At 71.6% G+C, this 55,561-nt stretch carries 56 protein-coding genes (1 of these 56 cut by a window edge); 21 read left to right on the forward strand and 35 right to left on the reverse strand.

Annotation, left to right across the window (positions count from 1 at the left end):
• Positions 1-418: 418 nt before the first annotated feature.
• The 4 genes from ACFYY8_RS38780 to ACFYY8_RS38795 all read right to left on the reverse strand — a co-directional run bounded on the left by ACFYY8_RS38780 (position 419) and on the right by ACFYY8_RS38795 (position 3,391).
• Complete coding sequence (locus tag ACFYY8_RS38780; protein ID WP_390049981.1) at positions 419-985, reverse strand: GNAT family N-acetyltransferase; 567 nt, start codon at positions 983-985, stop codon at positions 419-421.
• Between the two features lie 64 nt (positions 986-1,049).
• Positions 1,050-2,048, reverse strand: coding sequence for a helix-turn-helix transcriptional regulator (locus ACFYY8_RS38785; RefSeq protein WP_390049983.1), 999 nt, complete (start codon positions 2,046-2,048; stop codon positions 1,050-1,052).
• 87 nt (positions 2,049-2,135) lie between these two features.
• Positions 2,136-2,591, reverse strand: a complete 456-nt coding sequence (locus ACFYY8_RS38790; protein WP_390049985.1) for a GbsR/MarR family transcriptional regulator — start codon at positions 2,589-2,591, stop codon at positions 2,136-2,138.
• On the reverse strand, positions 2,591-3,391 hold the full coding sequence (locus ACFYY8_RS38795; protein ID WP_390049987.1) for an alpha/beta fold hydrolase: 801 nt from the start codon (positions 3,389-3,391) through the stop codon (positions 2,591-2,593). Before ACFYY8_RS38795 ends, ACFYY8_RS38790 begins: the two co-directional genes overlap by 1 nt.
• A gap of 242 nt (positions 3,392-3,633) precedes the next feature.
• Here ACFYY8_RS38795 and ACFYY8_RS38800 point away from each other — a divergent pair, with 242 nt between their 5' ends.
• A complete protein-coding gene (locus tag ACFYY8_RS38800; RefSeq protein ID WP_390049989.1) occupies positions 3,634-3,921 on the forward strand; it encodes a Fe-S cluster assembly protein HesB in 288 nt (95 codons plus the stop codon).
• A gap of 194 nt (positions 3,922-4,115) precedes the next feature.
• On the opposite strand, the gene ACFYY8_RS38805 is transcribed toward ACFYY8_RS38800, so the two are convergent.
• A complete protein-coding gene (locus ACFYY8_RS38805; protein ID WP_390049991.1) occupies positions 4,116-4,292 on the reverse strand; it encodes a hypothetical protein in 177 nt (58 codons plus the stop codon).
• 14 nt (positions 4,293-4,306) lie between these two features.
• Positions 4,307-5,167, reverse strand: a complete 861-nt coding sequence (locus tag ACFYY8_RS38810; RefSeq protein ID WP_390049993.1) for a carbohydrate-binding protein — start codon at positions 5,165-5,167, stop codon at positions 4,307-4,309.
• Positions 5,168-6,029: 862 nt separating this feature from the next.
• Between ACFYY8_RS38810 and ACFYY8_RS38815 the strand changes: the two genes are divergently transcribed.
• From ACFYY8_RS38815 to ACFYY8_RS38825, 3 genes are all read left to right on the forward strand, one after another.
• Entirely contained in the window at positions 6,030-6,335 is a 306-nt protein-coding gene (locus ACFYY8_RS38815; RefSeq protein WP_390049995.1) for a hypothetical protein, read from the forward strand.
• Between the two features lie 148 nt (positions 6,336-6,483).
• Positions 6,484-7,326, forward strand: a complete 843-nt coding sequence (locus ACFYY8_RS38820; RefSeq protein ID WP_390049997.1) for an SAM-dependent methyltransferase — start codon at positions 6,484-6,486, stop codon at positions 7,324-7,326.
• Positions 7,323-8,510: an FAD-dependent monooxygenase gene (locus ACFYY8_RS38825; RefSeq protein WP_390049999.1), complete on the forward strand. Its 1,188-nt coding sequence runs from the start codon at positions 7,323-7,325 to the stop codon at positions 8,508-8,510. The genes ACFYY8_RS38820 and ACFYY8_RS38825 overlap by 4 nt, the downstream gene beginning before the upstream one ends.
• An 83-nt stretch (positions 8,511-8,593) precedes the next feature.
• Here ACFYY8_RS38825 and ACFYY8_RS38830 read toward each other — a convergent pair whose 3' ends face one another.
• Together ACFYY8_RS38830 and ACFYY8_RS38835 are read right to left on the reverse strand one after the other, a co-directional pair.
• Positions 8,594-8,878 (reverse strand): DUF427 domain-containing protein, encoded by a 285-nt coding sequence (locus ACFYY8_RS38830; RefSeq protein WP_352013287.1) that lies wholly within the window; start codon positions 8,876-8,878, stop codon positions 8,594-8,596.
• 58 nt (positions 8,879-8,936) lie between these two features.
• Positions 8,937-9,932, reverse strand: a complete 996-nt coding sequence (locus tag ACFYY8_RS38835) for an ArsR/SmtB family transcription factor (protein WP_390050001.1) — start codon at positions 9,930-9,932, stop codon at positions 8,937-8,939.
• 170 nt (positions 9,933-10,102) lie between these two features.
• On the opposite strand from ACFYY8_RS38835, the gene ACFYY8_RS38840 reads away from it, so the two are divergent.
• Positions 10,103-11,086 (forward strand): DUF72 domain-containing protein, encoded by a 984-nt coding sequence (locus tag ACFYY8_RS38840; protein WP_390050003.1) that lies wholly within the window; start codon positions 10,103-10,105, stop codon positions 11,084-11,086.
• 27 nt (positions 11,087-11,113) lie between these two features.
• Here ACFYY8_RS38840 and ACFYY8_RS38845 read toward each other — a convergent pair whose 3' ends face one another.
• Positions 11,114-11,356: a WhiB family transcriptional regulator gene (locus ACFYY8_RS38845; RefSeq protein ID WP_390050170.1), complete on the reverse strand. Its 243-nt coding sequence runs from the start codon at positions 11,354-11,356 to the stop codon at positions 11,114-11,116.
• Between the two features lie 743 nt (positions 11,357-12,099).
• On the opposite strand from ACFYY8_RS38845, the gene ACFYY8_RS38850 reads away from it, so the two are divergent.
• Positions 12,100-12,381, forward strand: a complete 282-nt coding sequence (locus ACFYY8_RS38850) for a hypothetical protein (RefSeq protein WP_352013283.1) — start codon at positions 12,100-12,102, stop codon at positions 12,379-12,381.
• Positions 12,382-12,734: 353 nt separating this feature from the next.
• Entirely contained in the window at positions 12,735-13,376 is a 642-nt protein-coding gene (locus ACFYY8_RS38855) for a response regulator (protein WP_390050006.1), read from the forward strand.
• Positions 13,377-13,412: 36 nt separating this feature from the next.
• On the opposite strand, the gene ACFYY8_RS38860 is transcribed toward ACFYY8_RS38855, so the two are convergent.
• Positions 13,413-14,177 (reverse strand): hypothetical protein, encoded by a 765-nt coding sequence (locus ACFYY8_RS38860; RefSeq protein WP_390050008.1) that lies wholly within the window; start codon positions 14,175-14,177, stop codon positions 13,413-13,415.
• A 117-nt stretch (positions 14,178-14,294) separates the two neighbouring features.
• Here ACFYY8_RS38860 and ACFYY8_RS38865 point away from each other — a divergent pair, with 117 nt between their 5' ends.
• The 9 genes from ACFYY8_RS38865 to ACFYY8_RS38905 all read left to right on the forward strand — a co-directional run bounded on the left by ACFYY8_RS38865 (position 14,295) and on the right by ACFYY8_RS38905 (position 22,307).
• Positions 14,295-15,299 (forward strand): MoxR family ATPase, encoded by a 1,005-nt coding sequence (locus ACFYY8_RS38865; protein ID WP_352013280.1) that lies wholly within the window; start codon positions 14,295-14,297, stop codon positions 15,297-15,299.
• Positions 15,296-16,255 (forward strand): DUF58 domain-containing protein, encoded by a 960-nt coding sequence (locus tag ACFYY8_RS38870; protein ID WP_390050010.1) that lies wholly within the window; start codon positions 15,296-15,298, stop codon positions 16,253-16,255. The genes ACFYY8_RS38865 and ACFYY8_RS38870 overlap by 4 nt, the downstream gene beginning before the upstream one ends.
• Positions 16,252-17,199: a VWA domain-containing protein gene (locus tag ACFYY8_RS38875; protein WP_390050012.1), complete on the forward strand. Its 948-nt coding sequence runs from the start codon at positions 16,252-16,254 to the stop codon at positions 17,197-17,199. The genes ACFYY8_RS38870 and ACFYY8_RS38875 overlap by 4 nt, the downstream gene beginning before the upstream one ends.
• Before the next feature lie 32 nt (positions 17,200-17,231).
• Positions 17,232-17,843, forward strand: a complete 612-nt coding sequence (locus ACFYY8_RS38880) for a class I SAM-dependent methyltransferase (RefSeq protein WP_390050014.1) — start codon at positions 17,232-17,234, stop codon at positions 17,841-17,843.
• Positions 17,844-17,898: 55 nt separating this feature from the next.
• Positions 17,899-18,471 carry a TrmH family RNA methyltransferase gene (locus ACFYY8_RS38885; protein WP_390050015.1) on the forward strand — a complete coding sequence of 191 codons (573 nt, stop codon included), beginning with the start codon at positions 17,899-17,901 and terminating at the stop codon, positions 18,469-18,471.
• 83 nt (positions 18,472-18,554) lie between these two features.
• Positions 18,555-19,352, forward strand: coding sequence for a glycerophosphodiester phosphodiesterase (locus ACFYY8_RS38890; RefSeq protein ID WP_390050017.1), 798 nt, complete (start codon positions 18,555-18,557; stop codon positions 19,350-19,352).
• A 58-nt stretch (positions 19,353-19,410) separates the two neighbouring features.
• Positions 19,411-20,757 carry an MFS transporter gene (locus ACFYY8_RS38895; RefSeq protein WP_390050019.1) on the forward strand — a complete coding sequence of 449 codons (1,347 nt, stop codon included), beginning with the start codon at positions 19,411-19,413 and terminating at the stop codon, positions 20,755-20,757.
• Positions 20,758-20,903: 146 nt separating this feature from the next.
• Positions 20,904-21,248, forward strand: coding sequence for an RNA polymerase-binding protein RbpA (locus tag ACFYY8_RS38900; RefSeq protein ID WP_352013273.1), 345 nt, complete (start codon positions 20,904-20,906; stop codon positions 21,246-21,248).
• A 147-nt stretch (positions 21,249-21,395) separates the two neighbouring features.
• Positions 21,396-22,307 (forward strand): LysR family transcriptional regulator, encoded by a 912-nt coding sequence (locus ACFYY8_RS38905; protein WP_386196302.1) that lies wholly within the window; start codon positions 21,396-21,398, stop codon positions 22,305-22,307.
• A gap of 7 nt (positions 22,308-22,314) precedes the next feature.
• Here ACFYY8_RS38905 and ACFYY8_RS38910 read toward each other — a convergent pair whose 3' ends face one another.
• The 6 genes from ACFYY8_RS38910 to ACFYY8_RS38935 all read right to left on the reverse strand — a co-directional run bounded on the left by ACFYY8_RS38910 (position 22,315) and on the right by ACFYY8_RS38935 (position 28,921).
• Positions 22,315-23,739, reverse strand: coding sequence for an amidase (locus ACFYY8_RS38910; RefSeq protein WP_390050021.1), 1,425 nt, complete (start codon positions 23,737-23,739; stop codon positions 22,315-22,317).
• Between the two features lie 182 nt (positions 23,740-23,921).
• The gene (locus ACFYY8_RS38915) at positions 23,922-24,719 is read right to left on the reverse strand and encodes a serine hydrolase (RefSeq protein ID WP_390050023.1); all 798 of its coding nucleotides are present in this window, start codon (positions 24,717-24,719) and stop codon (positions 23,922-23,924) included.
• Positions 24,716-26,320, reverse strand: coding sequence for an amidohydrolase family protein (locus tag ACFYY8_RS38920; protein ID WP_390050024.1), 1,605 nt, complete (start codon positions 26,318-26,320; stop codon positions 24,716-24,718). The genes ACFYY8_RS38915 and ACFYY8_RS38920 overlap by 4 nt, the downstream gene beginning before the upstream one ends.
• On the reverse strand, positions 26,317-27,108 hold the full coding sequence (locus ACFYY8_RS38925; RefSeq protein WP_390050026.1) for an amino acid ABC transporter ATP-binding protein: 792 nt from the start codon (positions 27,106-27,108) through the stop codon (positions 26,317-26,319). The genes ACFYY8_RS38920 and ACFYY8_RS38925 overlap by 4 nt, the downstream gene beginning before the upstream one ends.
• Positions 27,108-28,046, reverse strand: coding sequence for an amino acid ABC transporter permease (locus ACFYY8_RS38930; RefSeq protein WP_390050028.1), 939 nt, complete (start codon positions 28,044-28,046; stop codon positions 27,108-27,110). Before ACFYY8_RS38930 ends, ACFYY8_RS38925 begins: the two co-directional genes overlap by 1 nt.
• Positions 28,037-28,921 carry an ABC transporter substrate-binding protein gene (locus tag ACFYY8_RS38935; protein ID WP_390050029.1) on the reverse strand — a complete coding sequence of 295 codons (885 nt, stop codon included), beginning with the start codon at positions 28,919-28,921 and terminating at the stop codon, positions 28,037-28,039. The genes ACFYY8_RS38930 and ACFYY8_RS38935 overlap by 10 nt, the downstream gene beginning before the upstream one ends.
• A 144-nt stretch (positions 28,922-29,065) precedes the next feature.
• Here ACFYY8_RS38935 and lysA point away from each other — a divergent pair, with 144 nt between their 5' ends.
• Positions 29,066-30,346 (forward strand): diaminopimelate decarboxylase, encoded by a 1,281-nt coding sequence (lysA, locus tag ACFYY8_RS38940; RefSeq protein ID WP_390050031.1) that lies wholly within the window; start codon positions 29,066-29,068, stop codon positions 30,344-30,346.
• A 141-nt stretch (positions 30,347-30,487) separates the two neighbouring features.
• The gene (locus ACFYY8_RS38945; RefSeq protein ID WP_390050033.1) at positions 30,488-31,090 is read left to right on the forward strand and encodes a superoxide dismutase family protein; all 603 of its coding nucleotides are present in this window, start codon (positions 30,488-30,490) and stop codon (positions 31,088-31,090) included.
• A gap of 47 nt (positions 31,091-31,137) precedes the next feature.
• Here the strand turns inward: ACFYY8_RS38945 and ACFYY8_RS38950 are convergent, their stop codons facing one another.
• The 18 genes from ACFYY8_RS38950 to ACFYY8_RS39035 form a co-directional block, all read right to left on the reverse strand.
• Positions 31,138-32,175 carry an SDR family oxidoreductase gene (locus ACFYY8_RS38950; protein WP_390050035.1) on the reverse strand — a complete coding sequence of 346 codons (1,038 nt, stop codon included), beginning with the start codon at positions 32,173-32,175 and terminating at the stop codon, positions 31,138-31,140.
• Complete coding sequence (locus ACFYY8_RS38955) at positions 32,172-33,401, reverse strand: beta-ketoacyl-[acyl-carrier-protein] synthase family protein (protein WP_390050037.1); 1,230 nt, start codon at positions 33,399-33,401, stop codon at positions 32,172-32,174. The genes ACFYY8_RS38950 and ACFYY8_RS38955 overlap by 4 nt, the downstream gene beginning before the upstream one ends.
• The gene (locus ACFYY8_RS38960) at positions 33,398-33,625 is read right to left on the reverse strand and encodes an acyl carrier protein (RefSeq protein WP_390050039.1); all 228 of its coding nucleotides are present in this window, start codon (positions 33,623-33,625) and stop codon (positions 33,398-33,400) included. The genes ACFYY8_RS38955 and ACFYY8_RS38960 overlap by 4 nt, the downstream gene beginning before the upstream one ends.
• 37 nt (positions 33,626-33,662) lie before the next feature.
• The gene (locus ACFYY8_RS38965; RefSeq protein WP_390050041.1) at positions 33,663-34,913 is read right to left on the reverse strand and encodes an acyl-CoA dehydrogenase family protein; all 1,251 of its coding nucleotides are present in this window, start codon (positions 34,911-34,913) and stop codon (positions 33,663-33,665) included.
• A complete protein-coding gene (locus ACFYY8_RS38970) occupies positions 34,910-36,199 on the reverse strand; it encodes an aspartate aminotransferase family protein (RefSeq protein ID WP_390050043.1) in 1,290 nt (429 codons plus the stop codon). The genes ACFYY8_RS38965 and ACFYY8_RS38970 overlap by 4 nt, the downstream gene beginning before the upstream one ends.
• A 73-nt stretch (positions 36,200-36,272) precedes the next feature.
• Complete coding sequence (locus tag ACFYY8_RS38975; RefSeq protein WP_352013258.1) at positions 36,273-36,716, reverse strand: SRPBCC family protein; 444 nt, start codon at positions 36,714-36,716, stop codon at positions 36,273-36,275.
• A 48-nt stretch (positions 36,717-36,764) separates the two neighbouring features.
• Positions 36,765-37,319: a hypothetical protein gene (locus ACFYY8_RS38980; RefSeq protein ID WP_352013257.1), complete on the reverse strand. Its 555-nt coding sequence runs from the start codon at positions 37,317-37,319 to the stop codon at positions 36,765-36,767.
• Entirely contained in the window at positions 37,289-38,299 is a 1,011-nt protein-coding gene (locus ACFYY8_RS38985; protein WP_390050046.1) for a hypothetical protein, read from the reverse strand. Before ACFYY8_RS38985 ends, ACFYY8_RS38980 begins: the two co-directional genes overlap by 31 nt.
• Before the next feature lie 11 nt (positions 38,300-38,310).
• A complete protein-coding gene (locus tag ACFYY8_RS38990) occupies positions 38,311-39,093 on the reverse strand; it encodes an ABC transporter permease (RefSeq protein WP_352013255.1) in 783 nt (260 codons plus the stop codon).
• Positions 39,080-40,021: an ATP-binding cassette domain-containing protein gene (locus tag ACFYY8_RS38995; protein WP_390050049.1), complete on the reverse strand. Its 942-nt coding sequence runs from the start codon at positions 40,019-40,021 to the stop codon at positions 39,080-39,082. Before ACFYY8_RS38995 ends, ACFYY8_RS38990 begins: the two co-directional genes overlap by 14 nt.
• Entirely contained in the window at positions 40,018-41,661 is a 1,644-nt protein-coding gene (locus tag ACFYY8_RS39000) for a GMC oxidoreductase (protein ID WP_390050051.1), read from the reverse strand. The genes ACFYY8_RS38995 and ACFYY8_RS39000 overlap by 4 nt, the downstream gene beginning before the upstream one ends.
• Positions 41,633-41,944 carry a hypothetical protein gene (locus ACFYY8_RS39005; RefSeq protein ID WP_390050053.1) on the reverse strand — a complete coding sequence of 104 codons (312 nt, stop codon included), beginning with the start codon at positions 41,942-41,944 and terminating at the stop codon, positions 41,633-41,635. The genes ACFYY8_RS39000 and ACFYY8_RS39005 overlap by 29 nt, the downstream gene beginning before the upstream one ends.
• On the reverse strand, positions 41,923-42,846 hold the full coding sequence (locus ACFYY8_RS39010) for an NAD-dependent epimerase/dehydratase family protein (RefSeq protein WP_390050055.1): 924 nt from the start codon (positions 42,844-42,846) through the stop codon (positions 41,923-41,925). The genes ACFYY8_RS39005 and ACFYY8_RS39010 overlap by 22 nt, the downstream gene beginning before the upstream one ends.
• Positions 42,843-44,045 (reverse strand): hypothetical protein, encoded by a 1,203-nt coding sequence (locus ACFYY8_RS39015; protein WP_390050057.1) that lies wholly within the window; start codon positions 44,043-44,045, stop codon positions 42,843-42,845. The genes ACFYY8_RS39010 and ACFYY8_RS39015 overlap by 4 nt, the downstream gene beginning before the upstream one ends.
• Before the next feature lie 5 nt (positions 44,046-44,050).
• Entirely contained in the window at positions 44,051-45,226 is a 1,176-nt protein-coding gene (locus tag ACFYY8_RS39020; protein ID WP_390050058.1) for a type III PLP-dependent enzyme, read from the reverse strand.
• Positions 45,223-46,101, reverse strand: coding sequence for a phosphotransferase family protein (locus tag ACFYY8_RS39025; RefSeq protein ID WP_390050060.1), 879 nt, complete (start codon positions 46,099-46,101; stop codon positions 45,223-45,225). Before ACFYY8_RS39025 ends, ACFYY8_RS39020 begins: the two co-directional genes overlap by 4 nt.
• Entirely contained in the window at positions 46,094-47,143 is a 1,050-nt protein-coding gene (locus ACFYY8_RS39030; RefSeq protein WP_390050062.1) for a hypothetical protein, read from the reverse strand. The genes ACFYY8_RS39025 and ACFYY8_RS39030 overlap by 8 nt, the downstream gene beginning before the upstream one ends.
• Positions 47,127-47,942 (reverse strand): 2-oxoglutarate and iron-dependent oxygenase domain-containing protein, encoded by an 816-nt coding sequence (locus ACFYY8_RS39035; RefSeq protein ID WP_390050064.1) that lies wholly within the window; start codon positions 47,940-47,942, stop codon positions 47,127-47,129. Before ACFYY8_RS39035 ends, ACFYY8_RS39030 begins: the two co-directional genes overlap by 17 nt.
• A 645-nt stretch (positions 47,943-48,587) precedes the next feature.
• On the opposite strand from ACFYY8_RS39035, the gene ACFYY8_RS39040 reads away from it, so the two are divergent.
• Entirely contained in the window at positions 48,588-49,316 is a 729-nt protein-coding gene (locus ACFYY8_RS39040; RefSeq protein ID WP_390050066.1) for an HAD family hydrolase, read from the forward strand.
• 21 nt (positions 49,317-49,337) lie between these two features.
• Here ACFYY8_RS39040 and ACFYY8_RS39045 read toward each other — a convergent pair whose 3' ends face one another.
• Entirely contained in the window at positions 49,338-49,856 is a 519-nt protein-coding gene (locus ACFYY8_RS39045) for a YbhB/YbcL family Raf kinase inhibitor-like protein (RefSeq protein ID WP_390050068.1), read from the reverse strand.
• A gap of 635 nt (positions 49,857-50,491) precedes the next feature.
• Between ACFYY8_RS39045 and ACFYY8_RS39050 the strand changes: the two genes are divergently transcribed.
• The gene (locus ACFYY8_RS39050) at positions 50,492-50,713 is read left to right on the forward strand and encodes an MbtH family protein (RefSeq protein WP_390050070.1); all 222 of its coding nucleotides are present in this window, start codon (positions 50,492-50,494) and stop codon (positions 50,711-50,713) included.
• A gap of 93 nt (positions 50,714-50,806) precedes the next feature.
• Positions 50,807-55,561 carry the 5' portion of an amino acid adenylation domain-containing protein gene (locus ACFYY8_RS39055; protein ID WP_390050072.1) on the forward strand. Its footprint extends 90 nt past the window's final position, so the window shows 4,755 of its 4,845 coding nt (coding positions 1-4,755); it begins with the start codon at positions 50,807-50,809; its stop codon lies beyond the right edge, outside the window.

A 55,561-nucleotide genomic window follows, 5' to 3' on the forward strand; every position in this document is an offset into this window, starting at 1 on the left:
GCGGCATACGAGAGCGAGGCGTACCAGAAGGCGCTGGTCGCCCTCCCCGACGGCGTCGAGCGCGACTTCCGCATCGTCGAAGGCATCGACTGACCACACCCGCCCTCGCCCGGGGCGAACCGCTTCCCACGCGACAGATCGGTCCAGCGAACACCAGGCGTCGATGACCGGGGCGCAGTGTGCCCCGCCGGGGCTGCTCAGAGTCTGACTTCGAGGGGTTTCGACCTGCGGTTCCTCCGTCGCCGAAGTAGCCCGGGGTGCGCCGGGATGGCGCACGCGGCGTCCGGCTCTCTCGCGAAGCGGTCGGCCACGCCGTCGCGACCCTCACGAATCCGGATCAGCACCGGCCGTGCACGACCACGTACGCCCGACGATCACGGAAAGATCCGTTGAACGGGTGTACCTGGTCGCACGGGTCCTACCGGGACTCCCATTCGCGCCGCAGGATCGCGTAGACGAACTCGTCCGTCCACTCCCCCTTGAACAGCTCGTTCTCCACCAGGTGGGCCTCACGGCGCATGCCGACGCGCTCCAGCACCCGGGCGGACGCCTCGTTGCGGGTGTCGAGACGGCCGATGATCCGGCGCAGGCCCAGGCCGTCGAAGCCGAGTTCGAGCAGGGCCATGACCGTCTCGGTCGCGTATCCCCTGCCGTGGTGGGCGGGGTGGAAGACGTAGCCGACCTCTCCGCAGCGATGCTGTTCGCTCACCCAGAAGAGCATGGCGTCGCCGATCAGCTCGCCGGTCCCGGCCACCTCGACCGCGACGGTGAGCGGTTGGTTCTCCTCGGTCAGCGTCGTCTGCCCGATCCTGGCCTCCAGCGCCTTGGCGGTCTTCTCCAGGTCACCCGGCTCCCAGGGCACGTACCGTGCGACCTCGGGCAGCGATCGGATGGCGTGCAGGCCCTCCAGGTCGTCGTGGGTGAAGGGGCGCAGGATCAGGCGGGCGGTGCGAATGGGAAAGGCGGGGGAGAAAGGCTTCGGCATCCGGACAGAGTAGGGCACCCGCCCCGCGGCGGGCGACGGTTTTTCCTCCCGGCGTTTCCGCTGTTCAGACGCCCTCTCCGGGCTCCTCCCCGGGGCCGTACAGGTCGCGGAGCCCGGTGGCCGTCTCGGTCATCATGGCGCGTAGCTCGGGCGGTTCGAGCACCTCGACGTCCGCGCCCATTCGCAGCAGCAGCCAGTGGGCGTGCCTGGTCGACTCGGTCGGCAGGAGCAGGGTGGTCCAGCCCCGCTCGTCCGGCGGTTCCGCCTCGGCCAGGGCGGTGTCGACGATCTCGGCGCCGACGGCGTAACGGAGCATCTTCGTCGCGTCCGGCGCGACCCGCACCAGGGCGTGCCCGGTGTGCATACGGGCACGGAACCCGGCCGAGTAGTCCCTCCAGAACGCGGACAGGTCGAAGCCCTCCGGCCGTTCGAAGCGGCCGTCGAGGATCTCGGCGGTCACGATCCGCGACACGCGGTAGGTGCGCGGGCCTCCCCCGTCGGCCGCCGCCACGAGGTACCACGTCCCGCCCTTGAGCACCAGGCCGTACGGCTGGGCCAGCCGTTCGACCTCGCGAGGCCCCCAGCGCCGGTAGGTCATGCGGATCGGCCGCTGTTCCCAGACCGCCTCCGCGACGTCGGCCAGGAAAGGGGTCTCGTCGGCGTCGCGGTACCACCCCGGGACGTCCATGTGGAAGCGCTCGCGCATCCGGGTGGCGTGGGAGCGCGGCTCCGGCGGCAGTGCGGCGAGCAGCTTCAGCTCGGCGTTCGCCGCGAGCTCCCCCAGGCCCAGTTCCGCCGCGGGCCCCGGCAGCGCCGCGAGGAACAGCGAGGAGGCCTCCTCCGCGGTCAGGCCGTTGAGGCGGGTGCGGTAGCCGTCCAGCAGCTGGTATCCCCCGGCGGGTCCCCGGTCGGCGTAGACCGGCACACCGGCCGACGACAGCGCCTCGACGTCCCGGTAGACCGTGCGGATCGAGACCTCGAGCTCTCCCGAGAGCTCGGTGGCCGTCATCCGCCCCCGGGTCTGCAGAAGCAGCAGCAGTGACAGCAGACGACTCGCACGCATGCGCACCATTGTCCCGCAGCCGTCCCACAGGCTCTCCAGGGCCGGCGCCCCTCCCCCACATGTACGGCGAGGACGACCCGCCGGGGCTCACGGCCGGCGTTCGCGCTGCCTGCGGTACGCGGTGAGCATCTGGTTTCCGACGTCGACATAACCTTCGAACAGGCCGATCACGTCCTGGAGCCTCCGGCGCGCGGGACCGGGGCCGACCAGGTCCTCTCCTTCTCTCAGGGCGGCGATCAGGGTCCCGGCGCGCGCGTGACTGGCCTCCAGCAGGGACGCGATTCCACCGGCGGCCTCGACCAGGAGCCTGCGGCTTCCCGGCTGGGGAATGGTCCTGGCCAGCCCCCAGGAGTCCAGCTGGCGCACCGCGGTGCTCACCGACCCCTTGCTCAGCGAGAGTTCGGCGGCGATCGCGTCCAGGGACTGTGGCTCCTCGCTCACCAGGAGCAGCCCGTAGACGCGGCCGGTGGCGTGCGGCAGGTTCCAGGAGGCCAGCAGGTCGCCCACCGAGACGGTGAACGAGTCGCGCTTGTCGGCGTCCATCACCGCTCCCGACGGGTCAGCGTGGTGAGGAACGTCTCGATCGCCGCGTTGACGGCTCGCGGGTTGTCCTGGGTGGACATGTGGCCCGCGTCGGGGATGACGACCTCTTCGACGCCTTCGGCCCGGGCCCATCCGGGCATGGCCGAGGCGATGTTGCCGGTCCGGTCATGCCGGCCGCGGATCAGGCACAGCGGAACGGGCGTGCGATAGCCGGGATCGGGGACGACAAGCTCCACGGCGGCCTTCCACACCTGGACGAAGTCCTCCTTGGGCATCTGGGAGAAGGCGCGCCGGGCGTCCGCCCGGGCGTCCGGTGTGACCGCGGAGGCGTTGGCCATCAGCTCCGGGAGACGCCTGGCCGGAAGCGCCAGCAACATCGGCGCGGCCATCTTGAGCAGCATGCGTTCACCCCAGGACAGCGGCCCGGTGTTCCACGTCGAGTCGATGACGATCAGGGCCCGGGCCAGGTGGCGGTCCCGCCGGACGAGGGCCTGGCCGAGGTTGCCGCCCAGGGACTGGCCCGCCAGCACGGGCCGGTCCAGCGCCAGGTGTTCGATGAGCGCGCGCAGGTCGGCCAGCGCCCGTTCCGCGGTGAACGGGCCGGCGGCCGGACGGGAAAGACCGTGGCCGCGCATGTCCCAGACGACGACGCGAAACCCCCGGGCGCGCAGATGTTCGGCCTGGGCGTCGAACATCACGTGGTCGGCCCCGGCGCCGTGTGTGAGGACCACCGGCACCCCTGCACCGCCGCTGTCGTCGTAACGCAGGTCACACCCGTCGAACGACAGCACATCGGCCATATTTAGCATGTACTAAATATAGCAAATATGGTGATGACTCCTGCGTCGGCCGCCCGACGAGGCCTCCGTTCCGACGAGCACACGGAAGGCGTCCCCAAGCGCCGCCGAGCCCCTTGACGCCGGCTCCCCGCCCGGGACCTCGTACGGCACGGCGGAGGAAATAACGACCGGCGAGGAGGTTGGGCACTTTCACAGCGGGCAAGGGCGAGGAATCAACCCGAGATCCCGACAAGGAGTCACAAATGCTCACATTGACGGACACCGCTGCCCAGGTGATCAGGGACCTCAGTTCTCAGATGGCGGAATCGGAGGACACCGGCGTCCGAATCGCCTCACAGGCGGACGGCACGGGCTCACTGACGCTGTCGGTCGTGAACGGCCCGGAGACGGACGACAAGGTGGTCGAGACGGACGGGGCCCGGATCTTCCTGGACCGGGCGGCCGCCGACATACTCGACGACAAGGCGCTGGACGCGGACATCGGTGAGGGAGGCTCCGTGGCCTTCCTCGTCACCGAGCAGAACCGCTGACCGCTTCCCGGCCGCCGGGAGGCGCGTCCTGACGGACGGGCCGCCTCCCGACGTTCCCCGGAAAAGGGGGTGCGGACCCGGGAGGGTCCGGGCGCACCGGGGAAGACCGCGACGGGACCGGGTGCCACACCCAGGCGTGGCACCCGGTCCGCGGACGCGGCGCCGGTCCCCGGCCGCCCGCGCGTCCCGCTGTGTCACCGGATGAGCGCCCGCCCTGGCACGGTGACTACGGGGTTCGCGCGGCGGACGGAGACCGCCGCCATGGCGGGACGGCTGACCGTCCCGCCCACCGGTCCGCGCTGCACCGGCCCCACGGTGCGCCGGCCGGAGTATCCGGCACCGGTGGCCGCGCGCACGCGGACACCGGTCATGACGGGCCGGTACGTCAGACGCGCTGCCACAGGGCGGGGACGTTCGGCGGCTCCCACCCGGGGTAGGCGGTGTGGCCCTGGATGCAGCGGTAGTTCGAGCCACCGTAGGAGACGACGTCTCCGGCGGCGTAGCTCGTGCCCGCGGCCCAGGTACCACCCGGGTTGCTGGTCGGGGTCGGGGTGCTGCTGTTGGTGGGGGTCGGCGTGGGAGTCTGCGGCGTGCCCGTGAAGTTGAGCACGAAGTCGTAGGTCGCCTCCTTGCCCGAACCGACCGTCCTGACGTTCATCAGCAGACGCGAGTCGTAGATGGTGTCCGTGTTGTTGCGGGGCTCACCGGGGAAGTACGTCTGGGTGGTCAGGATGCCCCTGCCGGGAGCCTGCACCTTCATGTGGATGTGACGGGTGCGGCCCGGGTACAGACCCGGCACGATCGTGGTCAGCTTGTAGAAACCCTGCGCGTTGGTGAACTGGTGACCGCGGAAGGTGTAGCCGGAGTTGTCGTAGTTACCGGCGTTGTCCGCCTGCCAGAAGTCCATCAGCGCGTTGGCGACCGGCTGGCAGGAGCGGTTGAACACGTAACCGCTCACGGTCAGCAGCGTTCCGGCACCGGTCAGCGTGTCACGCAGCGGGGAACCCGGCTTGAAGTACGGGCCCTCGGTCTGGGCGATCGTGGCGGCGTCGCCGTTGCCGCAGAACGGCGTCGGGTCGAGCAGCTTGCCCTCTTGCTTGGCGTCCCGAGCCAGGGCGGGCACCCCACCCATCAGCAGCGGGATCGGGGCACCTATGATGGCGGCCTTCAGCAGGGTCTTACGGCTGATGCCCCGGGTGTCATTCTCTTCGTCGAATTCCTCGACGGGGGTGTTCTCGGCGTCCACAATGGCCTCCTTGGCCTTCGGGGGGTCGTGCCTGGCCGCTCCTCCCGTCCGCGCACGGCGCCGACGAGGCCGGTGAGGGACCGGCGATGTGCGATGCCGCCACGGGCGGGCCGAACGAACCAGGCAGCCTGGACTGGACCAAAGCTGACACCGTGCGGGAGTGGGTTGAACCCCACAGTTTTCTATAACTTCACGCTATGCACCTTTTTCCAGTAAACGAGCAGGTCAAGGCGTTCGCAGATGGTTTTCATCTCACGACGCCCGATTTCGGCTACGGGAGAATTGCGGAAGCAGAGGGTCCGTAATACCATGCCGAACCGCTCGCTCTCCCCTGCCTTCTGGCCGCATACAAGGTGTTACGCCTGGAGAGCACACTCTAGACCGTTCCATCCTTCTTTTCCGCGATCTCGCGACCCTCGCGAACACGAGGAGGAGCCGGGGGGATCACCCGAAGTGATGGCCATCCGGGGACGGACAGCCCAGACGGGGCGACGAGGAGACAGACGGGACCGGTCCCCGCCGCGATCCGGCGGCCGGCGGATCGGACGGTCCGCCGCCCTCCCGGGCACCGTCGCCGGGGACCTGCACGACCCTTCCGATCCGGACAGGAAAACGGCGGCCCGCGCACTCCCCAAACGGGATATTGACGCCCCCCAAGACCCGGTTTATCTTTTCTTTAAAGAAACTTTCCTAACCATAAGTACGCTGACCTGCGACATCATCCTCATCTAATCGCCTTCGACGGCGACTTCGGCGCGCCCCGCCCGGGGGCCGCCTTCTTGCCCGCCCAGGAGGGCCGCGACCCCGGCGCGGACCGGAAAGGCGGGCGGCACACCTGACGCCCACCCCCCAGGAGTCACACATGAACGCCAGAAGCCGGGTCTCGGCCGTCTGCGCCACCGCGCTGCTGACCGCCACGATGGTGACCGGTACCGCGACGAGCGCCTCGGCGTCCCCAACGGGTTGCAGCTACCAGATCAACGGCCAGACGGCCAGCAGCTACTGCTCGGGCGGCACGGGCGAGCACCGTGTCTTCGTCCTGCAGAAGCACTTCCTCGCGGAGGTCGGATACATCCCGATCTACAGCGAATGGGCCCCGGCGGGCACGACCTCCTCGACCTGGATCACCGCACACCAGATCGTCTCCGTCCAGGTCCAGACACGCTGAACACCCTCCTTCCGTACGGCCCGCGCCCGCCGGCGGGGCCGTACGGAAGGGGATAGCGAGAACGGATACTTGGTCCTGATAAGCCATCCTGAGTGGTAATTCCACCAGTATGATCAACGCGCTGGCCTTCGCCGACGGAGGAGTCGCGGTGACCAAGTTGGAACGTGTTCCCCCGGGGGTCGATCCGACCGTGCCCAGCTCGGCGCGGGTCTACGACTACCTGCTGGGGGGCAAGGACAACCTCGCGGTCGACCGGACCTTCGCCGAACGACTGCTCACGGTCGCCCCCGACGCCAGGACGACGGCCAGGGCCAACCGCGACTTCCTGGTCAGGGCGGTCCAGGTCATGGCCGAACAGGGTGTCCGGCAGTTCATCGACCTGGGGACCGGCATCCCGACCTCCCCCAGCGTGCACGAGATCGCGCACGCGGCCGACCCGTCGGCCACCGTGGTCTACGTCGACTACGACCCCGTCGTACGGCTGCACGCCGAGGTGCTGCTGGCCGGAGGCAAGAACGTGACGAGCGTCCAGGCCGACGTCCGCAGGCCCGGCGACATCGTCGAGGACCCCGAGGTCACCCGGCTGATCGACTTCTCCGAGCCGGTCGGCCTGGTCATGGTCGCGGTGCTGCACTTCGTCACCGACGAGGAGGACCCGGAGGGTCTCGTCGAGGAGTTCGCCCGGCGGGTGGCGCCGGGCAGCCATCTCGCGCTCTCACACGTCATGGCCGAGAGCGCGCCCACCGCGCGGGCACAGCTGTCCTCGGGGACGGCGAACACCCCCATGCAGGTGACCTTCCGCCCGCACGAGCGGGTCCGCGCGCTCTTCGGCCCGTTCGACCTGCTCGCCCCGGGGCTGGTGCCCGTACAGGACTGGCGCTCCGACGACGACGGGCTGCCGCCGCTGCCCGGAGGGGGACCGTCCAGAATCAGAGTTGACGGAGGGCTCGGCCGTCTGGCGGGGCCCGTGAACAGCGGAGGTGCCCGATGAGAGTCGCCGTCGTCGGAGGGGGACTCGGCGGGCTGACCACCGCCCTGCTGCTGAGCCGGGCGGGCGTCGAGGTGACCGTCTACGAGCAGAGCGGTGAGCTGCGCGAGGTCGGCGCGGGCATCATCGTCGCCCCCAACATGGTGCGCCCCCTGGTCAGGGCCGGGCTCGGTGAACGGCTGGCCGAGTTCGCCGTACGCCTTGAGACCGCCTGGGAGATGCGTCGCTGGCAGGACGGCAGCGTACTGTTCGCCCAGCGGATGGGGGCGGAGTGCCGCAGGCTGTACGGCGTCGACTGCTACGTCGCGCACCGGGCCGACCTGCTGGCCATGCTGGCCGAGGCGCTGCCCGAGGAGATCGTACGGCTCGACCGGCGGCTGACCGGCCTGCGGCAGGACGAGCGGGAGGTCGAGCTGACCCTCACCGACTCCGCGGGCCGGGAGAGCACGGCCGTCGCGGACGTGGTCGTCGGCGCCGACGGAATCCACTCCACGGTACGGCCCACGGTCGTGACCGAGGCGGCGCCGCGTTTCTCCGGGCTGTGCGCCTACCGGTGCCTGGTCCCCGCCGACGCCGCCCCCTCCCTGATGACCAGGCCGTCCCAGACGATCTGGCTCGGACCGGGCAGGCACTTCGTGCACTACCCGGTCAGCCGGGGACGGCTGGTCAACGTCGTCGCGGTCGTGCCCGCCGGCGAGTGGCGCATCGAGTCGTGGACGACGGACGGCCGGCTTGAGGACCTGGCCCGGGAGTTCGAGACGTGGGACCCCCGGCTCGGGGAACTGATCGCCGCCGCGTCGGAGACCAAGCGCTGGGCCATGTACGACCGCAGCCCCCTCGATCGCTGGACCGACGGGCGGGTGACCCTGCTCGGGGACGCCGCCCACGCGATGCTGCCCTTCCTCGGTCAGGGGGCCTGCCAGGCGGTCGAGGACGCCACGGTCCTGGCCGGATGCCTGCGGGAGGCGACGCCGGAGACCGCGGCGCGGGCGCTGCTGCGCTACGAGGAGATCCGCAAGCCGAGAGCCTCCCAGGTACAGCTCGGCAGCCGGGGGCGCGAGGTGGTCAACCACCTGCCCGACGGCCCCGAGCAGCGCAGACGCGACGAGGGTCTCGCCAATGGCGACCCGCTGCGGCAGAACGCCTGGCTGTACGGCCACGAGGTCGAGGCCGAACTGGTGCACTGACCCGGTGCGCCGACGCCCGGCAGCGGCAAGGGGGACGGCCCTGCGGCCGTCCCCCTTCCTTTCCGCTCCGTCCCGCAGCCCGCTCAGCCGGTGACCTCGACGCCCTTCCAGAAGGCCACCCGTCCCCTGATCTGGGCGGCCTCCTCCTTCGGGTCCGCGTAGTACCAGGCGGCGTCGGGGTTCTCCGCCCCCTCGACGTGCAGCGTGTAGTAGTTCGCCGTGCCCTTCCAGCCGCAGACGGTGGTGGTCTCCGACGGCCTGAGGTACTCGGAGGAGACGGACTCGATCGGGAAGTAGTGGTTGCCCTCCACGATCACCGTCTCGTCGCTTTCCGCGATGATCTCGCCGTTCCAGCGCGCAGTAGCCATGGGCCAAGGTTCGCACACGGCCCCTGCGACGGATCGCGCAGGCCTCGGCCCCCGGCCCTCAGTGCCGGAACAGGTCCAGCAGCTCCTCGCCCCTGCGGGTACGGACGATCCACACCTCACGGCCCCGCCGTTCGCGGCTGACCAGGCCCGCCGCGACCAGCCGCTCACAGTGGTAGGTGATCGCGCTGGGCACCATCCCCGCCCCGGCGGCCAGGGCGCTCATCGTGGCGGGCTGGTCCAGGGTGTGCAGCAGTGCCGCGCGCACCGGCCCGATCAGCGCCGCCAGCTCGTCGGCCGCCCGGGGGTTGGGCCCGTGCCACAGTGACTCGGCTCCGGGGACCGGGTAGGCGATCCACACCACCTCGGGGTGGTCCAGCTTCACGATCACGGCGTCACGCCCGGCCAGCATCGGCACCAGGATCATCCTGCGGTCGCCGAGGTCGTACCGGCTCGGCTCCAGGTCCGCGATCAGCAGCCCGTCCTCGCCGTACTGGATCCGCTCGCTCAGGGAGCTCAGCAGCACGTCGAGGCCGCCCCTGACGACGGCGGTGCCGACCCGCTCGACCTCCCGGTCCAGCAGGGACGAGGCCCGCGCCCACACCGGCCCCGTCGCGTCCCACACGTCCCCGAGCGCCGCCGCGTACCCCGCCAGCCAGCGTTTCGGCCGGTCGGCGGCCCAGCGCCAGTGCTCGGGCACCCCCTGCTCGCCGAAGGCCTGTTCGAGGTCGGCCGTCAGCTGCTCCTCGGGCACCGCGCGCAGCAGCTCGGCCTGTGAGGCGACGGAGAATCCCTCGATCGGGGTCTGGGGCACCACGCTGTCAGGGACGACCGAGTATCCCGGCGCGCCGAGCGGCCTGACCGCCTCCCGCGCCTGCGGGCCGACCGACTCCTGGATCACCCGCCGCCACCGCTCGGGCAGCCCCCTCCGTCTGCCCGCCAGCGCGTCGGCGATCACCGCCAGAGCCGTCAGATTCGGTGAGATCGACACCGAGACCCTCGGCGCCGAGGAAACCCGCAGTTCGCTCCACACCCGTGTCCCCGTATCCGCCCCCACCCGGGCAACCCTAGTGACCGACCCTCGGAAACGACGACATTTCACTAAAGCTGGAAACTTCGGTAAACCGGTCGCGCGGAGGGACTCCCTGCCGGGGTTCGAACGGCGGCCGGGCGGCTCAACGAGCGGCTCACGGGTGAGAGGAGCCGGCGCGGGGGCAGGGACGGGAGATGACACACGCCATCCACCGGACGGCCCGCCCCGGCCGGATTCTGGTCGGTACGGCCTCCTGGACGGACAGGTCGCTGCTGGAGTCGGGCTGGTACCCCGAGGAGGCCTCGACCCCGGCCGCGCGGCTGGCCTGGTACGCCTCGCGGTTCCCGATCGTGGAGGTCGACTCCACCTACTACCACCCTCCGTCGCTACGGACCGTGCAGGCCTGGCGGGACCGCACTCCGGCGGGCTTCGTCTTCAACGTCAAGGCGTTCTCCCTGCTCACCGGTCATCCGACCCGCCCCGAGGCGCTCTACAAGGACCTGCGGGACACACTCGGCGAGACACCGGAGCGCCTCTATCTGGACGGCGTCGGCCCGCACGTCGCCGAGGAGGTCTGGCGGCGCTTCCTCGGCACGCTCACCCCGCTGCACGAGGCGGGCAAGCTGGGCGCCCTGCTGTTCCAGTTCCCGCCGTGGCTGCCCGCCGGGGAGCACGGCAGGCGGCGCGTCCTCGAATGCGCCCGCCGATGCGCGCCGATGCGGATCTGTGTCGAGTTCCGCAACCGGACCTGGATGGAGGGGGCCGGCCGCGCCGCGACCCTGGACTTCCTCGCCGAGCACGACATCCCCTACGTGTGCGTCGACATGCCCCAGGGCCATCCCTCCTCGATCCCGCCGGTGACGGCCGTGACCTCCGACCTCGCCGTGGTCCGCCTGCACGGCCACTCGTCGCGGTGGGTGGGCGGGAACGTCGAGGAGCGTTTCTCCTACCGGTACACCGAGACCGAGCTCAGGGGGTGGGCCTCCCGGATCCTCGCGCTCTCCCGGAGCGCGGAGACGACCCACGTGATCACCAACGTCTGCTGCGGTGACACCTCGCAGCGCACCGCCGCCCGGCTGGCCGCCCTGATCGAGGAGTCACGGGAGGCCGAGGACGCCGCGCCTTCCTCCCGCGCCGGGGTCCTCACCCATCCCGCCGCGCGGCGCCGCCCCCACTGAGGGGTACGGCCCCGTTCCCGTGATCCGTCACCTGGCCCCGCGTCTGGGCGCCGTCATCGCCGCCCTGCGCTCGTCGGGACTCGTCCCGCCCCACACCCCGTACATCTGGTGGGTGTTCAGGGCGTACTCCAGGCAGCGGTGCTGCACCGGACAGCGGCGGCACACGGCCTTGGCCTGTTCGTACTGCTCCCGCCCCGGTCCCTCCATGGAGACGGGGAAGAAGAGCTCGGGGTCCTCGGTGAGACAGAGAGAACGGCGCGACCAATGGATGATGGGGATGACGTTGCCCTGAAGAGACATAGGCGATCCAATGACGGTGAGGAAGCTCGACGGTTGGCGGCTCGGCTTCTGGATCGCGTGCCCGCAGGAAGTACATTCATACCTTTTCGGGGGAAAAATCGGGGCGTCTTGACCTCGGATTTCCCTGAGAAGCCGCCCGTCAGGGGCACGATCTCCGAACCTCCGCGCTCCCCCGCCCGCCGATGACGGCCGCCGGGGGCCGGTACCCCTCCCGGATCACCCGCCGGACATCCTCCGGCCGCCCGCCGGGCCCGCCCGCACGACCACGACACGGCCATGACATGGATATGGCACAGGTCACGTTCCACCCGCCTCCCAGCCGAAGCGGGCCACGATCTCCGGCCTCACACGGCACGCGGGGCTCCGCCTGACGCGACCCACGTGGTCGATCTCGCCGGAAGTGTCGGGAAATATCCATGCACCAATTCCCGCGAAGGGCTCATTTGTCGCGCTTTTACGACATGTCAGCACCAGATACACCGGAGGCAGAAAAAAGCGCCATCGATGACATATCACTGTCATCCCTAAAGGACCAAAACGATCATATTCTATTTTTTGAGATAAACCCTCAGTACTTTACTTTCCAGTTGCTCGACAACGTTGAAATCCAGACCCTCGATGCACAATCATTGTCCCTGGCGATCCGCAGGGAGCCGAAAGGCACTCACGCTGATTCGCCCAGAATTTCCCATTAGTCTCCATGGAGGAATACCATGATCCGTCGCGTTATCGTCGGCGCGGCCGTCGCAAGCGCCCTGGCTGTCGCCGCCATGACGCAGGCCACCGCGGCCTCTGCTGCTACCGACCCCTTCCCGTCGCCCTACCACGTGCCGCCGTTCCACGTCGGCCACGACCAGGACGTCGACGTCACCAGCAGCGAGACCACCTGCTCCACCAACAACCAGGGTCTCGGCCTGCTCCTGGGCCTCGGCCTCGGCCTGAACCTGTGCGACGTCAACATCCCCATCCTCAGCCCTAGCAGCAACAACAACTAGGCGCCTGTGACGGCCGCTCATGTGCACAGCGGGCACCGTCATAGAGGCACGAGGATTCTCACGTAGCACCAACCCCTGACGCGAAGAGTGACTGGCCAGCGCTTTTCTCGTCAGGGGTTTTTCATGCCCCAAGCACGACAAACCGGGCGTGACACACCTTTTCATCTCACTTCTCAAACTTGAGACTTGACGGGCATGCCACACCAAAAGGCAATAGCCCGGTTTTCCTCGCAATTCCCGCCCAGTCCGTAAATCACCGACGAGCCCTCCCCTTTCCATCCGGCCGCGGCCCGGGAAAGACCTCGAACGAGGCGGGGCGGACCCCTCAGGGCACGGTCTGTATGGTCATGGCCATGACCCTGCGCGTGGTGATCGCCGACGACGAGGACCTGACCCGCACGGGACTGCGGATCATCATCGACTCCGAACCCGGGCTCACCGTGGTCGGCGAGGCGGCCGACGGCGCCGGGGCCCTGACCGCCGCACGCGAACTGCGCCCCGACGTGGTGCTCGTGGACGTGCGGATGCCCGCGGTGGACGGCGTCCAGGCGATCCGGCACCTGCTCTCCCTGCCCGAACCCCCCAAGATCATCGTGATCGCCGCCTTCGGCAACGACGACCTCGTCTACGAGGCGCTGCGATCCGGGGTGAGCGGCTTCCTGCTCAGACGGACCCGCCCCGACGAACTCGTCCAGGCGATCAGGACCGTGGCCGTCGGAGACTGCCTGCTCTTCCCCTCCGCCGTGCGCACCCTCGCCGCCCTGCACGGCGACGGCAGGACCGTCCCCGGCATCGGCAGGCTCACCGAACGCGAGGCGGACGTACTGCGCCTGATGGCACGCGGCCTGTCGAACGGCGAGATCGCCGTGGAACTGGCCGTCGGCACGGACGTGATCAGGACGCACGTGAGCGGCGTGCTGTCCAAACTCGGCGCCCGCGAACGCCCCCAGGCCGTCATCGCCGCCTACGAGTCGGGCTTCGTCTCCCCCAGATGACACCGCGAACTCCGTGAGCCACCCGGGCGGGACGCCTCAGATGGGGGAGCCGTCGTCCTCGTCGCCCTCCCCCGGCCCCGGCCTGCCGCCACCGCTCTCCGAAGGGGACGGCGAAGGGGTCGGCTGCCCCGGCTCGGTCGTCGCGGGAACCGGCGGCGGGGTCGGCACGAACGTCGTCTGCGGGCGCGGCCTCGGCGGCGGCGCCCCCTCCTCCTGCCTGCGCAGCAACACCAGCAGCATCGCGGCCAGCAGCACCAGCAGCACGGCGAGCGTGGCCGAGGCGAAGAGCACGGAACGACGCGTCTCGACGGGCGGCGGCGCTCCGACCGGCGGCGCGGGCAGCGCGGGCGAGCGGTCGCTCACCCAGTGCGGCGCGAAGTCGGGACCGTGCCGCTCGCCGATCAGTGTGCCGCGCACCAGCACCGGTTCGAGGAAACGCTCCGCCCCCGCCCTTCCCGGTTCGTACGGCGTCGCCACCCACGGCGCGTCCCCGCCGTCCATCGCCAGAACCTGGGGCATCGTGTCCGCGACCGCCGTACGGCCGCGGGCCGCCCTGACCATCCAGCCCCGCATCCCCGAACGGCTCGTCGCCGCCTCGCGGATGCCGGTGACGAAGCGGTCGCGGGCCGCGGGGTCGTGCGCGGCGCCCCTGGTGAGCACCGCGACCGAGACCTGCCTGCCGTCGGAGCCCTGCCCGAGATAGACCAGCCCGGCGGGACCGACTCCCAGTCGTGCCCGCAGCACGAAGGGCCCCAGGTGGGGCGGGTCACCGTGCTGAAGCGGACTGGCCACGCCTGCCATGAAAGCACACGGCGCGGACGTCTCCCCGTCCACACGGGCACCGCGTTGTGGGTAGGAACAGGAAATGGGCACCCGACCAGCCGTGCGACCCGGCACTTCATTTGGTGGAATGTCAACATGACCGTCGCGGAAGAACTGCCGAGCGAGACCGACGCCGGACTGCTGCGCGAGGCCCTGGCCGAGGTCCGGCGGGTCATCGTGGGCCAGGAGCACATGGTCGAACGCCTGCTCGTCGCCCTGCTCGCCCGTGGCCACTGCCTGCTGGAGGGCGTCCCCGGGGTGGCCAAGACGCTGGCGGCCTCGACGCTGGCCACGGTGGTCGGCGGTGACTTCGCCCGCATCCAGTTCACCCCCGACCTGGTGCCCAGCGACATCGTGGGGACCCGGGTCTACCACCCCTCCCGCGAGGAGTTCGACGTCGAACTCGGGCCCGTCTTCGTCAACTTCCTGCTGGCCGACGAGATCAACCGCGCCCCGGCCAAGGTGCAGTCGGCGCTGCTCGAGGTCATGGCCGAGCGCCAGGTGACGCTCGCGGGACGCACCCACCGGCTGCCGAGGCCGTTCATCGTGCTGGCCACCCAGAACCCGATCGAGTCCGAGGGCGTCTACCCGCTGCCGGAGGTCCAGCGCGACCGCTTCCTGTTCAGGATCCGGGTCGCCCACCCCAGCGCCCACGAGGAGCTGGAGATCCTGCACCGGATGAGCGTGACCCCGCCGGAGCCGAGGACCGTGCTCGACCCGGCGCGGCTGATCGCGCTGCAAGCCGCCGCGGAGCAGGTATCGGTGCACCACCTGGTCGCCGACTACGTGGTCCGGCTGGTGATGGCCACCCGCTCCCCCGCCGAGTACGGCCTGGCGGAGCTGGCCGACGACATCGAGATCGGGGTCAGCCCCCGTGCCACCCTCGGCCTGGTCGCCGCAGGCCGTGGCCTGGCCCTGCTGCGGGGCCGCGACTACCTGCTGCCCGACGACGTCCGCGACGTGGCCGCCGACGTGATGTCCCACCGCCTGATGCTCACCTTCGACGCCCTGGCCGACGGAGTGAACCCGGAGGACGTGGTCGGGCGGGTGCTGGCGGCCGTGCCCCCGCCCCTGGTCGTGTGGAACCAGGACTCACGGTGACGGGCGTCACCGGCGCCTCGGAACGGGCGCTGCGGCGGCTCGAACTGACCATCGTCAGACGCCTGGACGGCCTGCTGCACGGCTCCTACCAGGGGCTGCTGCCCGGACCCGGCGGCGAGTTCGGCGACAGCAGGGTCTACGTCCCCGGTGAGGACGACATCCGCAGGATGGACTGGGCGGTGACCGCCCGCACGACCGTCCCGCACGTGCGCGACCTGATCGCCGACCGGGAACTGGAGACCTGGGCGCTGGCCGACCTGTCGCCCAGCATGGACTTCGGCACGGACACGATGGAGAAGAGGGACCTGGTGGTCGCCGCGGTCGGCGCGATCGGCTTCCTGACGAGCCGGATCGGCAACAGGTTCGGCGCCTACGTCCTGCACGACGAGTACGTCCACCGGATGCCCGCCAGAGGCGGCAGGCCCGCCCTGTACGGCCTGCTGAACTCCCTGGCCCAGGCGCCCAGGGGCCGTCCCGTCGCGGACGCCCCCGATCTGGCCGAGGCGATCGAGGTGCTGGCCTCGGCGCGGCGGCGGCGCGGCCTGCGGGTGGTGGTCTCCGACTTCCTCGACGCCGCCCCGGTCCTCGATCCCGGCGCCGAGCCGCCCTGGGAACGGCCGATCCGCCGGCTGGCCGCCCGGCACCAGGTGCTGGCCGTCGAGGTGATCGACCCGCGTGAACTCGAACTGCCGCCGGTCGGCCTGGTCACCCTGACCGATCCGGAGTCGGGCCGTGCCCGCAGGATCCGCCTGACCGGCAGGGTCCGCGCGGCCTACGCGCGGGCAGCCGCCGCCCAGCGGGAGGCCACCGCGGTGGCGCTGCGGCGCTGCGGGGTCGCGCACCTGGTGCTGCGCACCGACCGCGACTGGGTGGCGGACATCGCCCGCTTCGTCCTGCGGCAGCGGCGCACGGCCCACCTGGCGCACCGGTCCATCGTCCCCGGAGCGGCCCGATGACCTTCCTCTCACCGGCGTGGCTGTGGCTGTTCGCGCTGCTCGCGCTGCTCGTCGCGGGCTACGTGGTCGCCCAGTTCGCCCGGCGGCGCTACGCGGTGCGCTTCACCAACCTGCCGCTGCTGACGCTGGTCGCCCCCTCCGGACCCGACTGGCGCAGGCACCTGGCTCCGCTGCTGTTCCTGCTGATGATGGGCCTGCTGGTCGTCGGCGCCGCCCGGCCCGCGGACTCCGTACGGGTTCCGCGCGACCGCGCGACGATCATCATCGCGATGGACGTCTCGCTGTCGATGGAGGCCGCCGACGTCCCGCCGAGCAGGCTGAGCGCCGCCAAGGAGGCGGCCCAGCGGTTCGTCAGAGACCTGCCCGAGCGCTTCAACGTCGGCGTCGTCGCCTTCGCCCGTTCGGCCTCGGTCGTGGTCTCCCCCACCACCGACCACCAGGCCGTCGTCACCTCCATCGGCAACCTGACCACCAGGGCCGGCACCGCCATCGGCGAGGCGGTCTTCAGCTCGATCGACTCCCTGCGCTCCTTCGACCAGCAGGCCGTCACCGACCCGCCGCCCGCGGCGATCGTGCTGCTGTCCGACGGCGACAACACCTCGGGCCGCTCGGTCGGCGACGCCATCGACGCCGCGATGAACGCGCGCGTACCGGTCTCGACCATCGCCTACGGCACCCAGGAGGGCACCGTCTCGATCGACGGCCGCGACGTGAACGTTCCGGTCAACAAGACCACCCTGCAGTCCCTGTCCGAGGGCACCTCGGGGCGGCCCTACGAGGCGGAGTCGGGCAGTCAGCTGCGGGAGGTGTACGAGCAGATCGGCACCTCGCTGGGCTACCGTACGGTCAACCAGGAGATCAGCCAGTGGTTCGTGGTCGCGGCGATCGTGACCGGGCTGCTGGTGGCCGTGACGGCGGGGCTGCTGGGATCACGGCTGCCCTGACCGGGTCCCCACCGTTGGTAACGTTCTACGACGTGGCCCACTACTTCGAGGAGCGTCCCCAGACCGCCAGCCGCCCGGGCTCGGTCACGCTCGTGCTCCCCGACCTGCACCTGAGACTTGAGACCGACAGCGGGGTCTTCTCCCCCGAGCGGGTCGACCAGGGGACCCGCATCCTGCTGGAGAGCGTGCCCGCCCCGCCTTCGACGGGCGACCTGCTCGACCTGGGCTGCGGTTACGGGCCGATCGCGCTGACGATGGCCTCACGCGCGCCTGAGGCGACCGTGTGGGCCGTGGACGTCAACCGCAGGTCGGTCGAGCTGTGCGCGAGGAACGCCCGGACCGCCGCCCTTGACAAAGTAAGGTCGGTGCACGTCGACGAGGTGCCTCCCGAGGTTCGCTTCTCCGCCATCTGGTCCAACCCGGCGATCCGCATCGGCAAGACCGCGTTGCACGAGATGCTGGCCCGCTGGCTGTCCCGGCTGACCCCGGACGGCCAGGCCCATCTGGTCGTCCAGAAGCACCTGGGCTCCGACTCCCTGCAGCGCTGGCTGAACGAGCAGGGCTGGCCCGCCGAGCGCGCCGTCTCCCGGTCCTCCTACCGGATCCTCCGGGTCGGCGCCCGCCCCGCGGACCAGGAGCGGTGAGCGGGCCGATGGGCGAGACGAAGAACGACAACGGACGAGGAACGGTGAACGACCGATGACCGCCAACCCGCGCAGGCAGCTGCGGCCGACCGACGTCAAGCGGCTCAACCGCACCTGGCGCAGGAACACCGGGGGACGCCTGGCCCTGATCGTCGAGTCGGTGACCGGCCCGTTCAACATCGGCTCCATCTTCCGTACGGCCGCCGCGTTCGGCGTGGACCGGATCTGGCTGGCGGGCAACGCCACTCCCCCGACCAACCCGAAGGCGCAGAAGACCGCCCTCGGCACCGACCGCCTGGTCGCCTGGGAGGAGCCGGTCCCCTCGGCGGAGGCGGTTCGGGCGGCCAGGTCCGAGGGGTTCACGGTGGTCGCGATCGAGCTGACCGGCGACGCCGTACCGCTGCACGAGGCCAGGCTGGACGGTGACGTGTGCCTGGTGGTCGGCGGGGAGGACCACGGCTGCTCCCCCGCGCTGCTTGAGGCCGCCGACGCCGTCTGCTACATCCCGCAGGTCGGCCGGGTCGGCTCGCTCAACGTGGCGGTCGCGACCGCCATCGCGGTCGCCGAGGCGCGCCGCAGGGAGTGGGCCGGCCTCCCGGCGGGGGGCGGGGTGACCGGCGGGGAGTGAGCGGCCCGCCGAGGGCGGGTGGTTCCCCAACGTTCAGCTTCCGGCGATGACGGGCCGTGCCCCTAACGGGCATACTCCTGCACGTGCAGCCCCGTTACGCCTTCCTCGACCATCCCGGCCCGCTCGCCTTCGCCCACCGGGGCGGGGCGGCCGAGGGCCGGGAGAACACCCACGCCGCGTTCGCCCGCGCCGTCGAGCTCGGTTACACCTATCTGGAGACCGACGCGCACGCCACCTCGGACGGGGTGCTGCTGGCCTTCCACGACCACACCCTGGACCGGGTGACCGACCGGCGGGGCCGTATCGCCGAGTTGCCGTACCGGCTGGTGCGTCAGGCGCGGATCGACGGCGTCGACGAGATCCCGCTCATGGACGACCTGCTGGGCTACTGGCCGCAGGCGCGCTTCAACATCGACGTCAAGGAGTCCTCGGCCATCGCCCCGCTGGCCGAGGCGATCCGGCGGACGGGCGCCTACGACAGGGTCTGCCTGACGTCCTTCTCCGACGAGCGGCTCGCCCGCGCCCGCGCGGCCGTCGGCAGGCCGGTCTGCTCCTCCCTCGGCCCGCGCGGGGTCGCGGCCCTGCGCGCCGCGGCCGCCACGTCGGGCTACGGCCGCCTGCTGGCCCGGCTGGCCCGCGCGGGCGTACCCTGCGCGCAGGTCCCGCTGGGCTTTCGCGGGCTGCGCGTCACCACGCCCGCCCTGGTGCGCACCGCGCACGCCCTCGGCATGCAGATCCACGTGTGGACCGTCAACGACCCCCGGGAGATGGAGCGCCTGCTCGACCTGGGGGTTGACGGTGTGATGACCGACAACATCTCCGGCCTGCGCGAGGTGCTCCAGGCCCGAGGGCAGTGGCACCCCGGTGCCGCCGCCGCCTGACCATCCCCTCCCTCCGTGAGCGCACGACCCCCCGTCCCCCCGTGAGCAAAGGACGCCCATGACCGCAGGACAGGCCGTCGAGGAATCCCCCCTCGCCCGCCGCAGGCAGCAGCGCGGCTGGTACTTCTACGACTGGGCGAACTCCGCCTTCAACTCCACCGTGCTGACCGTCTTCCTCGGCCCCTATCTGACGACGATCGCCGAGAACGCCGCCGGGGGCAGGCCGTACGTGCCGGTGCTCTGGTTCGACGTACGGCCGAGCGCCTACTACTCCTTCGTGGTCGGGGCGGCGGCCGTCCTGCAGATCATCCTGATGCCCGTGGCCGGGGCCCTGGCCGACCACACCGGGCGCAAGAAGGAGCTCATGGGGTTGTTCGCCTACATCGGCGCCGGGGCCACGGTCGGCATGTGGTTCGTCTCCGACGGGAGATACCTGCTGGGCGGGGTGCTGTTCATCGTGGCCAGCCTGGGGTTCTCGACGGCGTTCGTCGTCTACAACTCGTTCCTGCCGGAGATCTCGACGGCCGACGAGCGCGACCGGGTCTCGGCGCGCGGCTGGGGCTTCGGCTACCTCGGCGGCGGCCTGCTGCTGGCCCTCAACCTGGCGCTCTTCCTGGGGCACGAGACCCTCGGCGTCTCCGAGACCGACGCCGTGCGCATCTGCCTGGCCTCGGCGGGCCTGTGGTGGGCGGGGTTCACGATCATCCCGATGCTGAGGCTGCGCAACCCGGGCTCGGCGGCCGGGGCGCACGGCACGGTCGTCGCGGGCAGCTTCAGGCAGCTGGGCCGTACGCTCGCGGAGCTGCGCAGGTATCCGCTGACGCTGGCCTTCCTGGTGGCCTACCTGATCTACAACGACGGCGTGCAGACCGTCATCTCCTTCTCGGCCACCTACGCCGACAAGGAGCTTGGGCTGAGCCAGACCTCACGGATCGCGGCGATCCTGATGGTGCAGTTCGTGGCCTTCGGCGGCGCCCTGCTGCTGGGCAGGCTGGCCTCCTCCTACGGGGCCAAGCGGGTCGTGATGAGCGCGCTGGTCGCCTGGATGGCCGTGGTCGGCGTGGCCTACTTCCTGCCGAGGGGCTCGGCGCTGCCGTTCTTCGCGCTGGCCTTCGCGATCGCGATCGTGATGGGCGGCACCCAGGCGCTGTCGCGTTCGTTGTTCTCCCATGTGATCCCGGCGGGCAAGGAGGCCGAGTACTACAGCCTCTACGAGATCAGCGACAAGGGTTCGACGTTTCTCGGTTCCTTCGCGCTGGGCGTCGCCCTGCAGCTGACCGACAGCTACCGGCTCGGCGTGCTGTCGTTGCTGGTGTTCTTCCTGGTCGGCCTGGTGGCGCTGGGAGCGATCAACCTGCCGAAGGCGATCAGGGCCGCGGGCAACAGGGTTCCCAAGCGCATCTGAGCGGCCCGAGAACGGCTCTCGCCGCAGACCGGGTCAAGAAGGCGCGATTGGATCACCCCGGGTGTGGGAATCCACACACGGTATCAAGCGTTGTACGCCGTGGGAGACGAACCCCTCACGACGGGGCCCTCAGGAGGCATTGAGACATGGGCGAGCGTGCGCTACGCGGTACCCGACTCGGGGCGACCAGCTACGAGAACGACCGCAACACCGATCTGGCCCCGCGCCAGGAGGTGTCCTACACCTGCCCGAAGGGCCATCGATTCGACGTTCCCCTCGCCGCCGAGGCAGAGATCCCGGCGACCTGGGAGTGCCGGATGTGCGGTGCGACGGCGCTACGGGTGGACGGCGAACTGCCGGAGACCAAGAAGGTAAAGCCACCGCGGACCCACTGGGACATGCTACTTGAGCGCCGCACCATCGAGGATCTGGAGGAGGTCCTCAACGAGCGCCTGGCGATCCTGCGCGCCCAGCGCCGCAAGAGCGCCTGACCCGGCCCGCGCCCTTCGCGTCCCCCCGGTTCCTCGGTCGAGGAGCCGGGGGTCGGCGTCTTCGCCCTTTTTTCTCACCTTCTCGTCTCACCTTCCGGCCCTTGCGCCCCGTGCTCGGCACCCCCTGCCTGCGCCGATACTGAAAACGTGCTGAGCAGTCAACGCCTGCGGGTGCTCCTTGAGGTCTTCAGGACGGGAAGCATAGCCGGGGCGGCGCGTGTCCTGCGGCTCTCGCCGTCCGCCGTGTCCCATCAGCTGTCGAAGCTGGAGGAGGAGGCGGGTGTCGGCCTGGTCGAGCGGGGCGCGCAGAGCCTGCGGCTGACCGGGGCGGGGCGGCGGCTGGCGACCAGGGCCCAGGAGGTCCTGGACATCATCGAGGCGGCCGAGAAGGACCTGCTGGCCCAGGCCAGGGCCGACGCGGGCCAGCTGCGGATCGGGTTCTTCGCCTCCGCCGGATACCGGCTGCTGCCGCTGGCGCTGTCGACCTTCACCGCCCGTCATCCCGCCGTCGAGCTGGACCTGGTGCTCGGCCAGCCGCACGAGCTGTTGCCCGACCTGGAGCGCGGCGCCCTGGACGTGCTGGTGGTCTTCGAGCACGCCCTCGACCCGTGGAAGGCCCCGGAGGGGGTCGAGGTCACCCACCTGTTCGACGAGCCGCAGCTGCTCGTCGTACCGCTCGGCCATCCGGCGGGCCAGCGTCCGCGGGTACGGCTGGCCGACCTGGCCGAGGAGCCGTGGATCACCACCTACGGCACCGACACCCCGGTCTCGGTCCTTGAGCGGGCCAGTGCCCTTGAGGGGTTCAACCCGACGATCCGCTGCCGCAGCGACCATTACGAGGTGACGCTGGGACTGGTCAGGGCCGGGCTGGGGGTCGCCCTGGTGCCCAGTCTCGGCGCGCAGGGCGCCTCGGGCATCCAGGTGTGCCGCCTGGACGGCCCGAGGCTCTACCGCAGGATCGGGGCGGCGGTCCGGCCGACGAACCCCAACCCGGCGCTGCGGTCGTTCATCGACTATCTGCGCGACGCCTCGGCCCAGATCCGCAACGCCCTGCGCTGAGCGCGGCTCAGGCTCCCGCGAAGACGCCGGGGACCCGGCCCCGCCAGGGCAGGGCCTCCTCCAGGTGGGAGGCCAGCCGCAGCAGCAGGTCCTCACGGCCGTACGGCGCGACCAGCTGCACACCGATCGGCAGCCCGTCCCGGCTCCAGCCGAGCGGCAGGCTGACGGCCGGCAGCCCGGCGATGTTGAACACCACCGTGAAGGGGCCGTACTCGAAGAGGCTCTCGTGCCAGCTGGTCATGGTGTGGCCCGGGTCGTCGTAGCGCAGGGTGCCGTGCGGCGCGGGCAGCTGTCCCAGGGTGGGAGTGATGAGGATGTCGTGCCCGGTGAAGAAGGCGCCGACGGAGCGGCTGATCCGGTTCTGCGCGGCGAAGGCGCCCATCAGGTCGAGGGCGCCGAGGTCTCCGGCGACGTCGAGCGCGTGCCTGGTGACCGCCTCGAACCGTTCGGGGTCCGGGGGCGTCCCGGGGGTCGTCCCCGGGGCGGCGGCTGAGGCGACGCAGGCGATGGCGACCGGAACGACGCCGCCGATCACGAGGTCCCAGTCGACCTCGGGGCTCGCCTCGGTGACGAGGTGGCCCATCCCCTCCAGGGTCCTGCCGGTCGCGACCGCCGCGGCGGCCACCTCGGGGTCGACCGCGGCGCCCGACCAGGCCGTGGTGGTGACGGCGATCCGCAGCCTGCCGGGGTCGGCGCCGATCTCCTCGGTGTAGCGCCTGGCCGGGGGCGGCGCGGTGTACTTGTCGCCGGCGGCCGGGCCGTGGACGGCGTCGAGCAGGGTGGCGGCGTCCCTGACGGTGCGGGCCAGCCCGAAGTCGCAGGACATCCCGAACGTCACCTCGGCGGCGTCGGGGCCGCTGGAGACGCGGCCCCGGCTGGGCTTGAGCCCGACCAGACCGCAGCAGGAGGCGGGGACACGGATGGAGCCCGCGCCGTCGGTGCCGTGCGCGAGGGGCACGGCACCCGCGGCGACCAGGGCGGCGGCGCCTCCGCTCGATCCGCCGACGCCGCGTTCCAGGTCCCAGGGGTTGCGGGTCGGCCCGTGCCTGAGCGACTCGGTGGAGAAGCTGACCACCATCTCCGGCACGGTGGTCAGGCCCAGGGTGACCAGGCCCGCGGCCCGCAGCCGGGTCATCAGCTCGCTGTCGTGGCCGGGGACCGTCTCCAGGCCCCTGCTGCCCAGGAAGGACGGCACGCCTCGCGCCATCGGCCCGCTGTCCTTGATCAGGAAGGGTACGCCCGCGAGCGGCCCGTCCGCCGCGTGGTCGAGCGCCGGGGAGAACGGCGGCAGGGCCAGGGCGTTGAGTTCGGCGTCGGCCGCCTCCAGCGCCCTTCTGGCGGCCTGTTCGACCTCGGCCGCCGTCACCTCGCCCGCCGCGATCAGGTCCCGCAGCCCGACGGCGTCGTGACGTGCGTACTCGTGGAGCTCCACTGGCGTTCCTCCCGTCGGCGGGCCCGTGTCATGTCGTCCCGCTCCTGCCTTCGAACAGTGTTAGCGCGTTCCAGCGATGGATTTCCACTGTTTCTTAGGCTTTTCTGGCGAAGACTGACAAATAGCCGGGGTCCCCTGCCCGTACGGCGGGCGGCCGGGGGCGCCACCCGCCGTACGGGACCTCAGGAGTCCTGTCCGGTGAACCCGGCCAGGGCTCCGACGCGCAGGCCCGCCTCGCGGACGCGCCGGACCAGGGCGTGCTCGCTCCCGGCGGGGCCGTTGGCCAGCACGGCGTAGCCGATCCTGCCGCCGGGGCCGATCATCACCCCGACGTCGGTCCGCACCCCGGTGTCGGTTCCGGTCTTGTTGGCCACCCACACCATCCCCCGGGGAGGCGCCTGGGGAACCTCACGGTCCTCGGCCTCGTGCGGCAGCAGGGCCGGGACCAGGCTCCGGTCGCCGTTGTGCGCCATCCAGCGCAGCATGAGCCGGGTCCACTCCGTGCGCCCGTCGAGCCCGGCCGCGAACGCGGCCAGCTCACCCGCCGTGCCGACGGCGAAGGTGGGCGGGTGCGAGGGCAGCCGGGGCTCACGGATGCGGTCGAGGACACGGGTCCGGACGAAGCCCAGTTCGGCGGCGCCGCGCGCCACCTCCTCCAGGCCGACCCGGCGCAGCAGCGCGTTGGTCGCGGTGTTGTCGCTCACCGAGGCCACGAGCACGGCCAGGTCGGCGACCGTCCAGGAGGGGGCCGACAGCAGGCCGAGGAGCCCCGAGCCGCCGCAGCGGTCCTCCTGACGCAGGTCCACCGGTTCTGCGGGGTCGAGCTCCCCCGAGACGATCCGCCGGGCGGTCACGGCCAGCAGCAGCAGTTTGCCCGCGCTGGCGAGGACCATCTCGGTGTCCTCCCGGAGGGCGAGCAGCCCGGGCACCGAGACCGCGAGGGTGCCCGGTCCCTCCTGCTCCACCGTCCCCGCGCTCATGCGGCCAGCACCCTTCCCGGCCTGGCGCCGGTCTCGGCGCCGTCGCGGACCACGGTCCGCCCGGCGACGACCACCCGGTGAACCCCGGCCGGCGGCAGGAGCGGGTCGGTGAAGGTCGCGTGGTCGGCGATCGTGGCGGGGTCGAAGACGACCAGGTCGGCGTGGGCGCCGTCGGCGATCACACCGCGACCTCGCAGGCCGAACCTGGCCGCGGCCATGCCGGTCATCTTGTGCACGGCCGTCTCCAGGCTGAGCAGCCCCAGGTCCCTGGCGTAGTGGCCGAGCACCCGGGGGAAGGTCCCGGCCCAGCGGGGGTGGGGACGTCCGCCCGGCTTGGGCACGCCGTCGGAGCCGATCATCGAGTACGGCGCCGCGAGCACCCGCCGTACGTCCTCCTCGACCATGGAGTGGCTGATGATCGTGACCTCGCCCTGCTCGGCGACGAGCAGGGCGGCGGCCACGTCGAGGGGGTCCTGGCCGCGGGTGACGGCCAGCTCGGCGATCGTGAGCCCCTCCGTTTCGGAGTGGCGCGGCGCACAGGCGATCGAGATGCGATCCCAACCTCCGTTGCCGACGGTGTTCTCCCAGCCGGGGACACCTTCGGCGATGGCAAGGCGCATCAGGTCGCGCTGGCCGGGGTCGGCCAGGCGTGCCGTCAGCGCGGAGATCCCGCCCTCGGAAGCCCATGGCGGAAGCATCGCGCCCAGCGCCGTACTTCCCGCAGTATAGGGATAGACGTCACATGTCACATCCATCCCGTCTGCACGAAGAGTGGAGATTCTGGGGAGAGTGCGCTCCGTACGGCCCCATGCGTACTTTCCCGCCGTCTTGTGGTGGGAGACGTGCAGCGGGGCGCCGCTCCTGGCGGCGATCTCGACGGCCTCCTCGAGCGCCTCCTCCACCCGGGACATCTCGTCGCGCAGATGGGTGACGTACGGCTTGCCGTGCCGGGCCGCGACGGCCGCGAGCGCGACGACCTCGTCCGTGCCCGCGTAGGTGCCGGGGGTGTAGATCAGCCCGGTGGAGAGCCCGGCCGCCCCGGCGGTCAGCGCCCGGTCGAGCAGCAGGCACATGGCCTCGAGCTCCTCGGGGGTCGCCGCCCGGTCGACGGGGCCCATCACCCCGCTGCGCAACGTGCCGTGCCCGACCAGGGAGGCCAGGTGGTTGGCCCTCGGCACGGCGGCGTGCGCGGCGCCGAACTCCGCGAACCCCTCGTACATGCCGACGTCGCCGCCGAAGTAGACCCGGTTCTCCGCGCCCATGGCGGCCAGCCGTCCCGGCAGCGCGGGGAACAGGCTCGAACCGCAGTTGCCGGAGATCTCGGTGGTCACGCCCTGCAGCACCGAGGCCATGACCATCTCGCGGCCGAGTTCGCCGTCGATCAGGGTGACGCCGTCGGAGTGGGTGTGCACGTCGATGAAGCCGGGGGCGACGGCCAGGCCGGTCACGTCGGCGACCTCGTCGGCGGTGGCCGGGGCGCCCGGGGGAAGCAGGGTGAGGCGTCCGCCGGCGACGCCGACGTCGGCCGGGCGCGCGGCGTCCGGGGAGTTCGTCCCGTCGATCACGAGGCCGCCGCGCAGCAGCAGGTCGAAGTGGTTCACAACACCTGCCCGAGGAAGGCGCGGAAGCGGTCGTTGGCCGGGTTGGCGAGCACCTGCCGGGGGTCGCCCTGCTCGACGATGACGCCGCCGTCGATGAAGACCAGGTTGTCGCCGACCTCGCGGGCGAAGCCCATCTCGTGGGTCACCACCATCATCGTCATGCCGCTGGCCGCCAGGTCCCGCATGACCGCCAGGACCTCCTGGACCAGTTCGGGGTCCAGGGCGCTCGTCGGCTCGTCGAAGAGCATGAGCTTGGGGTCCATGGCCAGGCTGCGGGCGATCGCCACGCGCTGCTGCTGGCCGCCGGACAGCTGGGCGGGGTAGTGCGTGGCCCGCTCGGCGAGGCCGACCCGCTCGAGCAACTCCATCGCCCGTCTTCTGGCGGCCTGCCTGGGGACGCCCTTGACGACGACCGGGCCCTCCATGACGTTCTCCAGCGCCGTGCGGTGCGGGAACAGGTGGAAGCGCTGGAAGACCATGCCGATGTCCTGCCGCTGGGCGCACAGCTGGGCGGGACGCAGGTGGTGCAGGCGTTCGTTCTGCTCGGTGTAGCCGATCAGGTCGCCGTCGACCCAGATGCGGCCCGAGTCGATGGTCTCCAGGCGGTTGACGCAGCGCAGCAGCGTGGACTTGCCCGAGCCGGAGGGGCCGACGACGCAGACCACGCCGCCGACGGGCACGTCGAGGCTGATGCCCTTGAGCACCTCGACGGGGCCGAAGCACTTGCGCACCGAACGGATCCGCACCATGGGCCGCGTGGACGCGTTCTCGGTGACTGCCGCGGCCATCACACACTCCCCTTGCCGAAGGGCCGCAGGTTGCGGCGGACCCTGGTCCGCAGCGCGTGGTGGCCGCGCTCGAACCGCTTCTCGATGAAGTGCTGGCCGATGCTCGCGATGGTGGTGAGCACGATGTACCAGATGGAGGCCACGATGAGCATCGCGATGACCTCGAAGTTGCCCAGATAGATGCGCTGGGAGACGGTCAGCAGCTCGGCTCCGGCGATGACCGAGACCATCGAGGTGGTCTTGAGCATCGAGATGAACTGGTTGCCGGTCGGCGGGATGATCACGCGCATCGCCTGGGGGAGCACGACCCGGCGCAGCACCTGCCGGTGCGACATGCCGAGCGCCTCGGCGGCCTCGCGCTGTCCCGGATCGACCGAGCGGATGCCCGCCCTGACGATCTCGGCCATGTAGGCGCCCTCGTTGATGGCCAGGCCGAGCAGCGCCGCGGTGAAGGGCGTGATCAGCTCGTTGGCCTGCCACTCGATCAGCTTGGGGCCGTCGAAGGGCACGCCGATGCCGAAGGAGGGGAAGACCAGCCCGATGTTGAACCAGAAGATCAGCTGGACCAGCAGCGGGGTGCCGCGGAAGAACCAGGTGTACAGCCCGGAGGCGGCCCGCAGGACGGGGCTGCCGGACAGCTGCATCACGGCGGCGAGGATGCCCAGCGCCAGGCCGATCACCATGGACAGCACGGTGAGCTGGATGGTGACCCACAGACCGCCGAGGATCCTGCCGTCGGTCAGGTACTCGACGATGACGTCCCAGTGCAGGTTCTCGTTGACGATGATCGTGTAGAGCAGCCAGACCATGGCGAAGACGGCGACCACCGCCGCGATCCACCTGCCGGGCCTGGGCGGGCGGATCGCGTCGATGGGCAGGTGCGGTTCGGGCGCCGTCCGCGCGCCGGTGGCCACCTCGGGGGCGCCTGTCACTTCCACGGCTTGGTGTTGACCATCGTCTCGGACACGGCGTTGGAGGTCACGCCGTACCTTTCGAGGACCTCCTTGTAGCCGCCGTCGGCCAGCAGCTCCTGCATGGCCTTGGCGACGGCGTCGCGCAGGCCCGCGTTGTTGCGGTCGATCGCGATGCCCCAGGGGCCGGCGTCGTACTGCTCGGGCAGCACGTCGTACTTGCCGGTCTCCTTGGCGTACATGGCGGCGACGGGCGAGTCGACGATGGTGGCGACCGCGCGGCCCGAGTCGATGCTCAGCAGGCCGGTCGGCGCGTCCTCGCTCTGCATGATCTGCATCTTCTTGGCGCACTTGTCGTTCTGCCGCTGCCCGATCGCGAGGTTCGAGCTGCCCTTGGCGAGCACGACGACGCGGCCGCACAGGTCCTCGAGGTTCTTGACGCCCTCGGGGTTGCCCTTCTTGACCATGACGGCCCCGCCCGCGTTGAAGTAGTCGACGAAGTCGACGGCCGCGCGGCGCTCCTCGGTGTCGCTCATGGAGGACATGACGATGTCCCAGCGCTTGGCCTGCAGGCCGGGGATCAGGCCGTCGAAGGCGGCGTTGGTCACCTTGACCTTCAGGTCCAGCTTGGCGGCGATCGCGGCGGCGAGGTCGGGGTCGACGCCGATGAGCTCCTGGGTGCCCTCCTTGTACATCTCCATCGGGGGGTAGCCCTCCGAGGTCGCCATGCGCAGCTCACCGGTCTTGCGCACGGCCTCGGGCACCAGGTCCTTGGCGGTCTTGCCCGCCGCGGTGGCCGCGCCCGTGTTCGCGTCCGTCTCCGACGCCGAGCGCCCGCAACCGCCCGCGAGCGCCGTGACGATCAGGGCGGCAGCAATGACGGAATAAGTCCTTTTTGTCATTTAAGCTCCTGTTTTGCGAATAGTTGAGCTTATGCTGCCGACGGCAGGTAACGGTCCCAATGCAGGTGAATGCTTGCGAGTCTGAGCATCGAAAACTTCGATGCTCAGACCGGACAAATGCCTTAAAGCCCTACCTTCGACCCCATGACCTTGGTGACCGAGAACGGCTGGCCGCGCACCACGACGTGGGCCGGTGAGGAACTCCACATCGGCGGGGTGGGCGTGCGGGAGCTCGCCGCCGAGTTCGGCACCCCCGCCTACGTCCTCGACGAGGAGGAGTTCCTGGCCCGCTGCGCCGAGTGGCGCCGGGCGCTGCCCGACGGGGAGGTGCACTACGGCGGCAAGGCCTTCCTCTGCCCCGAGGTGGTGCGCTGGCTCGACACGGCCGGGCTCTGCCTCGACGTGTGCACCGGAGGTGAGCTCGCGGTGGCCGTGGCGGGCGGCATGGATCCGGCACGGGTGGTCTTCCACGGCAACAACAAGTCCCCGGCCGAACTGCTCCGCGCCGTCTCCTGGCGGGTCGGCTGCGTGGTCGTCGACTCCTTCGCCGAGATCGGGCGCCTGGCCGCCGTCGCCGCCGAGGCGGGGGTACGGCAGAGCGTCATGATCCGCGTCACCCCCGGGGTCGAGGCGCACACCCACGAGTTCATCGCCACCGGCGGCGACGACTCCAAGTTCGGCTTCTCCCTGCGCGCCGGGCTCGCGGCCGAGGCCGTCCGCCGGGTCCTGGCCGAGCCGTCGCTCGAACTGGCCGGGCTGCACTCCCACATCGGCTCGCAGATCACCGACCTGGCGGGGTTCACCCTGGCCTCGCGCCGGATGGCCGCCTTCCTGCGGACCGTGGAGGACGAGAACGGCGTGACGATCCCCAAGCTCGACCTCGGGGGCGGCCTGGGCATCGTCTACCGGCCCGGCGACCCGGTCCCCCCGCGTCCCGCCGAGGTGATCGCCGCGGTGCGCGAGGCCGTACCGGCCCACGTGCGGCTGGCCGTCGAGCCCGGCCGCTCCATCGCCGGGCCGACCGCCGTCGCGCTGTACGAGGTCGGCACGGTCAAGGAGATCCCCGGCGCCCGCACCTACGTCAGCGTGGACGGCGGGATGAGCGACAACCCCCGCCCCGCCATGTACGGCGCCGCCTACACCGCGGTCCTGGCCTCCCGCTCCTCCTCGGCCCCCGCCCGGGAGGTCACCGTGGTCGGCAAGCACTGCGAGAGCGGGGACGTCCTGGTCCGCGACCTGCCGCTGCCCGCCGACGTACGGCCCGGCGACCTGCTCGCCGTCCCGGCCTCCGGCGCCTACCAGCGCTCGATGGCCAGCAACTACAACCACGTGACGCGCCCGCCCGTGGTCGCGGTCCGCGACGGGTCCGCCCGGGTGATCGTGCGCAGGGAGACCGAGGAGGACCTCCTGCGGCTGTACGTCTGAGCCTCCCGGCCCTCACCGTGCTCTGGGCGCCCGTTACCGGCCGAATCCGGCCAGATACGGCGGCGGCGCCGTAGCGTGCAGAAGGATTTCCCTGAAAGACCGCTTACGGACAACCCAGCACGGACCCAAGGGAGGTCTGCCATGTTGCGCAAGACCCATCTGGCCCTGATCGTGGCCCTCGGCGCCGGCGTCGTCTCCGTCGGCGCCGCGGCGGCGGCCGAATCGGCGTCAAGCCACTCCGGATACCAGGCGTACACCGTGATCAAGAACGCCGAGGGGGCGGCCTTAGGCACCCTCAGGATCGACCACGAACGCTACGGCAAGTCCAGGGTGACCGTGGCCGTCAAGGGCCTGACCCCCGGCTACCACGGTTTCCACATCCACACCGCCGGGATCTGCGACCCCAAGTCGACCGATCCGACGACCGGCAGCCCCTTCTTCAGCGCGGGCGGCCACTTCAACCTCGGCACCGGCGGCCACGGCGACCACACGGGCGACCTGCCCGCCCTGCTGGTCGGCGCGGACGGCACCGGGAACGCGTCGGTGGTGACCGACCGCTTCCGGATCGGCCAGCTCCTCGACAAGGACGGCAGCGCGGTCATCGTCCACGGCCTGCCCGACAACCTCGCCAACATCCCCTCCCGTTACGCCGACGCCAACGGCAAGACGGGGCCGGACGAGGCGACGCTCAAGACCGGTGACGCGGGCGGGCGGATCGGCTGCGGCGTGATCACCGGGCGCTGACCCGTTCCCCGGCCCGGTCCTCGCCGGGACCGGGCCGGGAAGGGGCCTCAGGCGATCAGGCCCCACGGTTCCGAGATCCGCGAGGCCAGGCGCGGCTTGGCGTCGGCCCACCACAGGACGGACCTGGCCAGGGTCGCCGCCGGGTCGGTCACCTGACGCGTCGGCTCGAACGGGTCGGCCATGCTGGTGTAGCTCTCGAACATGCCCAGCAGCCGCACCGCCTGGAGCTGGATGGGCGACAGGTGCTGCTCGGCGAAGGGCAGGAAGAAGCGGTGCCAGCGCCTGGGCGAGATGAACGGCGGAACGGCCACCGGCGGGATGCCCCGTTCCGCGCGCCAGCCGTTGAGCGTGCCGCAGGTGACGTCCAGGAGCGTCTGCAGGGTCATGCAGGCGCCGCCGCCCGCGATCGTCTCGACCCTGAGGTCCTCCGGCGGCGGCCCGGTGACGGCGTCCGCGATCACATCGGCCACCAGGTCGACCGGCGCCACCTCCGCGTATCCCCCCGGTTCGCCGATCACGGCCGCGGCGAGCCCGGAGACCAGGGTCTGCAGCAGCGTGTACGGGCCGGAGAAGCGGGCTATCGACCCGTCGTCGTCCCGGCCGAGGATCAGCGGCGGCCGTACGATCGTGACCGGGCCCCGGTGGCGTTCCCGTACCAGTTCCTCACACCTGGCCTTGGACCACTCGTAGCCGTTGCGGTAGCGCCCGAATCCCTCGTCCTTGGCGTAGGGGTCGTCGGAGCCGCCGACGTAGGCCGTCGAGACGTGCACCAGGTGGGTCTCCGGCGTGAGCAGGCCGAGCACGGCGTCGAGCGGCCGGACGTTGGAGTCGAGCGCCTCCTGCGCGTTCATCGTCCACCGGGTGGAGGCCGCGGCGTGCACGACGACGTCCCAGGGACCCCGCAGTTCCTCGGGGGGCGGCCCGACGCCGATCTCCCAGCCGATCTCGCCCTCCCCCTGGGGGCGTCTGGCCACCCGGACCAGTTCGACGGGCGCGTTCCCGAGGGCACGGCACAGCTCGGTGCCGACCACCCCGGTCGATCCCGTCAGCAGTACCCGCCGCGCGCCGCTCACCCGGTCGCTCATACGGCGGCCCGCAGCACCAGGGACACGTTGTGCCCGCCGAAGGCGAAGGAGTTGGACAGCGCGACCGGCGAGCCGATCCGCCTCGGCGCCCCCGCGACGAGGTCGATCTCGTCGGCGCACTCGCTCTTGCCGAAGTTGGCCACCGGCGGCACCAGCCCCGCCTCGGCCACGCCGAGCGAGATCACCGCCTCCAGTGCCCCGGCCGCGCCGATCAGATGACCGACGACGCCCTTGGGGGCGGTCACCGGCGGGCAGCGGTCGCCGAAGCAGGTGGCCAGCGCGCGGGCCTCGGCCCGGTCGTTGAGGTAGGTGGAGGTGCCGTGCGCGTTGACGTGGCCCACGTCGGAGAAGGACAGCCCCGCGTCCCGTACGGCCATGGCCATGCAGGCGGCCGCGGCCTCGCCGTCCTCCCGCGGCGCGACGATGTGGTGGGCGTCGGAGGTGCTCCCGTAGCCGACCACCTCCCCCAGCACGGCGGCACCCCGCCGCCTGGCGTGCTCCCAGTCCTCAAGCACCAGGAACGCGGCGCCCTCCCCCATCACGAAGCCGTCGCGGTCGGCGTCGAAGGGGCGGCAGGCCGCCGCCGGGTCGTCGTTGCGGCCGGACAGCGCGCCGATCCGCGCGAAGGAGGCCATCACCATCGGGGTGACCGGGGCGTCGACACCCCCGGCGACCATGACGTCGCACTCACCGGAACGGATCTTGAGCATGGCCTCGCCGATGGCCGTCGCCCCGCTGGCGCAGGCGGTGGCGTAGGTCAGCGTGGTGCCTCTGGCCCCCAGCCGCATGCCGATCCTGGCCGCCGCGGAGTTCGACATGATCTGCGGCACGGTGAACGCCGGAATCCTGGCCGGGTCGTGCTCGCAGCGCCGCAGCACCTCCTCGGTCGCGCCCAGGCCCGCGACCCCGGTGCCGACCGCGACCCCGACCCGTTCGGGCGCGAGGTCCTCCAGCCTGGCCCCCTCGGCGGCGTCCGCCGCGGCGGCCAGGGCGAGCGTCGTGCCGCGGTCCATCTGGCGCCGCTGGCGGAGGGTGAGGTAGTGGTCGAGGTCGAACTCCGGGACGGTGCACGCGAACGTCACCGCGACCTCGTTCCTGACCAGCTCCTCGACCGTCGCCGCGGTCGGCCGGGCCTCGATCAGCCTCCCGAGGAGCGCCTCGACGGTGTTTCCCGCCGGGGACTTCACCCCGAGGCCGGTCACCGCGACCCTTCTGCGGCCGGTCATGCCGGGTGCGCCGAGATCCGCGCGGCCACCAGGTCGACGGCGTGACCGATGTTGCGCATGTCGAGGAGGTCCTCGATCTGCATCCGGACGCCGAGCGCCCGTTCGAGCCGTGCCCCGATCTCCATGAGTTCGAGGCTGTCCACGGAGTACTCCGCGCCCAGGTCCGTCTGCTCGCCGATCTCGGCCTGGTCGACCCCCAGGACCTCGGACACCTTCTCGATCATCAACTCGGATATTTCGGCTCGGTTCATCGTCGTTCTCTCATCGGGTGTGGTGCTTGGGGGCCAGGGACGGCGCGCACTCGTCCAGGTCGAGCGAGGCGGGCACGCCCAGCGCGCGCCTGCCGAGGAACTGCCGGGTCGCGACGGGGGTCGGCGGGTGGAAACGGACGGCCTGGGCGTCCCGCCACAGCCGCGCCAGCACGCCCCCTCTGGCGTAGGACGCCCCGCCGCACGCCTCGGCGATCGCCGAGACGAGGTCGGGCACCGTACGCACCGCCTGCTGCTTGACCGCGAGCGCGGCGGGCAGGAGCCGCTGCGGGTCGGCGCCCGCGTCCATCCCGGCGGCGACGGCCGCGCAGCCCGCCTCCAGGGTCAGCAGCGCCGCGTACGGGTCGCCGAGCGCCGCCTGGTAGCTCGGCAGCCGCGCCCTGGTGCTGCCCAGGTGCGCGATCCGCTGGGTGCCGAGCAGGTCGCGCCCGGCGCTCAGGGCCGACTCGGCCAGCCCGAGGTAGACCGCGGTCGCGGTCAGGGAGAACCAGATGACGCCCGCCGCCAGGACGTCGTCGTCCTCGGCGCCCGCGGGGGCCTGGTAGAAGACCAGTTCGTCGGGGATCACACAGCGGTCGAGCACCAGGGTGTTGGAGGCGGAGCCGCGCATGCCCATCGCGTCCCAGTTCTCCACCACGCTCAGCCCGGGGGCGTTGGTCGGCAGCATCGCGACCAGGACCTGCGGGGCGGCGCCGTCCTGGCCCGGGGCCGCCACCTGGAGGCAGACCAGGTCCGCCTCCGCGGCCAGCGAGCACGGGTACTTCCTGCCGGTCACCTCCCAGCCGCCGGGCACCCGCTCGGCGGTCAGTGTGGACCTGGTCGCCGAACCGCCCAGGTTGGGTTCGGCGAAGGCGGAGGCGACCAGCCGGTTCTGGGTCGCGATGGCCTCGATGAGCAGCCACGACACGTCGGTGTTTCGCCGCCAGTGCTCGACCGTCAGGCCGATGGTGAAGATGTGCATGTTCACCGCGACCGCGAGCGCCGGGTCGGCCCGGCCGAGCAGGCGCTGCGCGGCGCACGACTCCAGCAGGCTCGCGCCCTTGCCCTGGAAGTCCGTGGGGATCGCGAGGGCGGGCCAGCCGATCCTCCGCAGCAGGTCGAGGCTCGCCGGGTCGGGGCGGCCGCTCTCGTCGGCCGCCGCCGCGCCCGCCGCGATGCTCTCCAGGGCGTCCGCGGGCATGAGGGCGCCGACGTCCGGCCACAGCTCGCCGGACGGAAGTCCGGTACTCGCCGTCGTGCTCACCGGCGTCCTCCCCATGCCGCCCCGGCCTCCTTCAGCGCGTCGTCGAGTACGGCCAGCGCCCGGTCGACCTCGGCCGGGCCCGCCACCAGCGGTGGGAGCAGCCGCAGGGTCCGCGGCCTGCTCAGGCACGGGGAGACCAGCAGGCCGCGTCTGGCCAGCCCCATCTGGACCTCGCCCGCCAGCTCGGTCCCGGCGAAGTCGACGCCCCACAGCAGTCCTCTGCCGCGGACGTCGGCGACCAGCCCGGGATTGTCCTCGCGCAGCGTCCGCAGGCCCTGTTCCATCAGCCGGGCCAGTTCGGCGCCGTTGTCCGCCGCGGCCTCGATCTCGGCCAGCGCGGCCGGGACCGCGGCCGTCGCCAGGGGGTGGCCGCCGAAGGTCGCGGTGTGCCGGAACGGGTCCTTCAGCAGCGGCTCGTAGAGGGCGTCGGAGCAGACCAGGGCGGAGACCGGCACGACGCCGCCGCCGAGCGGCTTGCCCAGCAGCACCGCGTCCACCTCGATCCCGGCCGCGAGCGCGACCGAGGGGTCGCCGCAGCGCCGCAGGCCGCACTGGATCTCGTCGGAGACCGTGAAGGCGCCCGCCCGCCTGGCGTCGGCGCTCCAGCGCCGCAGCACCTCGGTCTCCAGCGGGCGCACGCCGTTCTCCCCCTGGACGGGTTCGAAGACGACCGCCGCGACGTCGGTCTCGGCCGTCACCCGCGCCACCGCCTCCGGGTCGTCGGGGGCGACGTGCAGTACGCCGTCGAGCAGCCCGGTCAGGCCGTCGCGGAAACGGTCGTGGTGGGTCAGGCCGAGCGCGCCGAGCGACTTGCCGTGGTAGCCGCCCTCGACCGCGACGACGACGCGCCTGCCGGTCGCCAGGCGGGCGAGCTTCACCGCGGCCTCGACGGCGTCGGCGCCGTTGATGCCGAAGTAGACCCGGTTCAGGCCGCCGCCGAGATACTCGCTGACCCGTTCTGCCGCCAGGGCGGAGACCGGGCTGGCCAGGCTCCTGGTGGAGGTCGGCATGACGTCGAGCTGGCGCCGTACGGCGTCCACGACGGCCGGGTTGCGGTGGCCCAGGAGGGTCACCGCGTAGGAGCCGAAGTCCAGGACCGAGCGGCCGTCCGACAGGAGCACCTCGCAGCCGGAGGCGCTCTCCTCGACCGCGCCCTGGCCGGCGAACTTGCCGCTCAGCGCGATCCCCGGGGACATGTGCCGCTGAATCCTGCGGAAGGTGACCCGTGCGATGTCGGGAACCGCGGCCCCCGGCGGGGCGGACGGTTCCAGCACGTGGCGATCCAACGTTTCCCTTTCCTTACCTTCTGCGTGCCCGGTGAGAACGCGGACCCGCGTTGTGCCGTGCGGTCAGGCGCGGTCAGGCGACGGGGCTGACGTCGCTGTTGCGGGTGCTCAGCCGGGTCAGGATGGCCCTGGAGTTCTCCTCGAGGGCGCGGGCCGCGACCGGGTTGAGCATGTCCGCCATGAGCGGGATGCCGATGTCGAACTCGACGTGCAGCTCGATCGTCGTCCGTCCGGCGCCGTCGTCGGTGACCTGCCAGTAGCCGTCGAAGTAGGCCAGGTCCCCCTCGATCTGCTCGAACTCGATCCTGCGGCGCTCGTGGTCCACGTTGTCCCGTTCGACCCACTCCAGTTCGGAGCCCTTCAGCAGCACCGCCCATCGGCTGGTCCTGCCCGTCTCCGACTGGTCGAGGATCGTCACGTCGACCACCTCGTCCATGTAGGTGGGGTAGTCCTCGCAGTCGAGCAGCACCTCCCAGATCCGCTGGGCGGGCTCGGCGCTCGTGTGCGTCGTCGTCACGGTGGGCACTGTCGTCTCTTCTCTCTTCGGCGGGCGGGTTCGGGGGCGTCAGGACCAGGCCGCGGGGAACGCGGTGGGCAGTCCTGAGGCCTCGTTGAGGGGCAGCAGCGTCCTGGTGAGCCTGAGCGCGGGGAACAGGCCGGAGGGCCCGCGGATCGAGGCGGGGGGCGTGGTGAAGCCGAGGTCGCGCTCCAGTTCGGCGACGTAGTCGCCCACCCTGGCCGCGGCCTCACGGGCGGCGGGGACGTCGGCGGCCAGAGCCACGGCGCGGGCCGCCGACAGGCCGCGCTCGATCTCCTCCTCGTCGAGTCCCGCGTACGGGTCGGCCAGCACGTCGTGCTCGTCGGGCGGCAGTCCCTCCCGCAGCAGGGACCGTACGGCCAGCGCGCGCACGACGGTGTCCCTGGCGACGAACCTCGCCACCTGCAGGAGTCCCTCGTCGAGGGTGCCGAGCAGGTCCTCGTAGCTGGCGTGGACCTCGAAGAGCAGCTCGAAGACGCCGAAGCACTCGTGGGCGGCCCATCTGCGCGGGTCCCGCACCGGGGTCAGGCCCGTCTCGCGGCTCTCGTCGTTCACGTCGTGCTCCAGTCGATCGACAGCCACAGCAGGTCCTCCCGTGCCAGCTCGCGGTGCGTCCGCGTCATCTCCGTGCTCGCGCCGGTCCAGCTCCAGCCGGGTTCCCCGAGGGGGCCGAGCTCCCGCTCCGGCCCTTCGGCCCCGCGCAGCGCCCACCGGTGGACGAGGGCGCGCCCGCCGTGGGTGTGCCAGGTCTTCAGCCCGGCGGCGGGGGTCAGGCACACCGCCGGGTCGTCCGGCAGGTCGAGCCTGGCGGCCAGCCCGTCGAAGAGCTCCCCGGTCCGGCGCAGGTAGTCGTGGGCGTCCCCGGTTCCGGCGGGCAGGTCGAGGAAGCGCCCGTACAGCGCGGCCAGCTCGGTGTCGCCGAGCCGGTCGAGCTTGGCTCCGACCCATTTCTGCCCGAAGCACAGCTCGCCCCTGGCGGTGGCCAGCGCGTCGAGCGCGGCGACCCCGGCCCTGCCGAGCCGTTCGGCCGCGGCCAGCGGCCTGGTCTCGCGCAGCAGTTCGCAGGCGAGCCGGTAGCGCACCGCCTCCGTCCGCCACCAGCGGACCGTCGCGTCGGCGACGGGCTTGCGCCGCTCACGCTGCCAGTCGAGCCAGTCCTGGTCGCCCCGCAGCGGCAGGCCGAGGATCAGCCGGTTGAGCTGGGCGAGTTTCCTGCGGTAGTCCCGCCAGGCGGAGCGGTCCGCCTTCGCCGTTTCGCCGGGGGCGTTCAGGGCGTCGGCCGCGCGCCGGATCGAGTCGGCCCTGATGTAGTTGACGTCGACGGCGACGCCGAGGCTGAAGGAGGTGATGGGCAGGCCCGTCACCTTCGTGCTCTCGACGACGACGTGGACGTCGACGTCGCTCATCGGGGTGCCGAACCCGTGCACCACCGAGCCGGCCGCCGACATCAGCAGGGGCTCGCCGAAGCTGGTGTCCACCTCCGCGACGAGGTCGCCGGTCGTCCTGCCGTGCGCGGCCAGGCGCGCGCCGAGATATCGCGCCATGTCGTCAGGCGATGTCAAGGGGTCTCCTTTTAGTACAGGTCGTATTTCTGGCGCCGGTAGTCGAAGGCCGTCGCGGCGACGGCCCCCAGGACCACGGCGCAGCAGCCCAGGACGCCGATCGACTGCAGGACCGGACCCCACTCCCCCCGCCCCGAGGTCGCCTCGTCCAGGGCGCGCAGGGCCCAGTGGTGCGGGGTCAGCACGCCGACGGCCCTGGACAGGGCGGGCAGGTTCCCGTCGGGCACGATCGCGCCGCCGACGCTGCCCGCGGTGATCAGGAAGATGTAGAACAGGCTCTCGAAGGTCGAGGTGTCGGCGGTGACGAGATAGAGCACCACCCCCATGGCGCAGCTGACGCCGAGCAGCGTGACCGCGATCGCGAGCAGCTGCCACACCGAGCCGTGGACGGGTGTGCCGTAGAAGACGACGGCGATGGCGGTGAACAGGCTCAGCTGTGTCAGTCCGATTCCCGCGATGGGCAGGATCTTGCCGAGCAGGAAGGCGCCCCTGGGGGGCCGGTGGAGCGCCTGCCGTACCCAGGTGTTGCTGCCGAACTCGCGGAACAGCGCCAGGCCCGTGTAGTGGGTGGTGGTGAAGCTGAACATGACCGCGATGCCGAGCATGGCGCGCCCGTGGCTGCCCTCCCCCGCCACGGCGGAGCCGAGGGTCAGGGCCAGGGTGGCGGGCACCGCGAACATGAAGACCAGCGGGGTGCGCATCCGCCACAGCACGAGCAGTTCGGTCGTGGCGTAGCCCGCGGCGACCGACCAGAACCCGGCCCTGTCCTTGGTAGAGCCCTCAGTCGTTCTCACCGACGCTCCCGCGTAGTTCGGGGTCCAGGGAGATGATCTCCCGCAGGTTCCTGCTGGTCAGCCGTACGGACTCGACGGCGGAGGCGGCGTGGCCCTCCCGCGCCCAGCGGGCGAGGGTCTCGGCGGCCTGCCCGACCGTCCCGGGGGCGGGGGCGCGCAGGGTCAGCGGTCCGTCCTCGCCGTCGACCCGCATGAGCAGCTCGCTGTGGTAGCCGCCGAGCAGGTCCCGCAGCGGGCCGACGCCGACGACGGTGCCGCCGGAGACGACCGCGACGTGGGTGCAGGTCTCCTCGATGTCCTCGGGGTAGTGCGAGGTGACGATCATCGCGTCGCCGTCCCGGCGCCACCGGGCCATCAGGGCGACCAGCCTGGTCCTGGTCTCGAAGTCGAGCGCGCTGGTCGGCTCGTCGAGGAAACGGAGCCTCGGGGCGTGGACGAAGCTCGCCGCGATGTGGGACAGCCGCTCCCATCCTCCCGACAGGCGGTGCACCGGGGTCCGCGCGACCTTCGCCAGGCCGAAGTCCTCGATCGCCCGTTCCGTCGCGGCGGCGACCCGCCCGCGCGGCAGGACGAGCCTGGCGGCGTGGGTGAGGTTCTCGGCGACGGTGAGCTTCTTGTAGAGGGAGATGCGCTGGCCCGCGACGCCGACGTGCCGCCGGGCGTCCCCGCCCGTTCCCTCCTGGCCGAGGACGACCTCTCCGGTGCGCCTGCCGGGCACGATGTCGAGGATCGCGTTGATGAGGGTGCTCTTGCCCGCGCCGTTGCGGCCGAGGACGCCCAGCACCTCGCCCGCGCCCAGCCGCAGCGTGACGCCGGTGAGGACCGGAGGGGAGTCGCCGTAGGCGAAGGACAGGTCCGTGACGGCCAGCAGCCGGTCCCCGGTGGCCTGCCCGGCGGAGGTCCCGCCCTCGCGGGTGAGGCCGCTCATGACAGCCGCGCCGCGACGACACCGGCCACCCGGTGGGCGTTCGCCATGGCGGTCAGGGACGAGTTGGTCGCGCCCGAGGTCGGCATGAAACTGGAGTCGGCCACGAACAGCCCCCTGGCCTCGAAGCACTCGCAGTCGCGGTCCAGTACGGCCCGCGCGGCGTCGTCGCCGAAGACCGCGCCACCGTGGTGGTGCGCGGAGACCAGGTCCTCGCCGGAGGGGACGGGGTGCACCCGGGTCTCGACGGCGCCGAGGGCGCGCCCGATCCTGGGGAGGATGGCGGTGACGCGTTCCTGCAGGAGCAGGTCGGCCGGATGGGGGGCGTAGGTCACCGCCGGCACCCTGGCGCCGAAGGCGTTCCTGCGCGCGCTGAGTGAGACGAACTTGCCCGCCGAGGGCAGCGACTCGCCCTTGAAGCTCACCTTGACCACGTAGTGCCCGCGTTCCGCCCGCAGGAAGCGGGCCAGTTCCGGGCCGCGCATCCGCAGGTTGCGGACGTGCCTGGCCGGTGACTCGGCGACGTAGGCGTCGTAGAGGGCGAACTTGCCGCCCTTGCGCAGCGGGCCCGTCTCCCCGAGGTCGTAGAAGTCCTTGATCACGACATTTCCGTAGAGTCCCGCCAGGCGGTCGGCCAGGTCCCGCTCGCGCGGTTCCGCGGTCACCAGGTAGGCGGTGCGTTCCAGGGTGAAGGTGAAGCGCCTGCCGAGCAGCCCGTTGCGGTCGGGCAGGTCCGAGCTGAGCAGGATGCGGTTGGTCTCCAGGGCGCCCGGGGCGAGCACCACGGTGCCGCACCTGATCCGCCGCGTCCGCAGGTCTCCGGCGTCGTCGCGCTGGAGGTACTCCACGCCCTGGACGGCTCCCCCGTCTACCAGGACGCGGGAGACGTAACAGCCGCCGAGCAGGCGGACCCTGGGGTCCTCGCGCAGGGAGCCGTACAGGTCGACGTACCAGTTGGGGCGGGCCAGCATCGGCCGGCCGCGTTCGGCGGGGCGCCCGGTGACGGGCGAGACCGGGCAGGTGTCCCAGGCCCGCCCGCCCAGGCAGCTCTGCCCGACGTAGGCGTTCAGGCCGTCGCGGCCGAGCCGGTCGACCATCAGCCGTTCGAGGTGGCTCGGCCCCGGCCTCTCCAGGTACGGCCCGCCGTCGAAGTCCCGGTAGGCGGCCTCGGTGTGGCCGTAGGCGCAGCCGAAGGGCCGCAGTCTCCCCTGGATGTGGGCGTAGGCCCGGTCGAGTTCGGCGAAGTCGATGGGCCAGTCGCGCACCTCGGGGCCGAGGGCGCCGCCGTACGCCGAACGCATCCGCAGGTCGCTTGGGCGGAAGCGGGACAGCTGGCCGTACCAGAGCCAGGAGCCGCCGCCGGCGAGCCGGGAGGCCCACCACTTGCGCAGCCGCGCCGGGCCCGCGCCGGGGGTCCGCAGGAGCACGTGGTCCTCCCGGGGGTCGACGGTGAGCGGGCGGTCGAGGATCAGGCTTCGCTCGCCGGGGAAGGCGTGGCCCTCCGGCTCCCAGAAGGCACCCCGGTCGAGGACGGCGACGTCGTTCGCGCCGGAGGCGCCGAGCAGCCGTTCGAGGACGGGGGCGCCGGTGAGCCCGAAGCCGACGACGACCGCGTCAGCCGAGCTCGTCCATCGGGTGCTCATAGCCAACCTCCCTCCGCCAGCGCGGGGATGAGAACAGCACGTCGTTGACGCAGGCGCACACCGACTCGGCGGACGCGCGGGCCCGCTCGTCGGGGCCGTCGAGGACGCGCCTGAGGTCCTCCCAGCCGCGCACGCCCGCCCCGGCCAGGTCCGCCGGACCGAGCCCGCGCTCCCGCGCCGCCGTGAGCACCTGCCCGGCGAGTGGCTCCAGGGACGCCTCAGGCAGGCCGTAGGCGTCCAGCACTGCCGCCACGACGTCCGCTAGAGCGTCGTCGCTCGCCATTTCTTCTCCTGTTCGGTGGGCTCGTCGGCCAGGGAGCCGTGCGCGCGCAGCCACGCCAGCGTCTCGCGCAGGCCGTCGGCGAGCGGGGTGGCCGCCCCCGCGCCCGTCCGGCCGAGACGGGTGGTGTCGAGCGTCAGCTCCAGGTCGCGGAAGGGGAAGTAGGCCCGTGCCGGGACCTCCTCGTCGTGGACGTGCACCGCCCGGTGCCCGGTCCCGGCGATCTCCGCGAGCAGGCCGAGGTAGTCGGTGAAGGAGCACGTCCCCGGCCCGCCGACGTTGTAGACGCCGGGGGGAAGCGTCCCGGCGCACGCCGCGGCCACGGTCCCCGCCAGGTCGCGGACGTGGCAGAACTGGATCCCGGTACGGCCCTCGCCCGGCACGAACACCGGCTGCCCGGTGAGCATCCTGGCCCACAGGAAGCTCTCCCTCGGCTCGGTGTTGCGCGGGCCGTACACGTAGGGCGGCCGCAGGACCGTCAGGCCGGGCAGGCCGGACAGCAGCCGCTCGCACTCCGCCTTGTCCTCGCCGTAGCCGCCCCAGGCGGGGTCGCCGCCCGCCGGGTCGTCCTCGCCGAAGGGCGGCCCCGCGTGCCCGCGCCGGTAGACCGCGGCCGAGCTGACGTAGACGTACCGGACGGCCCCGGCCACGGCGGGCGTGTCCAGGACGTTGCGCACGTGGACCGGTTCTGTGCCCGAGACGTCCACGACCACGTCGTAGTTCCCGTGCAGGACGGCGCGCGTCGAGGCCGCGTCCCGCCGGTCGGCGACGACCTGGACGATCCTGGGGTCCCACAGCGGCCGGGTCCCCCGGTTGAGCACGGTCACCTCGCAGGAGGGCAGCAGCGCCTCGACCACCGCCCGCCCGACGAACCGGGTGCCGCCGAGCACCAGTGCCCTGGTCATGGGCCCGGAACGGTGACGGGTACGGCGGCGAGCCTGCGCCAGGCGTCCTGGAGCAGGTGGTCGATCCGTTCGGCCCCCTCAAGGCGCAGGATCGGCACCCTCGAACCGATGCCCGTCAGGAACGCCTCGGCCCGTGCCCTGAGGTCGGCGGCCAGGTGCTCGCCGATCCCGGACCACCAGTCCTCCTCCGGGTTGTCCGGGGTGTAGACGTTGGGCCGCATGAGGGAGGCGATCTCCCCGGGGTCGACGACCTCGCGCAGCAGGGGGTCGCGTCCCCTGGCGACGTCCGGCAGCACGATCATGCCGAGCGGGGCGCTCAGCTCGAAGTCGGCGCCGGTGATCGAACGCAGGCTGGTCAGCGGGACGGTCACCTTGGAGTCGCTCTCGCCGCGCCACAGGCGCTCCTCGTCGACCCCCCGGTAGTCCTCGGGGACGAAGGCGTCCCAGCTTCCCGGATACTTCTGCAGCGTGCCCGCCAGGACCCGCAGGCGGGTGGGGATGCCGAAGACCCGCAGCCGCCCGGTGGCCGGGTCCTCGGCCAGGTGGACCTTGTCGACCGACAGCGGCCTGGCGCCGGTCCTGACGATCGCGTCGAGGAAGCAGGTCGTCTTGCCCGAGCGCTTCGGCCCGGAGAACAGGACGGCCCTGCCGTCGACGACGACGGCCGAGGCGTGGACCTGCAGCTGCCCGCGGACCTCCAGGGTGCGCTGGAGCACGTGCAGGATCAGCAGCGCCAGGTCCTTGTGGACGGTCGGCGCGGCCGGGTAGCCGCCGCCGACGACGAACGTCAGGCGGGTGTAGCCCGCGTCGGCCAGCAGCCAGGTGGGGGTCTTCACCGTGCGCAGCAGCACGGCCTCCCCCGCCCGCCAGTGCTCGACGGGGAGCCTGCCCTTCTCCGTGCTGCAGTAGGAGATCATCGCGGGAGCCGGGGCGGCCAGCCGGGCGGCGGCCTCCTCGAGGCGCCCCACCAGGTCGTCGTCCGCGACGAACGTCATCTCGACGTCGGGACGTCCCCCCGCGGGCGGGCCCGTGTGCGAGCCGAGGTAGGCGTGCAGCGCCTCGAACAGGGCCTGGTCACCGCAGCGCACGTCCAGTTCGAGGCCCGCGACGTTCCAGGCCGCGGCGACCTCGCACCGGGCCTTGGCCGCGGCGTCCTCGACGTCGCCGAGCAGTTCCTCGGCGCCGGTCAGAGCACTCACTTGTCTCACTCTCCGAACTCGGGGCGGTCGATGGTCACGCGGGGGCCCGACGGGCGGCGCAGCACGGTCTGGGGCGTGGAGAAGCCGTTGAACTGCGAGGAGTAGGCGGTGGTGTACGCGCCCGCCGAGCCGACGAACAGCAGGTCGCCCTCGGCCAGGTCCTCGGGCAGCTCGACGCCGGTCGCGAAGGTGTCCTGGCTGTCGCAGGTGGGCCCGGTGACGTTGTACCTGCGCGGCGGGCCGCTCTCCCGCTCTCCGGAGATCGGGTAGACCAGCGCGCCCGCGGTCTCCAGGACCTCCATCATCCCGTTGAAGACGCCCAGGTCGGTGTGGGCCCACCAGGTCCCGCCCCTGCGGACGACCTGCAGGACCCGGCAGACCATGACCCCGGCCTCGGCGACCAGCGCGCGTCCCGGCTCGGCGACGACCTCGACGGGGTACGGCAGCGCACCGAGAAGGCCGGTTATGTGCCGTCCGAATTCCCCGATGCGGGGGACCGGCTTGTCATAGCGCGCCGGAAATCCGCCGCCGATGTCGAGCATGGCGATTCTCACGCCTTTTTCGGCGAGCCGTTCCATGATTTCGGCCGCGTCGCGCAGCGGGGCGTCCCATGCGTGCGGATCCGTCATCTGGGAACCGACGTGAAAGGCGATTCCATGGGGTTTCAACCCCATTTTTCCGGCGCCGAGGAGAAGGTCGCAGACATCGTCCTTCGAGACGCCGAATTTCCCCTCGCTCGGCACGACGCTGGCCGCCTGGCCGGTACCGAGCCTGGCGTAGACGTGCGCCCCCGGCGCCGCCTGTGACAGTTTCGCCATTTCGTGCGGCGAATCGACACAGAAACGCCATACTCCGGCGTCGTGGCAGCGGGAGATGTGCTCGCGGGGCCGTACGGGATTGCTGTAGAGCACCTCGGCCGGGTCGACGCCCACGCTCGTGAGCAGTTCGAGTTCGGGGTGGGAGGCGATCTCGAAGCCGCAGCCGAGCCCCCGCAGGTGCCGCAGCAGCGCCGGGTCGGGGTTGCACTTGACCGCGTAATGGACGCCGACCGAGGGGAATGCCTCGCGGAAGTCCGTGAAGGCGGCGGTGACGAGGTCCTCGTCGAGGATCAGGCAGGGGGTGGCCAGGCCGGCGCCGCCGGAGACGGGCACGGCGGTCGTCGGGTGCGCGGGGATCGTCACGGGCCCTCTCCCAGGATCTCTCCGAGGAGGGCGCGCGCGGCCTCCAGGTTCTCCAGGTGCCGCCGCGGGGAACGGCCTCTGACCAGGACCTGGAAGTTGTAGGTCCGCAGGTGCCACAGCAGGCGCAGGATCGCGATCTGCCGGGTGAAGACGGCCCGGTCCCTTCCGGATCGTTCCAGGTAGCGCGACAGGACGGTCTCCTCCTGCGCGGCCGTCAGCCAGTCGGCGCGCATCTGGTTGAAGTCCGCCGCCGCGACCCGGAACCGCGCCGCCTCCCAGTCGAGCGTCCACAGCTCCCCCGACCGGTCGACCAGCCAGTTGCCCCGGTGCACGTCGCCGTGGCACAGGCAGGGCCGTTCGTCCTCGAAGCAGGCCATCGCGCCGGTGAGCAGGTCCGCCGCGCCGGTGAGCTCGCCCGCGTGGGCGGGCAGCAGCTCGCACTCGCGCCGCAGCAGGCCGAGCAGGTAGGCGGGCACCTCCGTACGGCTGAGCGGCCCGCCGACGTCGCCGAGGCCGTCGGCGGGGATCGCGTGCACGTCGAGGAGCCGGTCGGCCAGCGCGGTCAGCACCTCGGGGTCGTCCCAGTCGGGGGTGTGACCGTCGACGAACTCGAAGACGGCGAACCGGTCGTCGCCCTGTTCGTCCGGGACGACCTGCAGAATCTCGGGCACCCTGATCCGGCCGGGCAGCAGGGGGCCGACGAGGCGCTCCCCGGCGAAGGTCTGGCCATAGCAGGGGTCGTCCAGGACCCGGTGCCTGACGAACACCGCCCTTCCGCCGAGGGTCGCGGCGTAGGTGTCGTTCAGCGGCCCCTTGGTGATGGGCCTCCCTGCCGCGCAGAGCCGCCGCAGGTCGTGATGCGTCCACTCACCCACGGGCGAACTCCTCGGGCGAGAGCAGCCGGGGGAGCTTGTCGACCGACTTCACCCAGTAGTGGCTCTCCCTGATGGGGTTCGCCGCGGGGCCGGGCAGGCCGTGGCCGCCGTCGAGGGCGAGCCTGCAGTACAGGTCGGGCATGTTGACGCCGAGCGTGGCCAGGAAGTAGATCGACGAGTAGAACCTGGCGGGCTGCACCTCGGTGGGCAGCGCCGTGCCGTCGTGGCCGTAGGTGAAGTCGACGCCGATGATGCCGTGCGGCCGCGCGCAGACCGCGCGCACGCACCGCAGCGCCAGCTCGTGCAGTTCCTCGTCCCAGAAGGTGCGCTGCGCCCCGGTGATGCCGGTGACGCCGGAGACCGACAGCGTCGCGTACTTCCAGGAGACCCGTTCCCTGAGCTGGGAGCAGACCAGCTCACCGTCGTTCCAGAGCCCGCTGAGCGTGGCGGTCCGCTTGGACAGGTGCTCGGCCGCGGTGAAGTGGCCCCAGCCGGAGTGCTCGTCGAGCCAGGCCGTGGCCAGCGGCATCGACCCGGTCGCGATGGAGCCCGCTCCCCCGCTGCCGCTGCGGCGGCGCAGCCACACCTTGGGGTGGCGCGCCATGATCTCCTCCAGGTCGGCCGGTGAGTCGACCAGGACGGTGTCGGGAACGGGCAGCTCCGCCTGCCTGAGGGCCTGCCAGGTGGCCCACTTGTCCTCCATCCTGTGGTGGTCGTCCCGGTCGGGAAGGAGGGTGGGCGCGACGAGGTCGTCTCGGGACTCGGCGACGGCGAGCAGTTCGGGGCTGGTGTCGGCGGCGTAGATCAGGTCGGCCGACTCCCGCCCGGCGATGTCGTTGACCTGTTTCACCAGGTCGGCGGGGTCGTCCCAGGAGACGAGGTAGCGGGCGTCCGCCTCGCTGGCGTGGAAGTCCTCAAGGGTGGTGTCGACGCCGACGGTCCGGTATCCCCCGGCCAGGGCGAGCGAGCGGGAGAAGTTCAGTCCCGTGCCGTCGCCGGAGCCGACGATGAGGACGGTACGGAGGTCAGAGGACGGGGACATGGGGGAGTCCAAAGGTCGCCGGGTGGCTGCGGATCTTGTCACGCAGGTCGGCGGGGGCCTCACCCTCGGTGCGCACCCAGGGGTAGAGGGGCTCGGTCAGCTCGGGGTTGACGAAGTACATCAGGGACATGCGCCGGTCGAGGCCGAGGTTGCGCACCTGGTGGTCCAGCGCGCCGACCTTTCCCCCGGTGAGCTCGGCGAAGACCGAGCCCGGCATCAGGACGACCTCGTCGGGGGCCATCTCGACCGGCAGGCACTCTCCGTCCGGCCAGATCTCAAGGCCGGGGGCGGTGGTGTGGATGACGGTGACCAGGTGGCCGTCCTCGTGCCGGTCCTGGAGCAGGTCGCGCTCCCCGTCCGCGTGGGTGTAGTTGTTGACCTGCAGGTAGGAGGCCGCCTCGAAGGAGGGCACCTGCGCGTCCCCGATGATTCCCGCGACGTGGCCGACGACGTCGGAGACGAGCGTGGACAGGTGGTTCCGCCAGGCCAGGAGCGCGTCCGTCAGCGAGGTCAGCTCCGCGGAGTTCGGTACGAGGTCGAGCCGGTCCGACCACAGCGTGAAGCAGTCGTTCAGGTCCGGCCGGTCCGCGGTGATCGAGTACTCCATGCCGAGCGGGCGGTAGCCGAAGTTGCAGTCGGCGCTTGAGTAGCGCGCCTTGGTCGCGTCGGGCAGGGAGAAGAAGCGCCGGCACTCGTCCAGGGCGGTGGCCAGGAGAGTGGCCTCCTTCGCGCCCAGTGTTATGCGCGCATAGCCGACCCCGAGTAGTTCTCGAGCGTAGTCAAGGGTCTTGTGTGGCATTTCGAGGATGTCCCCCGTCGTACGAAGGTTTGGCGGTGGCAAATGCCAGGCAGAGCGCGATCGCGCGGCCGTCGGTCACTGGTCTCCCGACCAGCGCCGCGAGCGAGTGTATAGGAGGTGATCAAAGCAAATAAATGGTGAATTTTCAGATTAAAGTCACCCAAAGTTGCGACTTCGCTACGCACCTAAATGACCGCAGACCAACTCGGATGTGCCGTACGCGAGGGGAACTCATGTTTTTAGGTTACGGACGTAAGCGGAGAGCTCTCCAGATAACGCTCTCTCAATTCCGGACGTGATACGGCGGAGGCGTTCCGGTCGGGCCGGAACTGCGATCCCGCCCCCCAAGGCGCCCCATACCGCCACCCGGGCCACCCGTTTCGGACAGGACTTTAATAATTTATTCGCGTCACTAATGAGAACGGTCCAAGGGCGGGAACAAAGCGTTTTCCCCATGGTCAACGGGCTTCCGGCATGGCACACTGATCGCGCGCCGGGCCCTGAGGGCGAACCGGCCGACGGCGTGCCCGCCCGTCCATGCGTGTCCCGGGCCGCTCGCGTCATGGACCTCCCACCGGCCCGGCGGCCTCCCCGGCGGTGTGGAGCGTTCCGGCCCGTCCCCCGCGACCCGCGAAGGAACCGACCGTGGACCACAGCCTCTCCCCCGTCTCCGGGGACGTCCCCGGGCAGGCGCCGGGGATCGCCGTCTTCGACCTGGACGGCACCCTGGTCAGGGGCGAGTGCGGCGAGTGGTTCCTGCGCTGGCTGATGCGGCGGCGGCCGTGGCGGCTCGCGCTCCTGCTGCCCGCGCTTCCGGTGATCGCCTCACTGCGGGCGCTGCCCAACGCCAGGACGCGCAGAGCCGCCCTGTCGGGGCTCTGCTGGTTCGCCACCGTCGGCAGCGACGACGCGGAACTGGACCGGCTGGCCGGCGTCTTCGCGGCGGGGCACGCGGGAGCGGGTTCGGCCAACCCGATGCGCGCGGGACTGGACCGGCTGCGCGAACACCTCTCCCGGGGCGACCGGGTCGTGATCGCCAGCGGCTCGGGGGCGCGTGTCGTCAGGGCGGTCTGCGCCGAGCTCGGGCTGGACGGCGTGGAGATCGTCGCCACCCGGGAGAGCCGGCGGCTCGGCGGGCTCGTGGTCGGCGAGCGCTGTCTCGGCGAGGGAAAGGTGCTCATGCTGCGGGCGGCGGGGATACCGGTGCCCTTCGGCTACGCCTACTCCGACAGCGCGGCCGACCTGCCGCTGTTGCTCGCCGCCCGGCGCCGGTTCGCGATCAGCCCGTCGGCCCCCCACCTGAGGCGCATCATGGCCGGGACCGACGGCGACTGCGCGGTCCTGCCGTGGCGGACGGAGCCGCCAGGCCGGTGACCGCCCTCCGCGGGGAGGGCCTCAGATCCCGTACTCGACGGTGAGCACCGCGCGGGCCAGGGCGTGGTGGTTGATCGTGCCGGAGAAGATCGCGGCCGTCTGGTCCGGGGTGACCTCGGCGCTCTCCACGCCCAGGGCGTGGACGGCGAAGACGTAGCGGTGCGGCGGCCCGGGAGGCGGGGCGGCCCCGCCGAAGTCGAAGGTGCCGTAGTCGTTGCGCCCGTGGATCGCGCCGCCCGGCAGACCCTTCATGTCGCCGCTGCCCGCTCCGCGCGGCAGCTCGGTCACCTCCGCCGGGATGTCGACCAGCAGCCAGTGCCACCAGCCGCTGCAGGTGGGCGCGTCGGGGTCGAAGCAGGTGACCGCGTAGCTCACCGTCCCGTCGGGGGCGCCGGACCAGCGCAGGTGCGGGGAGAGGTTGCCGGACTCGTAGACGTGCGCGTCGGGCAGGACCCCGCCGTCCGCGAGGTCGTCGCTGACGACCTCGAACGCCGGAACCCGGCGCAGATGGGCATAGGGCAGCGGCGCACGCTCGGCCATCGTTCTCCCGTTTCTCCTCGGGAAGCGCCGGCCTCCCGCCGGACGTCATCCGGCAGTGGATTGTTTCTCCGCCCAGAACCTTTGTCAAGGGTTGACAATTACATGGGGCCTGAGGGCATACTCCGCTTTTGGAGCATCAATGGCAAAGCGGGGTTGCCAGTCGGCACCCGGCGTCACGCGACGATCCTGCGCCCGGCCGACCAGACGATTCACAAACCCGCATCCGACAGCGCGGAGTTTCCATGAGCAATCCATTCGAGGATGGAAACGGCATTTCCTCCACCCGGCCCTCGGCGCGGTTCCGCGCTCTTCCCGGCCCTGTCCTCAGAAATTCCGCGCGTCGCAGGTGCCGTACGGCTTCGCCGCCCTCCTGAGCGGCTCCCCGGCCTTCTCCTTCCGGTCGGACCCGCGTCCACGACGCTCGTCTCGGACGGCCACACGCCCGATTACCAGGGGTGACCGTCCGGGCGGGCACGGGGCGGATTTCTCCGGCTTTCCTCTCGCGGGCGAATCCGAATTCAAACGCGAGCTTACCGGGGACGGTGTGGTTCATGCCCTCCCGGCGTTCCACTGATGTCCTTCCCGGCGTTCTCCCGGCGTCGGCGCCAAGGACCACACCAGAGTACGGAGTTTCCATGAGCAATCCATTCGAGGACGAAGACGGGCGCTACCTCGTCCTGGTCAACGGTGAGGGCCAGCACTCTCTGTGGCCTTTTTCCCAGGAAATTCCCAGGGGATGGGAGGTGGCGCTCGGGGAAAGCAGCCGCCGGGACTGCTTTGAATTCGTCGAGGCGAACTGGACCGACATGCGGCCCCGCGGTCTCTCGGCGTCGCGGGAAGGTCTCCCGGCCTTATGAGGAGACCTCCCGCTTCCGGCCACGTCCGGCGTGTTCCGTCCCGTCGGCGGCAGGGCGGCTCCCTGGTCGCCGTGTCATGAACCAGGAGACCCGATGAACCCGCTTTCCCGCCGAGAGAGCCTCGCCCGGTTGTTCGAGGCGCGGGCCGCGGCGAACCCCGACGCCGAAGCCGTGGTCTGCGGCACCACCCGCCTGACCGCGGCCCGGCTCAACGAGCGTGCCAACGCCCTGGCCCACCGGCTGATCGCGGCCGGAGCCGGACCCGAGACCCCCGTCCTCGTCCTGCTGGAACGATCCGCGGAAACCGTCGTCACCCTGCTCGCCATCGCCAAGGCGGGCGCCGTCTACGTCCCCCTGCACCCGGCCTACCCCCCGGAGCGCATGGACTGGATCAGGCGGGAAACGGGCGCCACCCTCGCCGTGACCGACGGAACCCACGCCTGGCACGACCTCACCACCGTCCAGGTCACCGGCGAGACCCACCCCGGCAACCCGGACCGTGAAACCGACCCCCGGCAACTCGCCTACGTCATGTTCACCTCCGGCTCCACCGGCACCCCCAAGGGCGTCGCCGTCACCCACCACAACGTCGCGGCCTTCGCCTTCGACCGTCTCTGGCGGGGGCCCGGCCATCGGCGGGTGCTGCACCACACGGCGCCCTCCTTCGACGTGTCGATGTACGAGCTGTGGGTGCCGCTGCTCAACGGCGGGACGGTGGTCGTCGCCCCGCCCGGCGTACTCGACGCGCCCACCCTCCACCGGACGCTCAAGCAGGAACGCGTCACCGGGGTGTTCCTGACCACCGGACTGTTCAACGTCCTGGCCGAGAGCTCACCCGAGGTGCTGGCGGCCGTACCCGAGCTGTGGATCGCGGGTGAGGCCGCCTCCGCCGCCGCGGTCGGGCGGGTGCTGGCGGCCGGGGGTGACGTCCACAACGGCTACGGCCCGACCGAGACCACGGTCTACGCCACCGCCCACCACGTGACCGAGCCCGGCGATGTGGTCCCGATCGGCGGGCCGCTCGACGGCACGGCCGCCCACGTCCTGGACGCCGCGCTGCGGCCCGTTCCCGCCGGGGTGCCCGGGGAACTGTACATCGCCGGAGACCACCTGGCCCGCGGCTACCTCGGCAGACCCGGCCTCACCGCCGAACGCTTCGTCGCCGACCCCTACGGCCCGCCCGGCACCCGCATGTACCGCACCGGCGACCTCGTCCGCAGGCTTCCCGACGGCCTTCTCGACTACGTCGGCCGGATCGACGGGCAGGTGAAGGTCCGCGGTATCCGGGTGGAGCTTGGGGAGATCGACGCGGCCTTCACCCGTCACCCCGACGTCGTCCAGAGCGTGACCCTGCTACGCGAGGACAACCCCGGCGACAAACGCCTCGTCACCTACCTCACCACCCGGCACCCCGCCGACCCCGACCACCTGCTCCAACACGCCCGGCGAACCCTCCCCGCCTACATGATCCCCACCGCCCTCGTCATCCTCGACACCCTCCCCCTCAACCACAACGGCAAAGTCGACCGCGACGCCCTGCCCGCCCCGGAGACGACGACCTCGGGCACGGCGCCGCGCACTCCGGTCGAGGAGATCCTCCGCGACCTGTTCGCGCAGGTGCTCGCCGTACCGGGGATCGGGATCGACGACGACTTCTTCGCGCTCGGCGGGCACTCGCTGCTGGCCATGCGGGTGGTGGCCGGGATCAGGTCGGCGCTCTCCGTCGAGGTGCAGGTTCGGGAGGTGTTCGAGGCGCCGACCGTCGCCGCGCTCGCCACGGCGGTCGAGAGGGCGAGGGGACGCGGGACCAGGCCGCCGCTGGTCCGCTCGGAGGATTCCGGGGAGCCGTCGTTCTCCTTCGCCCAGCACCGGATCTGGATCGTCGACCGGCTCGCCGAGTCCGCCGGGCTCTACACCATCCCGCTGGTCCTGCGCCTGTCCGGACGGCTGGACCGGGAGGCGCTCGCGGCGGCGCTGCGTGACGTGGCCTGGCGGCACGAGACGCTGCGGACGGTCTTCCCCTCGCCGGACGGCCAGCGGGTGCTCGACGTCGTCCCCGGTCTGACGGTCACGGAGATCGGCGAGGCGGAGCTCGGCCCCGCCATCGAGCGGGAGGCCGCGCGTCCCTTCGATCTGTCGGCCGAACCGCCGGTGCGGGCGTGCCTGTTCGCCCTCGGGCAGGGCGACCCCGACGAGCACGCGCTGGTCGTGCTGCTGCACCACATCGCCGCGGACGGCTGGTCGATGGCGCCTCTCAGACGTGACCTGGCGACGGCCTACGCGGCCCGCACGCGGGGTGAGGCCCCGGAGTGGGAGCCGCTGCCCGTGCGTTACCGCGACTACACCCTGTGGCAGCGCGAGCTGCTCGGGGACGCGGCGGACCCGGACAGTCTCATGAGCGCGCAGACCGGTTTCTGGCGGCGGGCCCTGGCGGGACTGCCCGAGGAGCTGCCGCTGCCCGCCGACCGGCCCCGGCCGACGTTCCCGGGGCACGGGGGCGGTGCCGTACCGCTGCGGATCTCACCCGAGCTGCACGGGCGGCTGCTCACCCTGGCCAGGACCGGCCAGGCCACGCTGTTCATGGTCCTGCAGGCGGGGCTGGCTGCGCTGCTGACCAGGCTCGGGGCGGGCTGCGACATACCGGTCGGCTCTCCCGTGGCGGGCCGTGCGGACGAGGCGCTGGACGACCTGGTCGGCTTCTTCGTCAACACGCTGGTGCTGCGCACCGACACCTCGGGCGATCCGAGTTTCCGTGAGCTGCTGGCCCGGGTCAGGGAGGCGGACCTGGCGGCGTACGCGCACCAGGACGTGCCGTTCGAGCATCTGGTCGAGGCGCTCAACCCGGTGCGGCTGCCCGGCCGCAACCCGCTCTTCCAGGTGATGCTGGCCCTGGAGAACACCCCGGACGACAGGACCGAGGTGCCCGGTCTGACGGTGACACCGGACCCGGACTACTCGTTGTACGGCCTCAGCGGCGCCAAGTGCGACCTGCTGTTCGGCCTCAGCGAGGGGCCGTCGGGAATCCACGGGGTGCTGCAGTACGCCACCGACCTGTTCGACCCCGGCACGGCCGAGTCGATCGCCGGGTGGCTGACGAGGCTGCTGGAGGCGGTGGCGGCGGACCCGGACGTCCGGATCGGGCAGGTCGAGCTGCTCACCGCCGGGGAGCGGCGTGCCCTGGCCGAGAAGGGCGACGCCACCGCGGCACCGCTGCCGTACGGCGACCTGGCCCGGTTGTTCGAGGCGCGGGCCGCGGCGAACCCCGACGCCGAAGCCGTGGTCTGCGGCACCACCCGCCTGACCGCGGCCCGGCTCAACGAGCGTGCCAACGCCCTGGCCCACCGGCTGATCGCGGCGGGGGCCGGCACGGAGACCCCCGTCCTGGTCCTGCTGGAACGATCCGCCGACGTCGTCGTCGCCCTCCTGGCCATCGTCAAGGCGGGCGCCGTCTACGTCCCCCTGCACCCGGCCTACCCCCCGGAGCGCATGGACTGGATCAGGCGGGAGACCGGCGCCACCCTCGCCGTGACCGACGGAGCCCACGCCGGGCACGACCTCACCACCGTCCAGGTCACCGGCGAGACCCACCCCGGCAACCCGGACCGTGAAACCGACCCCCGGCAACTCGCCTACGTCATGTTCACCTCCGGCTCCACCGGAACCCCCAAGGGCGTCGCCGTCACCCACCACAACGTGGTGGCGCTGGCGGCCGACCGTCGTTTCACCGGGCACGACCGGGTGCTGTCGCACTCCGCGTTCGCCTTCGACGCCTCGACCTACGAGGTGTGGGTGCCGCTGCTCAACGGCGGGACGGTGGTCGTCGCCCCGCCCGGCGTACTCGACGCGCCCACCCTCGACCGGACGCTCAGACAGGAACGCGTCACCGGGGTGTTCCTGACCACCGGACTGTTCAACGTCCTGGCCGAGAGCTCACCCGAGGTGCTGGCGGCCGTACCCGAACTGTGGACGGGAGGGGAGGCGGTCTCCCCCGCGTCGGTCGAACGTGTGCTGGACGCGGGCGGCGTCGTGACCAACGTCTACGGCCCGACCGAGACGACGACGTTCGCGCTGTCCCACCGGACGGCGAAGACGCCCGCGGGCACCGTCCCGATCGGCGGGCCGCTCGACAACACGCGCGCCCACGTCCTGGACGCCGCGCTGCGGCCCGTTCCCGCCGGGGTGCCCGGGGAACTGTACATCGCCGGAGACCACCTGGCCCGCGGCTACCTCGGCAGACCCGGCCTCACCGCCGAACGCTTCGTCGCCGACCCCTACGGCCCGCCCGGCACCCGCATGTACCGCACCGGCGACCTGGTACGGCGCCGCGCCGACGGGAGCGTGGAGTTCGTCGGCCGGGCCGACGGGCAGGTGAAGATCCGTGGATTCCGGGTGGAGCCGGGGGAGATCGACGCCGTCCTCCTGCGCCACCCCGACGTCGTCCAGAGCGTGACCCTGCTGCGCGAGGACAACCCCGGCGACAAACGCCTCGTCACCTACCTCACCACCCGGCACCCCGCCGACCCCGACCACCTGCTCCAACACGCCCGGCGAACCCTCCCCGCCTACATGATCCCCACCGCCCTCGTCATCCTCGACACCCTCCCCCTCAACCACAACGGCAAAGTCGACCGCGACGCCCTGCCCGCCCCCGTGTGGGGGGAGACGGCCGAGGAGGAACAGGGGCCGAGGACCGAGGCCGAGGAGCTGGTCGCGGAGGTCTGGGCCGAGGTGCTCGGGGTCGAGCGGATCGGCGTGCGCGACGACTTCTTCGCCCTCGGCGGCAACTCGCTGCTGGCCATCCGGGTCGCCGCCAGGATCAGGGCGGCCGTGGACCTGGAGATACCGGTC

The organism is Streptosporangium sp. NPDC001559 (genome assembly GCF_042893955.1).
GTDB lineage: Bacteria > Actinomycetota > Actinomycetes > Streptosporangiales > Streptosporangiaceae > Streptosporangium.

Bases quoted from the DNA above. Each gene is read 5' to 3' on its own strand.
- ACFYY8_RS38935 (WP_390050029.1), bottom strand. From the start codon at position 28,921: ATGACAAAAAGGACTTATTCCGTCATTGCTGCCGCCCTGATCGTCACG.
- ACFYY8_RS38790 (WP_390049985.1), bottom strand. From the start codon at position 2,591: ATGGACGCCGACAAGCGCGACTCGTTCACCGTCTCGGTGGGCGACCTG.
- ACFYY8_RS38865 (WP_352013280.1), top strand. From the start codon at position 14,295: ATGACCGTCGCGGAAGAACTGCCGAGCGAGACCGACGCCGGACTGCTG.
- ACFYY8_RS38780 (WP_390049981.1), bottom strand. From the start codon at position 985: ATGCCGAAGCCTTTCTCCCCCGCCTTTCCCATTCGCACCGCCCGCCTG.
- ACFYY8_RS39005 (WP_390050053.1), bottom strand. From the start codon at position 41,944: ATGGCGAGCGACGACGCTCTAGCGGACGTCGTGGCGGCAGTGCTGGAC.
- ACFYY8_RS38895 (WP_390050019.1), top strand. From the start codon at position 19,411: ATGACCGCAGGACAGGCCGTCGAGGAATCCCCCCTCGCCCGCCGCAGG.
- ACFYY8_RS38995 (WP_390050049.1), bottom strand. From the start codon at position 40,021: ATGAGCGGCCTCACCCGCGAGGGCGGGACCTCCGCCGGGCAGGCCACC.
- ACFYY8_RS38915 (WP_390050023.1), bottom strand. From the start codon at position 24,719: ATGAGCGCGGGGACGGTGGAGCAGGAGGGACCGGGCACCCTCGCGGTC.
- ACFYY8_RS38925 (WP_390050026.1), bottom strand. From the start codon at position 27,108: ATGGCCGCGGCAGTCACCGAGAACGCGTCCACGCGGCCCATGGTGCGG.
- ACFYY8_RS38805 (WP_390049991.1), bottom strand. From the start codon at position 4,292: ATGACCGGTGTCCGCGTGCGCGCGGCCACCGGTGCCGGATACTCCGGC.
- ACFYY8_RS39050 (WP_390050070.1), top strand. From the start codon at position 50,492: ATGAGCAATCCATTCGAGGACGAAGACGGGCGCTACCTCGTCCTGGTC.
- ACFYY8_RS39000 (WP_390050051.1), bottom strand. From the start codon at position 41,661: ATGAGCACCCGATGGACGAGCTCGGCTGACGCGGTCGTCGTCGGCTTC.
- ACFYY8_RS39010 (WP_390050055.1), bottom strand. From the start codon at position 42,846: ATGACCAGGGCACTGGTGCTCGGCGGCACCCGGTTCGTCGGGCGGGCG.
- ACFYY8_RS38950 (WP_390050035.1), bottom strand. From the start codon at position 32,175: ATGAGCGACCGGGTGAGCGGCGCGCGGCGGGTACTGCTGACGGGATCG.
- ACFYY8_RS38960 (WP_390050039.1), bottom strand. From the start codon at position 33,625: ATGATCGAGAAGGTGTCCGAGGTCCTGGGGGTCGACCAGGCCGAGATC.
- ACFYY8_RS38785 (WP_390049983.1), bottom strand. From the start codon at position 2,048: ATGCGTGCGAGTCGTCTGCTGTCACTGCTGCTGCTTCTGCAGACCCGG.
- ACFYY8_RS38795 (WP_390049987.1), bottom strand. From the start codon at position 3,391: ATGGCCGATGTGCTGTCGTTCGACGGGTGTGACCTGCGTTACGACGAC.
- ACFYY8_RS39035 (WP_390050064.1), bottom strand. From the start codon at position 47,942: ATGCCACACAAGACCCTTGACTACGCTCGAGAACTACTCGGGGTCGGC.
- ACFYY8_RS38945 (WP_390050033.1), top strand. From the start codon at position 30,488: ATGTTGCGCAAGACCCATCTGGCCCTGATCGTGGCCCTCGGCGCCGGC.
- ACFYY8_RS38875 (WP_390050012.1), top strand. From the start codon at position 16,252: ATGACCTTCCTCTCACCGGCGTGGCTGTGGCTGTTCGCGCTGCTCGCG.
- ACFYY8_RS39045 (WP_390050068.1), bottom strand. From the start codon at position 49,856: ATGGCCGAGCGTGCGCCGCTGCCCTATGCCCATCTGCGCCGGGTTCCG.
- ACFYY8_RS39030 (WP_390050062.1), bottom strand. From the start codon at position 47,143: ATGTCCCCGTCCTCTGACCTCCGTACCGTCCTCATCGTCGGCTCCGGC.
- ACFYY8_RS38850 (WP_352013283.1), top strand. From the start codon at position 12,100: ATGATCCGTCGCGTTATCGTCGGCGCGGCCGTCGCAAGCGCCCTGGCT.
- lysA (WP_390050031.1), top strand. From the start codon at position 29,066: ATGACCTTGGTGACCGAGAACGGCTGGCCGCGCACCACGACGTGGGCC.
- ACFYY8_RS38860 (WP_390050008.1), bottom strand. From the start codon at position 14,177: ATGGCAGGCGTGGCCAGTCCGCTTCAGCACGGTGACCCGCCCCACCTG.
- ACFYY8_RS38825 (WP_390049999.1), top strand. From the start codon at position 7,323: ATGAGAGTCGCCGTCGTCGGAGGGGGACTCGGCGGGCTGACCACCGCC.
- ACFYY8_RS38815 (WP_390049995.1), top strand. From the start codon at position 6,030: ATGAACGCCAGAAGCCGGGTCTCGGCCGTCTGCGCCACCGCGCTGCTG.
- ACFYY8_RS38900 (WP_352013273.1), top strand. From the start codon at position 20,904: ATGGGCGAGCGTGCGCTACGCGGTACCCGACTCGGGGCGACCAGCTAC.
- ACFYY8_RS38840 (WP_390050003.1), top strand. From the start codon at position 10,103: ATGACACACGCCATCCACCGGACGGCCCGCCCCGGCCGGATTCTGGTC.
- ACFYY8_RS38830 (WP_352013287.1), bottom strand. From the start codon at position 8,878: ATGGCTACTGCGCGCTGGAACGGCGAGATCATCGCGGAAAGCGACGAG.
- ACFYY8_RS38885 (WP_390050015.1), top strand. From the start codon at position 17,899: ATGACCGCCAACCCGCGCAGGCAGCTGCGGCCGACCGACGTCAAGCGG.
- ACFYY8_RS38855 (WP_390050006.1), top strand. From the start codon at position 12,735: ATGACCCTGCGCGTGGTGATCGCCGACGACGAGGACCTGACCCGCACG.
- ACFYY8_RS38955 (WP_390050037.1), bottom strand. From the start codon at position 33,401: ATGACCGGCCGCAGAAGGGTCGCGGTGACCGGCCTCGGGGTGAAGTCC.
- ACFYY8_RS38800 (WP_390049989.1), top strand. From the start codon at position 3,634: ATGCTCACATTGACGGACACCGCTGCCCAGGTGATCAGGGACCTCAGT.